This is a genomic window from Alicyclobacillus shizuokensis NBRC 103103, assembly GCF_001552255.1.
In the GTDB taxonomy this organism is placed as follows: domain Bacteria; phylum Bacillota; class Bacilli; order Alicyclobacillales; family Alicyclobacillaceae; genus Alicyclobacillus_G; species Alicyclobacillus_G shizuokensis.
This window is the reverse complement of the sequence record NZ_BCQV01000026.1, coordinates 1-57,205: the sequence shown is the minus strand read 5'-3', so window position 1 is coordinate 57,205 and position 57,205 is coordinate 1. Positions and strand designations below refer to the sequence as shown.

Genomic DNA, 57,205 nt, shown 5'->3' with positions numbered 1-57,205 from the left:
CTTCGTAACGGTCGTGCATTTTAGCGCGACTCCAACCTAACATTTTAGGAACCGTGCATACGTTGTCGAAAATGGTCATGTTGGGAAATAGCCCCGTCTGCTGAATCACGTAACCAATCGTCCGACGCAGTTCAACTGGATTGACGCTATTGATGTTTCGACCGTTGACGATGATGTCTCCATTCGTCAATCCAATTAACCGGTTAACCATTCTGAGAAGAGTCGTTTTGCCACACCCCGAGGGACCGAGAAGAACACAAATTTCGCCTTCTTCTACTGCGAAACTCACATCATCTACCGCTTTCGTCGTCGCACCCGCCGACTGATAAACCTTCGTCACATGTTGAAACTCAATCATTATGGTGATGCCTCCTCTGTCCTAAGTCGTAGCTTGACGCTTCGGTGTATAAAGGCGTTGGACTGATGCCAATATGACGTCCGCACAGATGGCCAGCACGGACACCGCAACAGCACCGGCTTGAATCATGGTTGTATAACTATTCGAAATCCCTTGAGCGATGTAAACTCCCAGTCCACCTGCTCCAATATAAGCCGCGATAGCTCCAATCCCGATGGTCATGACCACAGCAACTCGCACCCCAGCCATTATGACGGGTATCGCGATTGGCAATTCTACCTTCAATAATCTTTGACGCGGTGTCATCCCCATCCCGACCGCAGCATCACGCACTGATGGGTCAACATTCTTAATAGCTAGGTACGTATTTCGAATAATGGGTAACTCGGAATAGAGAATTAGGGCGATGACTGCCGGGAGAAATCCGATGCCTTGGTTGATTAATGATAGAATTGGAATGAGAATGCCGAACATGGCAATGCTCGGAATCGTCATCACCATGCCTGCCAGAGCCAGGATAAATTCAGCTAGGGACTCCTTTTGGCTCACGTAGATCCCCAGGGGAACCCCGGTAACAATGGCAATCCCGACGGATGCCCCGACAAGTCGCAAGTGTTGCAAGGTCAATCCGACGGCTTCAGACCAGTGAGATTGAAAAAAAGCTAACAACTCCACGTTAAACAGCCCCTTGGTCCAGGTATTTGGAAGTTTATCTGATGCCTAACAATGCTTTTGGATTACTCGACAGCATATGTTCAATCTGGCTCTCTGAAATTCCACATGCTACGAGTTCTGTGACAAATTCACTTAGCGCTGCAACCGGAGGGATATTGTGCGTTTGACCATAATCGGTTACGAGCACGCAGGATTCAGCACCTAGTGCACGAATACTCGCAGCCATCTGTTCAACAGAAATGTCTCGAAAGTCAGCGCTACACGCCAGATAGCACTTCTCAATAAAAGCCCCTTGACGGGCCAGTAATTGTTGAACATCGCTCGAAAGAGGAGCAATCCCGAGGTCGGCGTGCTGAATCAAAATCTTCTCCACCTTGTGTTCTTTGGCAGCCGCCATGAGCGCAAGAACCTCTTCTTCGGACAAATGACCAGTTGCCAAGATGGCGCTTTCTTCGGAAATCAACGAGAGTATTTCATGGACTTCACTTAGGAGTTCCCTATCCTCGTCCCAAATCTCAAGCCCCTTTTCCGGGTGAACTAGAGCGCGATCTGTCGTAAAGAATTTGGTCTTCTTTTTCGCGAAGTGGTCTTGATGCTGCTTTGATGAAAAGGTTGGCATCCAAATGACTTTTGCACCAAGTCGCAGCGCAGCGTCGACCGCAGCAACAGACAGTCCGCCGGTAAAGTGGTTACAAACCAAGCCACCGTATACATGCAAACCAGGCTCTTTCATGCGAATCAAGTGAGCTCGGTCAACTGTCTGGGATTCATGGGACTTCAGCACGACGCCCGCCATCTGAGCTTCTTTCACATCGTGAATCAGTTCCCAATCGGACTGTTTGCGGGGGAAGATGCTTGGATAACTGTGGACGTGCATATCAATGCCGTCTCGCAGCAGAGGATGAAACCTGGACAATCGCCTTCACCTCGCTCGGTTCATCGCTTTCAAGAACTTAGAGAAGCAAAAATCGTGCCAAGGCACTGTGGCAAGGTTGTAATAGCCGCAAAGCAAAATACGCGAGGAATTCGTTAATTTTTTTTGACGTGGATTAAGATATTTTTACCTGTCACAAATCACTGGCAAAAGGATATGGAAGGAGAACCCTGAATGCTTCCTGGAGGCAATGAAATGCATCTTTGTACGGATAGGAACCGTGTTCTGAGGAAGATCTGGTTTGACAATCTCTCGGCGGGAGTCACGATGACCGGGACGGAAGGCGCACATTCATCGACCCGGTCCTGCGCTCTGCAGCACACTTATTAACAAGACACTGCCCCGTGGAGAAGAACGTAAAAATATTATTACAGAACAATCGGGAATGCGTTTGCATTCCCGATCCGCTGTATTTCATAATTTGATTTCATGGCTATCCCGTCAGTTCAGCAATGGTGATGGGACTGGCAGAAATGGATGCCTGTAGCAAGCGATTGAACCATTCGCCCTGGAAATGGCGACGGTTATACCGATACGTGTACTCACTCAGATAGGCTTGCAGATGCTTGCCCTTGATCCCGTGGTACGTACCCAGCAGAAAAGTTTTGGCGTTGGACACGGCGCGGTGCAGCCACTTCATATGGTCCGGATTATTCTTAGGGTCGAATTTCATCGCCAACACCGGCCGGTCTTGAGCCACGGGCGCGTAGGAGGGAAACCCGTCGCTCACGATGGTCGCTTCCTTCTCGACATGCTGATTCAGAAAGGCAGCGATGGTCTCACCCTTCACATTCTCGACGGCCTGCATGCGCAAGTAGCCGGGCTTCCCGTCGGGAGACAGCGACAGTGCGACGAGGGTGGGCGTCTTGTTGGTACCACGCCCTGGTTTCGGGTTCTCGCCAGGACCGCCGACGTACGTCTCGTCCACCTCGACGATACCGCCGAGCTTGTAGGATTGCTCGCGGGTGCGCATGGCGTGGCGGATCTTGTGCAGCATCGCCCAAGCGGTCTTGTAGGTGACGTCAATTTCGCGCGCAAGAGTCAACGCCGATATGCCCCGCTTGTCGTGGGATGCGAGGAAGATCGCCCAGAACCACTTGCGCAGTGGGGTGCGCGACTTTTCGAAGATGGTGCCGACCGTCAGGGAAGTCTGATGTCGGCAAGCGGACGACTGACACTGCAACAGGTGTCGGCTCCGGATCACGTAGAACCGGTCATGCCCGCACCGCGGGCAACGGAATCCATCAGGAAAGCGTAGGGAGAACAGGTAATTGCGGCATGCGTCGTCCGTGGGGAATTTGGCTTGGAACTCCAGAAGCGTCATCGGGCGCTGAAACATCGGCGCGTCGCCTCGGTCATGCATGATTCTAGTTTTTCAAAATGATTCTAGGAAACATGCGTTCGCGTATCAAGTCAAGCTGAGACATGGGGATAGCCATGTTTGATTTTCTTGACTTTCATAGTGAGGGCTAAACGTTCGCGGCGAAAAACTGAACTAAACGTTCGATAAGTGCTTGAAACTCTGGGTGATCCTTATACATAAAGTCGTTATGTTGTCCATCAATAAGATAAAACTCCTTTGGTTCTTGGGCTGCCGCAAAGAGACTTTGACCTTCCTCTAAGGGATGAAGCAAATTCCCCTTCCCATGCGCAACAAACAAGGGGATGGGCGACAGTTCCGCGACGACCTTTTCAGCATCTAAATTAAGAATTGATTCGGTAAACTCGATGGTGACTGGGTGTCCGAACCCTGGAATAGAGGAGAGCTCGACATTCACATTCTCGGTTGTGATCCTATCAAGCGGATAATGGTGGAAGGTTTCGACCTCTTTGGACTGACCACTGACAACCCTGAGAATTCGATCCTCCTTGACTTCCTCGAGTAAATGATTGAAATCGACATACGAATGTATGGTACGAAGCCATCTCTTTCCGTTATAAAAGCCGTTTAGGGCTGCCACAGCGAGAACACGGTCGTCCATCGCTGCAACACGCACGACATTGGACGCCCCCATCCCCCAACCAAGAATCCCGATTCTACCAGGATCCACTTCATCCTGCGTTTGTAGGAACGTAATGGCATTGATGATGTCTTTAACCTGTTCATCGAGAATAACCCGGCCTCTTGTTCCTTCACTCTTGGCAAAACCGCGATAATCAAATCCAAGGCATACGTAACCTCGTTTTGTAAATTCATGTGCAAACAATCTCGGATAAAATTGATTAAATCCTTGAAATCCGGAGTTGGGAATGAGAGCAGGCCTCCGTTCGCCTGGCTGAATGTCATCCGGCAGGTAAAGAGTTCCGTCAAGTTTGTATCCATCGCTGAAAAATGATACTTTCCGTTCCTGCATCTAAGAACCTCCTAAGTTTGTTGAGTTCGTACTCACCCCCCTCTTAGAGCAATTTCCATGCCAAGGAACGTACCAGCCAACGAAAGAGCGAAAAAACTATGCCCCAATCATCAACACATGCGGCCGAATCGACCGCTCACTCCGATTGCTGTCCAACTCCAGATGCCCATCTTTCAAGAAGCGCCAAGCACTCTCGAGATCTGGGCGGCTGCCTGGTAACATAATACAACCGCTGATTACCATTTTCATAGATCGTGGTGCCAAGCCGGCATGACCGTCTCTATGCGTACATTGAGTCATTACCGAGTCATTGTAGAGGTATCCTAATTTCAATTTTTGATTTTCTGCTTTCATCAATGTTTTCAACGACAATCTCATGTACTGTGGCTTTCATTGAAATTTTCGGTTTCTGAAATGGCGGATTGGAAAGCCCGTGTATTTTTGAACCGACCAACGGTTAAATGTGGAGTGTATGTAAGAGTGGGTCATATTTCGCCCGTAGATTGTCAATGGAATCCATATTCGAGAACTCAGGAAATATGTGTATAGCCCTTATCACTGGAATGACTACCCCCACTCCGCCGTACATACGGGTCCGCACACCGACAGTTCATGAAACTCGTTGCCACTGCGAGTCCGACGACACCCAAACGCCAATCGTGAAGGTTCCCATGCGTCGGCCGATGCTCACGGTGTTCAACGTTTCCAGCCAACCTGCGCCCATCCAAGCCGCATGATTTCACCAGAAATAGGCGGAAAGCTTGGTCGTGCTGTCCAATTCTCTCGAACTTGTCCCCGCGTACCCTGGAAAACATCACGACCCGGGGGGATGAGCATGAACTGGTTGTCCTCGTTTGTGATGGCCAACCTGATTGGAATCGGATCGAACCTCGACAACTGTGGCGTAGGCATTGCGTACGACACGAAAAATATAACCATTCAAGGCTGGGTCAACGCCATCATTAATGGAATCGGTTTTTGCACCACCCTGCTTGGAACGTACGCGGGCAGCTTGATTTCTCACTACATTTCCGCAGCAGGCGCGAGATGGGTGGCGTGCCTCGTGTTGTGTGCCATCGGCGTGTTCTCCCTCTATTCAGCGTACCTGCATCCGCGAATTTCGTCACCCCCTGCACCAGTGACGAAACTTGCCAGCCCCGGCCTCAAACAAGCGGTCATGCTTGGATTGGCCCTTTCCTGTACGAATATCGCAAGTGGATTCAGCGCGACGGTCGCCCATTCTGCCTCTGTATGGATAACCGTGTTGAGCATCACAGGATGGGGTTATATCATGATTTGGCTCGGAAACTCGATGGCGATTCGATTCCTGTCACGTCTATTGGGGAAATATTCCTCGCTTGCCGCTGGATTTTTGCTGATTGGTGTGGGTATCCATCAGGTCGTGTGAACGGCGCGGAACGTGAGAGATTCGCCAAGGCCTGGCGCCCGTCTCTGTCTGTCCCGTTATCAAACAAGCTCCTACGGACAGATGCTCCTTAGCCGCAGGAGCCCTCATCTGTTGCCCAAAGGTTGACGGTCCCGTCGCGAATGTCACAAGAATTGGACGACAAGCCTGCAGAAGTTACTGCAACCACCACCGAGTATTCGAACCACGCAGTGCGCCTTGCACAAACCCAATCAGACCTAGTTGGTCATGTACAGACGTACTGCACACAAACCATCCCCTACGCCTGGCGGCGTACACTCAGCCCATACTCCTGCTGAATGTGCTCCAGCAGACGGCCGCAGCCTTTGGTCACTAGTGCGTATACCTGCTCAAAATTCCCCGTATAATATGGGTCTGGTACGTTTTTGTCGTCCAGGTCGTCCACCAGGTCGAGCAGCCGCAACACACGTGCCCTGGATTGGCCAAGGCGGCGGATTCCGGTCAGGTTCTCCTCGTCCATGGCCACCACATAGTCAAACTTGTCCAGATCCGCCGGTGACAGCTGGCGCGCGCGCAGGCCATCCGCAGGAATCCCTTCTCGCGCCAGCACAGCCAGAGTGCCGCGATGGGGCGGATCGCCCACATGCCATCCGCCGATACCGGCCGAATCGACGGTGACCTGATCTGCCAGTCCCTTCTCCTCCAACATGTGGCGAAAGACGGCTTCCGCCATCGGTGACCTACAAATATTCCCAAGACAAACAAACAGCACCCGTATCAATCCCCGTCACTCTCCCCAGTCCTTGCCGCTCTCTCGGCCCCCGCCGAACGGACGAGGCATGGTCTGAAGCGGTTTCCAACTGCTATCATGGCACAAGCCGTAACTTCATTGCAAAGAAAGCCTGTCCCAGATGCACGAAAGACGATGCCCGCGTGAGCGGGCACGGAAGTGAAATAAGAAGATTGACCTGATGTTTAACGGCAGCGGTGGTGATGATGGTGGCGTCGATGCGACCTTTTCGCGATAACGATGGCCCTCTGGCCCGGCCGCAAGACAATGACCACGGTCCTACGCCGACGGCTCATGAAACCACCTCCCTGCAACGTATCCTATGCAGATGCGAACAAGCTCGCGTGGACAATCACCGTCGCCGGGCGGTGGATTGGACGTCCTCTGGATTTCTAGCATATTTCAAGCATCCTGCGTTACCCTTGCTGGCGGCAGGGCAATCCTGCCCTTGCCCTATCCCCCAAGAGCTACCCTTTCCCTGATGGCCCGCGGTTCGCCGCGGGACTTTTGTGTTCAGACTCAAGTTGCATCGAGCGAGGGGGACACGGCAACACTAGAGCGGTCAGAACACACAGCGCGAAAGGCAGGGAGAGATCCGATGGCACGCAAAGAACGCCCACTGGACGATGAAGCAGCACAGGAGGTTCGCGAAGCCGCCCGCGCAGAGGACGCGCGCCTGCAAGAGGAAGGATTGTCCATCATTCAGCAGCAGCTGCGCGACGCTTACACATCGGGTACAAGCGATGAACTATCTCCTGATCGCCTGGCGTCGAAACAAGACATGGAATAGCCCCGAAATCCAGGGTCAGTCCCCTATCCTGGCCCTCTCCTCGGGCCCGCTCCGTATGCCTGCGCCGCGCGGTCCAGAGGTGGCTGCCCGAGCCAGAACCCTCCTCTTGACACACTGCTATGTATCGGTTATAGTCTTGGGTGTTCAGCTCAATTGGCTCGGTAGCTCAGTCGGTAGAGCAGAGGACTGAAAATCCTCGTGTCGGCGGTTCGATTCCGTCCCGAGCCACCATCTTCTTCGTGCAGTGCGGAAGTGGCTCAGGGGTAGAGCATCGCCTTGCCAAGGCGAGGGTCGCGGGTTCGAATCCCGTCTTCCGCTCCAAGACGGCGCCATAGCCAAGTGGTAAGGCAGAGGTCTGCAAAACCTTCATCGCCGGTTCGAATCCGGCTGGCGCCTCCATATCCACCTGAGAAATGCAGCGGCTTCCAGTCTGGAGGTCGTTTGTTGATTTGTTCCATTCCTTCTCAGACACCCGTCGGGACGCTGAATCAGGATCTTCGTTTCCGCGCCACCGCCCCTTTGCGGCGCGTTTTCCCACTCCGCAGGTGAAACCGAATGTGCGACGCTGCCTTTTCCGCAGCCGCCCTGGCTTGGCGCTCGGTGTCGGCTTCCGCAATGACGTAGGCATACCGCTTGCCCATTGACAAGGGTGGAGTGAGGTACGCGTTCTTGCGCGGCTTGATAAACACCTCCCGCACGCCGGAAACCCGCCTGGCGCGCCGACGCCCGGTCACCTTCTTGAGATACCCTGATTTGTTCACCGTCAGATAGCAGGCATAGACACATTTGCTGTTTCGAGGCGACACGTCCGGTGTGTCACCGAACAGGGAACGAAGGGTCTGCTCGGCAAGGTTAAAGCCGTAGGCGTGCTCAATCAAACGATTCATGGCCGCCCCGGAGATGCGTGGGTTGACCTCGATGACCCGACAACCACCGCCGCTCCAGCGAAACTCGGTGTGAAAGGCGCCGGTCTTCATGCCTGTGCGCTGGCAAATATCGGTCACCATGTCCTCCACCGCTGCGGCCAATTTCCAAGGGATGGATGGGCGCAGGGAATAACCGGTGACAATGAAACGCTGCCCGAAGGTCACCACCTGTTCGACAATGGCCGCCACGTACACCTGCCCTTGATGCACTACCGCCTCTACCAAATACTGCGTCCCAGGCACGTAGGCCTCGACGAGGACGTCGCCATCTGGGTACCGTGCGCGCAGCCCGGCCACATGCCGTTCAAACTCGGACCGGCTCGCCGCAAACAGTACATCCTTCGATCCGGTGGAACGAGGCGACTTGACCACGATGGGCAAATCGAGCGTGAGCGACGGCACCTCGTGATGGGCCTTCACAATCTGGAAAGGCACCGAGTAGGGAGCCTCACGTAGACATTCGCGCAGGATAATCTTGTCCTGCATCCGTTCTATCGCTTCCACAGTCTGATACGGCATGCCCAGTTTTCGAGACAGGCGGGCCGCTTCCCTCACGTGAGCGTCTGTGAAGCTCACGACTGCGCTGACATCCAGACCTTCTTCGATGAGGCTCCGGACCTGTTCCTCCACTCGCCACGGATCTTTCAGATCGACCAGCACCATGCGGTCCACGTACGGGAAGTCGTCGCGCCTGTGCAGAAAACCGTGGCGGTCCGTCAACAACGCTGTCGTGAACCCCAACCGCTTGGCCGCTTCGATAGCGTCCTTGCTGGAGCCAGACTGGCTGCATCCTAGAAAGACCAACGACTTCACTTGGCCACCCCCATCCGCGAGTAAACTGGGCCGACTGGCGACCGCCCTCACCCCCCTCGTCCGACACCCACGTAGCGAAACCCAGCCTGTACAACTCGCGCTGGATCCAACGCATTACGGGCATCGAACAACCAGTCCCCCCGCATCAGGGGCCGCAGTTCAGGCCAGTCTGTATCGATCAATTGCGGCCATTCGGTCACCAATACCAGTGCGTCCGCGTCCTTCACCGCTGCGGCCACCGTGGCGGCCGGAATCAACTCCGGGCAAACGGAGACGGCGCGCGCGGCCCCGGTCGGATCGTACGCAGATACCTCGGCACCCTCCGCCGTCAGCGCAGCCGCCAGGCGCAGCGCAGGGGCCTCGCGCAGGTCGTCCGTATGCGGCTTGAAGGTCACGCCAAGCAGGGCGACGCGCAGGTTTTGCAAGTCCCCCAGATACCTCCGCATGACATCCAGAAACCAGGAGACCTGTGTCTCATTCACCGCGGCTGCCTCCGCCACGATGGACAGTGGAACACCACAGCGATGGGCCTGGTGCAACAAAGCGCGCACGTCTTTAGGAAAGCAGGAACCGCCGTAGCCAATGCCTGCCCGCAGAAAATCGCCACCGATGCGAGGGTCCAGCCCCATGCCGTGCGCCACCGTCACCACATCCACCCGCATCTGGTCGCACACTCGCGCCAGTTGATTGATAAACGAGACCTTGCTGGCCAGGAACGCATTGCTGGCGTACTTAATCATTTCCGCGTTGCGAGGTGTTGTCACTACCCACTGGCTAGCGAAACCTCGATACACCATCCGTAGCACCGCCAGCACCCGTTGGGAATCGATTCCTAGGACGATCCGCTCAGGCGCAAGGGCGTCCGTCACAGCTTGACCCTCGCGCAGAAACTCAGGATTGGAGACGACGTCAAACGGAATCTGCAACCTGCGCCGCCCCAGCTCCCCTGCAATTTTTTCCCGCACCTGCTCACAGGTCCCCACCGGCACCGTGCTCTTGATGACGACGATGGTGTACCTGTGCATGTGCCGTCCAATGGTCTCCGCGACGCTGAAAACAAACGACAGGTCACAACTTCCGTCGGCGGCCGCCGGCGTACCAACGGTGACAAACACCACGGGGCAATCCGCCAGCGCATCGGCCAGCGTGGTCGTGAAGCGCAGGTGGCCCGTCTGGCGGTACTTCTGCAGCCGCGCCGCCACTCCCTGTTCGTAGATGGGTGGCAGGCTGGCCTGCAGTTGCCGGATTTTCTCCACATCAATGTCGACGCCAACCACCTGGTGCCCATGCGCGGCCAGAGCCACCGCCGTACATACCCCGACATAGCCCATACCGACAATCGCAATATTCACCGTCCGCACCCCTGCTTTTCTGCCAAGCTCACGATTGCCGTCCATACAAACGCCGCATGTCCGCCACCTGCCGCTCGATACCTTCCGTCAAACCAACCTGGGGACGAAACGCAAGCCGCGCAGCCGCCTTCTCCATATCGGCGTAAGTTCGCCGCACGTCGCCCGGTTGCGCGGGACAGACCTGGCGCTGTACCGCCACAGAGCAGACGGACTCTATGATGGCCAACAAGTCATTGACGCTGGCACGATTGCCGCCTCCGATATTGAACACATCCCCTGCTCGGCCCAACTCCGCGGCCGCCAGGTTGGCGTCCACCACGTCGCCGACATAGGTAAAATCGCGCGTCTGCTCACCGTCCCCGTAAACTGTCACCGGCTGACTGCACAGGGCGGCGCGAATGAATCGATGCACAGCCATATCCGGGCGCTGACGAGGCCCGAAAACGGTGAAGTAACGCAGCGACACCGCCCGGATTCCGAATTCCGATGCGTATAGCCGGCACAATTGCTCAGCCGCCAACTTGCTGACGCCGTAGGGAGAGCGTGGGCTGGTGGGGGCGTCCTCCGCCAGCGGCCCCTCCATGTCGCCGTACACGGACGATGAGGAAGCGTAGACGACCGTGGGTCGACGTATGGCATCCAGGTTTTTTACCGTCTCAAGCAGCCGCTGTGTGGCCAGGACATTGCCTCCTAAATAATCCGCAAAGGACGTCCCCCAACTGCTGCGCACCCCAGGCAGCGCTGCCAAATGAAAGACCACGGCGGCCCGGCGCGCAAGTTCCTCGAGGTCTCCCGCGCACAGGTCGACCTCCATGAAATGGAACTTCGGGTGCCCAGCGGCAGCGCGCAGGTTCCTCTCCTTCACCCAGCGCGGATAGTTACCAGTCATGGCGTCCAGGCCGATGACTTCGTGCCCTGAGGCGAGCAGCCTGTCACACAGGTGAGACCCGATGAAACCGGCGCAGCCTGTGACGATGACGGTGCTCATGGTGTATTCTCCCAGACATCAAGGATCTCTTGGGCCACCCGCCGCCACCGGTATCGGCTTTTGGCCAGGCGCCGACCGTTTCTCCCCATCTTCCGGCGAAGACTTGGACTCGCCAGCAGCCGGCCAACCGCCTTCGCCATCGCACGCGGGTCTTCCGGGCGCTTCACAATGAACCCGTTCTCCCCGTGCGCGATGACCTCGGGATTGCCCCCGCGAGCCGTGGTGACAATCGGCAGGCGAGCCGCCATCGCCTCGTAGTGCACGCGCGCCAGGGGTTCCTCCCACTGGGACGGACAGACAAAAACATCTCCCAGCCAAAACCAGCGATGAATTTCGTCGGCCGCGACAAACCCGGTTGTGACAACCGGCAGCGGGCATCTGTCCGCCAGCGCCTTGACATAGGCAACGTAATCGCTCATCTCGTTGTCGCTGTACCACCTGCCGCCCACCAGCACCAAGGCCGCCTCGGGATGCGCCTGGGCCAGATACCACATGGATCTGACTAGGACGTCCGCTCCCTTTTTCGGCGACAGACGGCCGACAAACAGCACCACGCTGCGCCCTTCGATGCCATACAGCCCCTTCAGTTCCCGGCGCGCCTGCTTAACTTGATCACGGTGACGCCGCGGATTGTAGCGCTGCACGTCCACTCCCGAATAAATGGTACGCAGCCGCGGCTGAGCCTGCGGATAATCCTGCACGATCCGCCGTCCCACGTAATCGCTTACGGTGACGATGCGTTCACAGGCTTGAATGGCTGTATCGGCCTCGTCGTGAGATATCTTTCCAGGCAGAAACATATCGTTGTGCATGCTGAGGATGATGCGAGCCTGAGGCGCCTTCTGACGCACCCCTTGGACGAGACGCGGCCGGTTGAAGATGTGAATCAAGTCGAAACTGGAGCCCGCCTTCGCCAAGAACGTGAGGACATGTTTTTCGTAGACTCCGAAAATTTTGCCCGGAAAGCGCACGTAACGCACGTTTTCCACTGTTTCGTCTGCGTCCAGTTCCGGGTCGGCCACGCCAAGCACGGTCACGTCGTGGACACGCGCCAAGTAGGGCAGGACACCGTCGATGTAAGTCTGAATCGCCCCGCCGCGCACGGCTGGAACGGGCAGCTTCTCGGTGACTATCAACAGCACCTTCATGCCTTGCTCACCCCCAGCACCTGGGCAAGTTCTTGGAGCGCCTGCCACTTGCTCGCCTCGGAGGTCGCCACCTGAGCCAACACTGGTTCCAACTCCATTCCCATAAACTCCACCGGGCGGAAGACCATCTCCTTCACGTTTTTGTAGAATTCGTTGGGCAATGAAAAGTCCACCAACAAGACCTCCAACACCTGCCGTCGGACCGGGTTCGCCTCACGGTAGGCGTCAATCATGCCGCGCATCCACTCCACGTCCCAACGCCCCGCGTCTTCCATGGTCGAGCTGATCAACTTCCTCAGGTCGCGGATGGGAAGGTCGTACGCCACCCCGTCTAGGTCGATGATCCACAGTCCACCCGGACCACGCTGGCCGTTGGACCAACCGTAATCCTGATGGGCGAGACCCCAGGCAGACTCACCGCGCTGGATGAGCTTGCGATACGGTGATGCCTGAAGCCGCTGATACGCTTCCCAGGCCTGCGCCGCGAATTTGTCCACCACATCAAGCAGCGCTTGACTGCCCGGGACGTCCTGGTACACCTCTCCAAGGTTGCGAAACCAACCTATCTTCACCGCCATCTTTCGATACGCCTGTTCCCATTTGTACAGGCGAGAGGCGCGCCGCGCGCGGCACGGAGCGATGAATCCCCGAGAGCGGCGATGGAATTCTCCCAACCCGTAGCACAATTCCTGCGCACCCGCCAGGTCCACTTTGGAGACTGGCTGCAGCGGTTCAATCCAGTCCGTGACAATCCACAGTTTTCCGCCCGCCTGGCTGTACAGCCGTCCCTTTTTCGACGTCACGAGCGCCGGGACACGCGCCTTGCGGCGGACCAGATAGTCCTGTGCGGCCACCGCGAAGCGACTGCGCTCCGGAGCGCGGTGCAACAGCTTCAAGCTGCGCGGCCCCCGGTCAGTCTCCAGCTTCCATATCGCTCCGCCTTTGTCCGACTTGGCAGTGATGAGTGTCATGCCGGCCACGTTCATGTCGTAGCGGGCCATCACACGTTCGGCAGCCGCTTGCACCTCCGGGGGAACCATCTGGTCTGGATTTGGGTATCCCCTGTCCGCCCATGGCCCAACTGGCATCGCCATCCCTGTCCCTCCTCCCCATGTTGCCACAGTGTATTGGCAGACAGGACGAACAGTACAGGACTCAAGACCAGTAGGCACCATCTATGGGCCGGAGACTCAGGCAGAAGGGCCGATGCGAGCGAAGAAGCGGCACTTGTCCGAACCTCTGCCGCTCGGCAACAGCCCCCTCGCATGACAGTGCCCTCGCTTCGCAGACGGCAAAGCGAGGGCACCTGTCGCTATCAGACGAGTCTACTGCAACCTCGGGCGTTTAACCAACCCATTCATTGAAGTAGGCCAGCGTACGGGTAAAGGCGTCGCGGCTGGCGGCCACATTGTAGGAACGGCGCGTATCATTGAAGAAGGCGTGATGGGCGCCCGGATACACTTTGTATTCGAAGTCCTTCCCCGCCTTGCTCATCGCCTCCGCCAGCGCAGGTGCGGTAGCGGTCAGCTGCGCGTCCAACTCGCCATAAAACGCCCGGACCGGGCACTGAATGGCGGCGATACGCTCGTCCTTGGGCGAACGTCCGTAATACATGACTGCACCTTTCAACTCCGGATCATGACTCGCCAAATGAGCCGCCAGCGCTCCGCCCAGGCAGTAGCCCACAGCAACCACACTCTGGCCCTTACTCAACTGGCACTGGTTACGCAAAAAGTCAGCAGTGGCACGCAGTTGATCAGTATAGTTGTCCACATCCAGACCGCTGAACAAGGCGGTCATCGTCTCTCTCACGCGCTGAGGCTCGTCCCCCGGCAGCTTCGCCAGCTCCGCGTCGCGCTCAGCCGGATTGCCCCACGCGGTGGGCGGCAGCTTCTCCATAAACGCTTTCACCGCCTCCACCCGATCACGATGCAGGGCCTCCGGGCGCTTGCCGCCGACAGCGTACAGATCTGGGGCAAACGCCACATAGCCGGCCTTGGCAAACCGTTCGGTCACGTCCTCAATGTGCTGGTCCACCCCCCAGACTTCCTGCAGCACCACAACCGCCGGCAACGGCGTCTGCGCGTGATCCTGCACGGCCAGATAGCCCATGTAGCGGTCGTCTGCGCCGTAGCGCACCCAGCGAGTATCCAGTCCCATGATGAACCCTCCTTCAGCGTTCAAATGTTTCGGTTGCAGAAACAGAGTACAAGATGAACCGGCAGGAATCAACCAGCAATCTCGGCGCAGGGATGGCCAGGCCGCCATCCTCTCCTTCCAGATCATCCTATAATAAAAAAGACCTGCCGCCAAGCAGGTCTGTCATGGTGGAACCGATGGGACTCGAACCCACAACCCCTGCGCTGCCAGCGCAGTGCTCTCCCATTGAGCTACGGTCCCTCACCTTCCCGACTCTGGAACCCGATGACCCTTGGACACCCGTCCCGAATCGGACAATCGCTATTGTAGCCGATGGCAACGCCGCAGTCAAGCGGGATCGTCGGAATACATATTTTGGAATGGGATAGGCAACGATAACGGGGTAGCCGTAGAGGAGGATGTTCGCTATGAAAAAGTGGCTCTTGACAACCAGCGCCGTTGTGATGATGGGCAGCGCCATCCCCATCGCCTGGGCAGGTGATGGACTTTGGCGCCACGTCCCCTCCACTCACGCGCACAGCAGCGCTCGGGCTGTGGCAGGCGGACCGTTTGCGGGACACGCCGACGTTCAGCATGACTGGCAGCTCCGATCCAGCGTACGCGTCAGCCGTCAGGTGCTTCGTGAAGCCTACCTGGCCAGCCGTGCTGTATACACAGAAAAGCTGCAGAAATACGCGAAGGTTACACCCAGCCAGGCCAAAAAAGCGATTGCCCAAGCCCACCCAGGCATGAAGGTGGAAGACGTGCAATTACGCAACATTCGTACCGACCTGGTGTATACGGGTCTCGCCCAGGATGACGAAGAACGGTATTTGGTCATTGTGGACGCGGGCAACGGCAAGCTGCTGCTGGACAGGCTGCTGCCCACCCATCACGAGCGCGTGTTCTCGGGCGATTGAGTGCCTCGGGAAGGCCCCCGCTCGTCAACGCGAGTGGGGTGCCCTCCACAAAATAAAAAAGCCGCGCTCCCTGGCGCGACCTAGTTCTGCATGGACGATGCTTAAAACCGCGTATAAACGTCTATGGATACAGGTGGGTCCCATCTGCCTGCGGTCCCTCACACGGAGACCGCGCGCACCTTCACATTATCCAATGCGATAGGTCCAATGCCCCGCGGCACCTCGATGGCGTCCCGCTTGGTGGCCCCCAGCGCCTCTGTGATGTAGTCGCAGGCGACATTGGGATCTATGCGGTCCCCACATGTGTACACATCAATGCTTGCGTATCCGTGTTCAGGAAAACTGTGAATGGTCAGGTGAGACTCCGAGATGATGACTACCCCACTGACTCCCTGTGGGGCAAACTTATGAAACGCCACTTCCCGGATCTCGGCGCCCGCTTCCAGCGCCGCGTTGACCATAATACGTTCAATGCTCTGCAAGTCGTTCAGGCTTTCGGGGTTACACCCCCACAGTTCCGCAATCACGTGACGCCCAAAAGTGTCCATAAAAAAATCCCCCTTTTAGCGCAAATGCCATGCCCTTACGGCATGTGGAGCCCTGACCGTTCACCACGGGGGAAAGTTAGTCCTTCGAGGTCCTAACCCTTTAAGTGAAGGAGGGTTCCAAGTCTGCGGTTGTATCCTGTGGACGCGGCCAAAGATTACGAGTGACAGTATACGATGCAGCCTGTCATTTTGCAACCAGAACTTTCACCAACCGCGAAAAATAGTGCCGCTTAGGCCGCGTCCCCCGATGCCACTTGCATCGGGGTTTGTTTCTGTATATTCTTACATCCATCCAAGCGTTCATATCGAACGGGGGATGGGGGCATGACGCATGTCCGAACGGCGGGTTCTGGGCCAGCTGCTGTCGTTTGTAGCCGCTCTGGTGGTGGTTGGAGGCGGCGTGTACACTTTCGTGCTCTGGCGCAACCAATCGCCGGAACGCGTTCTGGCGACAGGAGCGGGCCACCTGTTGTACCAAACGTCCACCATGGCTGTCGGCGAAATCCGCAAGGGAAGTGAGGAAGAAGCCACCCTCTTGCGCTACTCGCGCGACGGAGGCTGGATAATAGAGGCTGAGGGCAAGTGGATTCGCCCCTCAGCCCGCGCGAAACTGGTCCTGTTGCCCAATCGCAGCTACGGATTGACGGGTGGGTACTGGCTATGCGCTGTTCGTCGTGATGACCGATTGGTGCGCCTGCGTGTGATCGAAAGGGCAGACAGCCACTCGGCGCAGGACTTCCCATTTCACGGGGACGGCATCATTGAGCCGGTCGAACTCGACGGGCCGGCGCAGATCCTTGGCTACAGCGAGAAAGGCCAGGTGTTCCGCATCTCCTGGAGCCCGAGCAACGCCTGAAACCCATGCTCATAGGCCGCCAGCAGGCGCTGGGGTGTGTGGCTGGGCAGCACCGTCTCTTGGAAGCGGACGGCCAGTTGCCGGGCGGTCGCTGGGTGATCAAGAAGGCGGGCAATGCAGGCCGCAAGCGCGTCCGCATCACCCACGGGAGCCAACAATCCGGTGGCACCATCGGTGATCAATTGCCGGATGCCGGGAATATCGCTGCCGATATTGGGAACGCCATAAAATCCAGCTTCCAAGATGGACAGACCGAATCCCTCGCTCCTGGAGCAGAGCACATGGCAATCGAGTCCGGCGTAAAACTCAGGCATCCAATCGCAGTAGCCGAGAAAGCGAATGCGCGAGGACACCTGCAGTTCGCAAACCAGGCGTTTGAGTGCGGACTCGGATGGACCCCAACCCGCCACCGCCAGGTAGACATTCGGTCGCTCAATGCGCGCCATGGCTCGGATTAAGGTGTCAATGCTCTTGCTGGGATGCAGCCTGGCGCCCACCCCCACAACCGCAGCGTCCGGCGGAATGCCAATCCGCTCGCGCAACAATCGGCGGTAATGGCTGCGCGGCTGGGGCAGCGGGGTCAGGACGGCAGCATTGGGGACATGGTAAGAGGGTCGGTCTGGGCACAGGGATTGGTAGTCGGGATTGACCATGAACAGACCGTCCGCGCGCTGCAAAAAACGGGTGTTGATGTGTGACCACAGCCTGCCCCGCAAGCGCCGATGGGAAAAGTCGTGGCGCGGATCCGAATGAATCGTCGACGTCCAGCGGCAGCCGCACCTGTGGGCGGCCAAAGCGGCCAGGGCATTCATGCGCGGTCCATGCGCGTTGAGCACCGCCTGCGGCTGCTGAATCAGCAACCTCACGAGCGCGGTGAGGGCTTGCAGATGCGCGTCCGGCAGATCGATGACGGGGACACCGATGGCTTGCAGATGTTCCCTCAGGTACCCTGATCCGGTCACCACAAAGCGGTAGGCCCGACGTTGCGGGGTTTGACGGAGGGCATCGGCCAAGGCCAGCAAGTGGCTGGCCGCGCCGCCCCGCTCCGCTCCCTTGGCCAAGACGAGGACGGTTGGGAGCGGCGATACATCAGGATGGACGGTGCACCTGTTTGGTGTGTTCCATGACGTAGGTCGAAAGGTCGTGGTCGTCAAAGTGGATGCACTCTCGATGCAGCAACAGATAATCAATGGAAGCGCCGGTCAGTTCCGCCGCAAAGGCGAGTACATGGTGGCGCCGCTGCGTCGGTTCGGGCCAGACGGCCTGAAAGTACTCGTCAATGCGGCGAAACTGGTCAAAATTCAAGCTCGGCACCAAGTGTACGAACGCCTCGGGCGGTAGTTCTAATATGTCGTAATTCTTTCCTTCGTATTCAATCGTGAGTCCTAACCGCATGATTTTATCCACCCTCTTCGCTGCCAGTATAGCGAATCCCGAAACGGCAGACAATTTGACTGTGCGGCCCGCTCTGGGGCCGTTTTGTGGCTCAAATGCGACAAATTCGTCACGGAACCTTGGGACTTTCCCCTTTACACCCTATTTCCGCGACCGTTACCATGTATTTATAGACGTGAGTTTCATCACATATGGGGAAGGATTGAGGAAATGAACTCCATCAAGACCTGGTTCCTGATGGGACTGTTGACCGTCATCCTGGTGCTGATTGGCGAGTGGGTCGGCGGCCACACCGGTATGCTGGTGTTTCTCTTGATTTCCATCGTCATGAATTTCATCGGCTACTGGAAAAGTGGAGACATGGCAATCCTGATGACCCGATCCTACCCGGTTGCGGAACACGAGTATCCGGAACTGTACGCCATCATCCGCCGCCTGGCCAACCGAGCGGGACTGCCGATGCCGAAGGTGTACATCACCCCGTCGCCGCAGCCCAACGCGTTTGCCACCGGCCGCAACGCCGACCACGCCAGAGTGGCCGTGACAGAAGGTATTTTGCGCACGCTCTCGGCGCGGGAGCTGGAAGGGGTACTGGCGCACGAGATTGGACACATCAAGAACCACGACATCCTGATTGGCTCCCTGGCCGCGATGATGGCCGGGTTGATTACGTCCATCGCGAACATGCTGCAGTGGGCGGCCATCTTCGGCTTCGGACGCCGTGACGACGAAGACAACGGAGGCATCCTGGCGGAGCTGGCGATGATCATTCTGGCGCCGATTGCCGCCACCCTCATCCAGTTTGCCATCTCGCGCGCTCGTGAGTTCAAGGCGGACGCGACGGGAGCCGAGCTCGTGGGCGATCCGAATCCACTGGCAGACGCGCTGGAACGCCTGGAGGCATACGCCCAGCACATCCCCGGTGGCTTCTCGCCGGCCACATCCCATCTGTTCATCGTCAACCCGCTGCGGGCTGAGGGGTTGGTCACACTGTTCAGCACCCACCCGTCGACACGTGAACGAGTGCGCCGCCTGCGGGCGATGCGGGTGCTCGGCTGACCTGACGGATTGCGCAGAAGAGTCCCGGAGTCCCGGGGCTCTTTTTGGTTTATTCATAGCGCAGCGCATCAATGGGGTTGAGACGGGCGGCCTTGTTGGCGGGGTAGATGCCGCAGATGAGCCCAATCAGGGTGGAGAAGACCAGGCTGACGGCAATCGCCCAACCGGAAACGGCGGTGGGAAGTCCCACAACGGCGCGCATGACGAACGACCCCATCACACCGAGCAAAACACCGAGCACGCCGCCAATCAGCGTAATCAGCACCGATTCCGTGAGAAATTGCAATAGAATGGCCCGTTTGGTGGCACCCAAAGAGACCCGGATGCCGATTTCCTGGGTGCGCTCCGTCACCGATACCAACATGATGTTCATCACCCCGACGCCGCCCACCACCAATGCGATGCCGGCAATGGAACCGATGACCAGGGTGAAAATCCGCGTCACCTGCCCTATCGTCTGCTCCAGCCCGGCGTAAAAGCGGGTGCTCTCCTCGAACGCGTTGCTGTCATGCACACGAATGTTCAGGGCGGTGACGATGCGGTTGCCCAGATCAACCTTGTCAACCCCGGGCTTGACCTGCACATCCATCTCACTGATGCTCCACCAGGGAAACAGGTCGCGACAGGTGGTCGCAGGCATGTAGACGTAATCGGTGCCCAAAAAGTTGCCCAGCAGATTGAGCTGCGCAGGCTCGGCAAGGCCAATCACCTGCAGCGGTTGCCCGCCAATCTGAACCGTCTGCCCAATACGGGATGATCCGGTGAACAGCTTTTCAGCCAACGAAGGACTGAGCAACACCACGCGGCGGTGCGCCAACACGTCCGAAACCGTAAACATCCGCCCCTGCACCACTGTGAAGTGGGCAATTTCGTTCAAGTATTGCGGGCCGGCGTTGAGTGAGGCGTTGACCACACGACCGCCGCTGGCTACCGTGGCCTGACCGTACAAGGTATAATAGACGTCCGCTACGCCCGGAAACTGCCGCGCCAACTGGAAATCCTGGTCTGAAAAAGAGAGAACCTGGTCCGGCTGGGGCAGCCCCGGTTCCAACGTCTCCTTGGGTAGAATCTGAATTGTGTTCTGCAGCCGCGGGCTCTCGATGGTGGCAATGACCGCCGCCTGGCCGCCCTGCCCCAACGCGACGATGGTGATGATGGCCGAAACGCCGATGAGAATGCCCAGCATGGTAAGGAACGAGCGCAGCTTATTACTGCGGATAGCCGTCCACGCCGACAACAGCGTCTCCGCCCAGTTCATGACCGTCCCTCCTCGCCAGCGCCGCTCACCAACCGCCCGTCCTGTATGCGCACGATGCGCCTCGCACGCCTGGCCACATCGGCGTCGTGCGTGATCAAGACGACGGTCATGCCGTCCACGTTCAAAGACAAGAACAAGTCTATGATCTCCTGACCCGTCGCCGAATCCAACGCCCCCGTGGGCTCGTCGGCGAGCAGCAGCGCGGGGCGATTGGCCAGCGCCCGGGCAATGGCCACGCGCTGTTTCTGTCCGCCCGAGAGCGCGTTCGGCAGGTGATGGGCCCAGTCGGCCAACCCCACCTGGGCGAGCAGCTCAAGCGCTCGCCGATGCCGCTCACGGCGGGGCACTCCTGCGTACATCATCGGCAACTCCACGTTCTTTTGCGCCGTCATGCGGGGAAGCAGATGAAAGTTTTGAAACACAAACCCGATCTCTTGATTCCGCACCCACGCCAATTCTTGCGCCGACAGCTGCTCAATCGACCGGCCGAACAACCGGTACGATCCGCTCGTCGGCACGTCCAAGCAGCCGAGGATGTGCATCAAGGTGGATTTGCCGCTTCCCGAAGGACCCATGATGCTGACAAACTCTCCGGCCTCCACTGTCAGGTGAACGTCGTCCAGAACCGTCAGCCATTCCTCCCCGGAGCGGTAGCGTTTCGTTACCCCGGACAGCTCGATCACCTGGCGGTCACAGCCTCTCCATTATGCAGGTTGCCGGGGTTGAGCACCACCTCGTCCCCTGGATGCACACCCTTGGTGACCTGCACCTCGGTGTCGCTCGACTGGCCCAGTTGCACGGCTGCCTGGTGTACACGCCCCTCGCGGTACACGTAGACTGAGTAGCCATTGCCGGTTTGCACAAGAGCCTCATACGGCACGACAACGACCTTGCCGGCTGTCGTGCTGGCAATCCGAGCATCGACTTGATACCCCATGGGAACTGGGAACCCTGGGGCAGGCGCAATGTCCACTTCCACCTGTCCACCGCCCGAAGTCTGGCTGGTCGCATAACCGGCCACGTGCGACACGGTGCCCCGCCACTGTTGGTTGGGATACGCGTCACTGGTCAACGACGTGGTCATTCCCCTATGAATATGTACGGCGTCCACCTCGGAGACGCTGATGACCACCTGCTTGTCCTCTCCAACCACCTCGACCACCGGAGCCGCCGTGCCATCTGGGGCAACGCCCGTTGGGTTCACCACAAGCACTGTCCCAGAGAACTGGGCGCGCACGATGGTCGCGTCATAAGCCGCCTGCGCCTGCGCCAGCTGCACCTTGGCCTGCGCCAGCGTGGTGCTCGCCTGGTCCAAGGTTCCCTTGAATTGGGGTTGCAACCCGGGCGGCACAGATTGATACTGCTCCTTGGCCTGTTCATACGCCTGTTGGGCGTTTTGCACAGCTGTCTGCGCCGCCTTGAGCGATGCGGCTTGGGTTTGATTCTGACACGTGAGCAGGATATCCCCCTGGTGGACCCTCTGCCCGACGTCAACGCGGATCTGAGCAATTGGAGCCGGCAACGCCGAGGCCATCACGTCCTGCCGGTTGACTGGACGGACCGTACCGCTGGCGAAAATTCGATTGCTGAGCGTCTTGCGTTCGACTTTCACGACGTGCACCGTGGGTTGACGCGGCCACGCCCGCCAGGTTGCGCAGGCCGCCGCGGCAAGGACGAAAAGCCCTGCCACCCACCACCAGCGTCGAAATCGGCGTCGCGTCTCCTGTTTCACCCACGTCACTCCTCATGTATCCCAGACACGCCGATACCTCAACAATACATGACGACAGCGGATTGGAAAAGGGGGCTCGCGCCATCCCGCTCTGGTTGCCTCCAAGGCACCTCCCGGCGCGCCGCGTCGTGCCGTCACACGGGCGGATGCGGGCGCATGTAGTCAACGTGCTCCGACTGTCTCCCGATGGACCCAGAAGGGCTCACCGCGCCGACCGCCGCCCCCCGGGCAGCCTCGTCCGATCGCAGATTGGGCTTTGGCCAGGAGAGGTAGCGGGCCCCATAATCGACGACGGACTGGGTCTGCCATGGCGCCCCGGATGCTGACGCGATATGGCTGTCAGCCACCCCGACATTGTGCAAGTACCGGCTCAGCCTCTCCTCCACCGCGACCAATTGCGCCTCCACCTGTCGCAGCTCGCGCAGCAGCGTTGTCAGCTCCAAGTCTGTACCTCTCTCCTGCATGCCCATCCCTCACTCGCGTCAGGTTTACCACAACATCCATATCCTGCCCACGCGCTCCAAGCCAATGCGCTGGGCATAGTTTGTCCGCAGGCCGCATAACCATCATGGTGAGACCATAGCGACGAGACCGAAAGCCGCACCCAGGAAGGGAGGGCTACCCGTGTACGCAAGGGTCTACAATCGTCTCGTCGGCTGGCTGTGTCTGGCCGCTGCCGCCGTCGGCTGGCTGTTTGGACATATCGGCGATTATATGCACATCTTACCACTGGAGTCCTGCATCCTGCTGGGCTTCGGCGTTCTGGCCCTGCTGGGGGCGCGTTCACGGCTGCGCTATACGGTCGCCGTCGCGCTCGTTCTCGGCATCGCGCTGTTCTTGTGGGGCGTGGACGGAAGCTTTCAATCCCATCTGCCCGGCGCCACGGCAGAGCCATTGGAGTGCGCGTTGCGCATCATTGCCGGTGCGTGGGGAGTTTATACAGCGGTCGAAGACACCCTGAGTTGGCGCCGTCGCCGCCTGACAGCATGAAGCGGCACCACGAGCGCATACTAACCAAGCGGACCTGTCCGCACACTGCACCAAGGGGGGCGATTGCATGCAAGTCCGGGACTTGATGACGACCAACGTTTCGTATGTCCAGGAGTCCGACCCTGTACAGAAAGCCGCCCAGATCATGAACTCGGTCAACTGTGGATCGGTTCCGGTGTGCGACGCCAACAAGCGCGTCGTTGGTATCATCACCGATCGAGACATCACCTGCAAGGCTGTGGCCAACGGTAAATTCAACGCACAAGTCGGCGATTGCATGAGCCGCCAGGTGATTACAGCCACCCCGGACACGGACGCACACGAAGCGGCTGACCTAATGGCCCAACACCAAATTCGACGCCTGCCGGTGTGCGACAACGCGGGCACCCTCCAGGGCATTTGCGCGATTGGCGACCTGGCGCGTCAAAACATCCACATCAACGAAGCAGGAGACGCGCTCAACCGCATCTCGCAGCCGACGCAGGCACAGAGTCAGTTGCAATAACGGTTCTCCAATTGGCTGGCCCGTGGGCGCCTTGGTCCGCGGGCTGTTTTGTGGCTTTTGGATAGCCTCGCTTGCCTGAAAAGACGCTACCCTCAAACAAAAGAGCCCCACGCCCGCGGCGTGGAGCCCCTTACCAATAGCCATTCACTTGTTAGCTGCGGCCAGCCAACTGCTGCTCCGCCAGCGCCACCAGTTTCCGTGTGATATTTCCTCCGATAGCACCGGTGTCGCGAGTGGCCATCGTGCCCCAGTAGCCATCGGACGGGGGCTGGATGCCCAACTCGGAGGCCACCTCGTACTTCAGCTGGTCCAACGCCTTGGCCGCGCTCTGCACGACCAGCGTGTTCGTCTTCTGTCCTTGTGCCATGTTCATCACCTCCCTGGTGTAGGCATAGTGTACCCGCATCAAGGAGGGATACGCTGTTACATTCTGGCTCACCCACGCTCGGCGAGCGGCACGAAGCGGCGATCCGTCTCGCCCGTGTACTCGGCGCGCGGACGAATCAGGCGATTGTTCTGGTATTGTTCCAGCACGTGCGCGGTCCAGCCGGAGATGCGGCTGCACGCGAAGATGGGCGTGTACAGGTGGATGGGCAAACCGATGCTGTAGTACATGGAGGCCGAATAGAAATCCACGTTCGCGTTAAGCCCTTTCTTTTCGCGCATCAACTGCTCCATTCTCTGCGACATCTCAAACCACTTGGTCTCGCCGGCCCGTTCCCCGGCCTCTTTGCTCAACTGGCGCAGGTGCGTCGCGCGCGGATCCTCCGTGCGATAGACGCGATGGCCAAAGCCCATGATCTTGCGCTTGGCCGCCAACGCTTCCGTCAGCCACGCATCCACGTTGTCTATCGAACCAACTTCCAGCAATGTCCGCATCACCCGCTCGTTGGCTCCGCCGTGCAGCGGTCCCTTCAGAGTCCCGATAGCCGAGACGATGGCCGAGTAGATATCCGACAGCGTACCCGCGGTGACACGGGCGGAAAACGTGGAAGCGTTCAGTTCATGATCCGCATGCAGGATGAGCGCTGTATTGAACGCCCGTTCCGTAAACTCGTCCGGTTTCTCCCCTTGCAGCTGATACAAGAAACTGGCCGCCATGCTGAGACTCGCGTCCGGTTCCACCGGCGCCAAACCCTGCCGCAGACGCTCTGCCGCTGCGACAATCGTCGGCACCTGGGCCACCAATCGCGTCGCCTTGCGGACGCTGGCCTCATAGGAGTCGTCGGCGACGTCCGGATCGAACAGGGCGGCGTAGGAAACGGCCGTCCGCAGAACGTCCATCGGATTGGCGTCCTTCGGCAGGCCGCTGAGCAGGTCCATCACTTTCGGGTGCAGCGCCCGTTGACTCGCAATCGCTTGTTTCAACTCGTTCAGCTGGGCTTTGTTGGGCAAATCCCCATGCCACAACAGATAAATCACTTCTTCAAACGAAGCCCCGCCGTTCACCAAGTCGTGAATGTTATACCCGCGATAAATCAATCGGCCTTCCCGGCCGTCCAAGTAGCAGATCTCGGACGTATTCGCAACGACATCCTCCAACCCGGCTTTGAAGGTAGCTTGCTGGCTCATACGATTCCCTCCCAAATCACGCCACATGTGGCCACAGGGTCGATTATACTACAACCTGACAAGCAGGGAAAAACGCGGCGTCGGCGGCCTCACGCCCATGCGCCCGGGGCCGCGTACCCTGTCGACCACTGGCGGTTCAGGGCGAGGATGAAAGCGTGTAACCCCCTCACGGCCATCGGCTTGTCTGGAAACAGAGGTGTGCTATGATGAAATTGTGCCCACTAGTCGGGCAAATCCATCACCCAGCTTTGAGAGAGGAAGGGAATAAATGGAGCAGGAGCGCACCGGAGTTGTGACCTTTGCGGGCAAGCCTGTTACCTTGATTGGCCCCGAAATACGCGTGGGCGACAAGGCCCCGGATTTTGAGGTTCTGGCCAATGATCTGTCCCCGGTGACGCTGGCGGATTCCAATGGAAAGGTCCGCATCATCAGCGTCGTTCCGTCGCTGGACACGGGGGTTTGTGACGCGCAGACGCGCCGGTTTAACCAAGAGGCTTCCGCCCTGGGCGACAACGCGGTGGTCCTGACCATCAGCGCCGACCTGCCGTTTGCGCAAAAGCGCTGGTGCGCGGCCGCGGGCATCGACCGCGTGCAGACCTTGTCCGACCACCGAAACATGTCGTTCGGACGGGCCTACGGGACCTACATGAAGGAAATGCGCCTGGAGTGCCGAGCCGTCTTTGTGATCGATTCAAATGGCACGGTCACCTACGTGGAGTATGTCCCGGAGGTCACTCAGCACCCGAACTATGAGGCCGCGGTGAGCGCCGCCAAGGCGGTCCGCTGAACATCCGGGCGCGAGAACCTTCTCAACCCGCACCGGGTGCCCAACAGGCGTCGGCGTCTCACGAGCGCTAACGCCCGGCCCCAAACAGGGGGCCTTTGTATCCCCCAGACTGCCTCAGGTGGCGTCTGAGTGTGGACAGGTTGGCCGCCAGCGTCTCATGTTGGCGGCGCAGCCTGTGCCAATCCGGCCGGGATTGGGCCAACTCCGCCTGCATCGCCGCCAGGATGCGGCCCATCGCAGTGCGCATCGCGGGGTCTCCCCCGGCGGCTTTTGCGACCCCCGTCCAGGTGCGCCGCAGCGCCGACAGTTGCGTCTTCGCTTCTTCCGCGCTGCCTTGCTCCAGCGCCTGCCGCAGCGCCTCCGCCTGGGCCAGCAGGGCCGCCAGTCCGCTGCTCAAATCCTCGGCGTACCAGGCCGGTCCGGCCGGATCGCGAACGCCCGCCGCCTCCGGATGGGCGCACCCAACGAAGCTCAATCCTACCAGCGCCAACAGCCACCCCGTCTGCCACTGTACCGCCATGAGCATGCCCCCATAGCCTTTGTCGCACCTCGCTGCCCATAGGGTGCGCAGGCGGCGGCAGGCTTACACAGAGCCCCGGGGATTGTCGTGGCCAGGATGGACGGAGTGCCAGCGTCGAAACGGGCGGAAATTCACCTTTCTTTTCTCCGTGAAGGCGCGATTGCCCTCCATCGCCTCCTCAGTTCCATAATAGAGACTGACCGCGCTCATACCCAGCTGAGCGATGCCGCCGATGTGAGCCGTGTCGGCATTGAACGAGTATTTGGCCAGCTTCAGCGCGGTCGGGCTTTTGTCCAAGATTTCCTCGCACCAGGACCGCACTTCGGTGAGCAAATCAGCGTGCGGGACCACCTTGTTGACGAGCCCCATCGCATACGCCTCGGCAGCGCTGTAGCGACGGCATAAGTACCAGATCTCACGCGCCCTCTTCTCGCCCACGACACGGGCTAAATAGGCCGTGCCGTAGCCCGGATCGACAGATCCGACCCTGGGCCCGACCTGGCCAAAGACCGCCTGGTCGGAGGCAATCGTCAGGTCGCATACCACATGCAAGACGTGCCCCCCACCAATGGCGTAGCCATTGACCGCCGCAATCACCGGTTTCGGAATGTTGCGAATGAGCGCGTGCACCTCCTCGATGTCCAACCCTAGATCGCTGCGGCTGCGCCCACCGTAGCCGCCACCGGCAGCGCTGCGCTCCTTCTGGTCGCCGCCGACGCAAAATGCGCGGTCTCCCGCGCCCGTCAGCACCACCACCCCAATTTCCCTATCCGCCCAGGCATCCGACAACGCCTCAATCATCTCCTCGACGGTGCGCCAGCGGAAAGCATTGAGCACGTGCGGACGATTGATGGTGACGGTCGCGATGCCCGCCTCTTTACGGTAAAGGATGTCCTGAAAAGCCAACTCCCGCGCCCCCTAACACATGGTGAGCCCGCCGCTGACACTCAACGTCTGGCCGGTGATGTAGGCAGCGTCCTCCGAGGCTAAAAAGGCCACCGCCGCGGCCACATCCTCCGGCTGCCCAAGCCGCCGCATGGGTACGGACTTGGTCATGGCGTCTATCAAGCGCGGATGGCCCGCCGCGATCTGCGTGAGCAATGAGGTCTGCGTCGGACCGGGGCAGACCGTGTTGGCGGTCACGCCGTGCTGCGCCATTTCCCGAGCTATCGTCTTGGTAAAGGCGATGATGCCGCCCTTGGCCGCGGAATACACCGCCTCCCCGGTGGAGCCAACGCGGCCCGCGTCGGAGCTGATGTTGACGATGCGTCCATACCCGGCCTTCATCATGATGGGCAGTGCCTGCTGCGTAAAGCGGATGCTCCCCAGCAGGTTGACCTCAAGAATCTTCCGCCATGTCGGTTCGTCGCTGTCCACAAACGGCTCCACCTTATCCCATCCGGCGTTGTTGACCAACACGTCCCAGCGGCCGAAGCGCTCCATGACCACGTCGCGTGTGCGCACCACGTCCGCAGTGCGGCAGACGTCGCACACCTGCGCGGCGGCCTCGCCGTCCGCCGCCCGGATCTCGGCGGCGGTCGCCTCCGCCAACTCGCCCTGGATGTCTGCGGCGACCACGCACAGCCCCGCTTTCGCCAACCGCAGGGCGATGGCTCGACCGATGCCCTGGCCGGCCCCCGTGACCACCGCCACCCTCGGCTCCATCCACTCCACCTCCCGCCCTGCTGGCATTGTTGTAGACACCCCTGGCGCCGGCTAATCGCCTTCCGCCAGCAGCTGTTCACGCAGCTTGAATTTTTGAATCTTGCCGCTTGGCGTCCGTGGCAGTTCCTCGACGAGCCGCAAAAATTCCGGCCAGTAGTGATTCGCCACCCCCTTTTCGCGCAAGAACGCCTGCAGACGCTCGAGCGTCAGCGGCTCACTGCCGGGCTTTTGCACGATGAAGGCGCATACCCTCTCCTGCAACCGTGGATCCGGTTTGGCGACCAACGCCACCGCCTGCACGTCCTCATGCTCGTGCAGGACATCCTCAAGGTAACTCACCGGTATGTTTTCGCCGCCGCGGATGATGATGTCTTTTGTCCTGCCCGTAATCTTGACGTACCCGTCCTCATCCATCACGGCCCGGTCACCGGTCCGAAACCAGCCATCCTCTGTAAACGACTCCTGCATCAATTCTGGCTGATCTACGTATCCGACAAACAGGGTGGCCCCACGGCACTGCAGGTCACCCTCCTGGCCGGGCGGACAGAGGCTGCCGTCGCGATGAACGACACGTACCACCAATCCGGGAAAGACAATGCCGTCGGTAGTGGTCAGCTTCTCGAGCGAATCGTCCGGTTTGGTCACGGTCACAAGAGCGTTCTCGGTCTGTCCCCAGCCGGCCAACACCTTGCAATTCGGAACCACCGCCAAGGCCTGGCGGATAACCGGACGGGGAATCGGCGCACCGTAGCAGCCCCAGATGCGCAGCGACGAAACGTCGTAGTCCCGCAGATTCGCGGCGTGGATAAAGTCGTACAGGAACGGCGTCGCCCCGTTGGTCACGGTGATGCGATGAGCGGCGACCAACCGAACGAACTCCTCGGGGTCCCACACGTCCTGATAGACCGCCGTCGCCCCGAGCATCGTCGGCAGGAGCACCCCATACAAGAACCCGGTCTGGTGCCCGAAGGTCGAGGCCATATGGAACACGTCGTCCACGCCGACCTGCATCCGTTTCGCCCACGCCACAATTGGCCCGTTCAGCGTGTTGTGAGTGTGAATCACCCCTTTGGGCGTGCCCGTCGTCCCGGAGGTGAAGATGAGTTCGGTGGGATCATCCGGGGACGGCCGGAACGCGTCCAGGTCTGCGTCGTCTCTGCCCTCCTCAAAAGCGCTGTCCATGAACGATTCCCAGCTGTCGGGCTGCCTTCTGCCGACCACCAGGACGTTGCCCCCGAGCGGCACGCGCTCGGCGACCTCCCGCAGCATGGCTGGGTAATCAAAACCGCGAAACTCTCTCGGAACCACGATAAGCTTTGGCTGTGCCTGGCGAAGCATCACCTCCAGCTCGCGGCCGCGATAAATGGGGATGAGCGGATTGGATATGGCGCCGATACGGGAACAGGCGTAATGCAAGATGATCCACTCGCACCAATTGGGCAGTTGGAAGGACACGACATCCCCCGGACGGATGCCCATTTCCAACAAGCCGAACGCGGCGCGGCGGACCTTGTCCGCAAGTTCCCGATACGTATACCGACGCAACGGATCCAAAATCGCGACCTTGTCTGGCAATCGCTGCACCGCCTCAGCCAGGAAGTCGGACGCGGTCTTGTCCGGCCAATGGCCTTCGCGGCGGTACACTTCCCGCTGGGCAGGCGGATGATGGAACCACCATGTTTGCACGTACTCACACCTCCGAATGGTGCTGCAAATTGCGGACCGCGAGATCGCCCGCCGCAGGGCTGCGGCCCGCGGACAACAAGTGTTGCTGCGACCTCACAGGTTCACATCGGCAACGATTGCGCTTTTAGTGAACCATACACCCCATTCTCCCGAATTATGACGAAAAAATGAAGAGAGACAGGAGAAATTCTCCTGCCTCCCGTACATTCGCGCAACAGCCGACCTTCAGGAAGGCGCATCCCTGCGTCTGCGGCCGGACGACCCACGGCGGCCGTCCAGCCAAATCACGGGCCCTGCGTTGTCCGCTCGCGGTCTCGGCGATGATGCGTCCACCGGCGATGGTGTCGGTTCTACCCCTGGCTCATCGGCGGCCTCCTTCACCCATACCCATTCGGGGTCCACGCCGCGCCGGAGCCCTTCCAGTACGATCACCGATTCAGGGGCCACGTCACCGAGGTTCAACTTCGTCCCCAGCTCCGTGAGCAGGCGAAACTGCAAGAGCCGACAGGGAGTTTTCAGAATCAGGCGGTTCTGCAACGGACCGACGCCCTCCAGGATGTTGGTGAGACGGCGTTTTTGCCGTCCCCACCACAGATCATCGGTCCCCCAGGGCCCCAGTTGCAGCGGCAGCAAGATGTAATCCACCCCAGCCTGCAGGTCACCGTGCAGGTAGCGGATCACCGTGTCCATGTTGGCGCTTGCCGCCCGCCGCGGCATCTGCGACAGCACCAACAGTCCCAGGGCGTGTGCACGGCGAACGACGTCCCGGCGCTGGCGCGCGCTCATACGCTCCGATTCATCCGCCATGACCAGCGCCCGCAATCCGCCCTCCGCCACGGACTGGATGTACGCGGGCAAAGCGTCCTGATTCAAGGCGGCCGCAAACGCCCGACCACTGGGACAGGCCAGCACCCCGTACTCTTGGCACAAACTCACCTTATCCATAACCCATTCGGGCGAATGCATCACGGCGTGGCATCCCGACAACAGCCAGAAATCGATACCTTCAGCGGCCGCCTGCAAGCAGTCGCGCATGCCGGCGGAGGTTATCCCATCATCAAGCACCACGGTCAACCCGGCGATCCGAGGTTTCCCAACTCGTTCGCGCAGCGACTGACGAATCCAATCCGTCCAATGTGCACTGTCCACCGCCACACCTCCCGAAGCCCCGTTGCCTACATCAGCATATGGGCGGAGAAGGGGGAAGGTGTCATTCCCCCAGGCGCCAGATGGTGCGCGTGTCGATGGCAAAGTGCTGCATCACGTCAGCCACAAAGGACTGGGTCCCCAACAACAGCAGGCCGTCCGCCGGATCGACGCGAGCCCACGCCGCGTCCAGGGCCTGGGCCACGTCCGGCACCCACTCGCTGCGCATCCCCAGGGCGAGCGCGGCGCGGCAGAAACGGTCATCAAACCGTAGGTGCGGATTGCTGGCCCCGGTCCATACCACCCACTGCACGTGCTCCTGGAGTGCGCCCAGTACGCCCATACCATCCTTATCCACAGGAATGGCGAGCACGGCCCCAAATCGCCGCGCTGAGCCGCGTCGCGTAGCCGATGCGGCCCATGCGCCGACGTGCAGAGCCGTCTCACGGTGTACCGTTCCATCCACCAGCACCAGCGGACGCCGGGCTATCACTTCCATCCGGCCCGGCAGCCGCACGCGCCTCAGGTCAATCTCGTCCGGAAGCAACGCCTCATGGCCCCACCGCTCTTTCGCCACCTGCCTGGCCGCCGCCGCGGCAACAGCGGCGTTGCGGGCGAGAAAATCGGGAACCCCCGGCAGGCGGATGCAGGTTTCGTCCCCGGCGGCGAAACGCACCCACACCCTTGTCTCATCCCCACCCGGCCGCGAATCCACCCTGGCGGAAAAGTCGCAGCCCAACAGCTGGGTGTCCGTCCCCGGCGGCCCACACCGGTTCAACACCGCCTGCACCGTCTCCGACTGGGGGTGACTGACCAGCCAACGGGTCTCGGTCCGCAGGACCCCCGCCTTTTCCCGTGCCACGTCGGGCAGCGTCGGCCCCAGTTCCCGCGCGTGTTCCAAGAACACCGGTGTCAACAACGCGCCTTCATGACGGACCTGATTCACATCGTCGTGCAACGCCCCGCGCCCGAGTTCAAACACGTTGACATCCGTCTGCTCGTCGGCAAACCACAATGCGGCCACGCACGCCAACAGGCCCACCGGCCCAATGTATTGACTGGGAGGTACAGGCAACCGTCTCGCTTCGTCATACACCTGTGTCATCCAGTGCACAAACACCGCTTCCGGCATCACCTGTCCACCCAAACGAATCCGCTCCATGAAGTCAATCAGGTGTGGGCTGGTAAACAGTCCTACGCGCAGACCCAGGCACTGGAGGATGGCCGCCAGAAGAATCGCATTGGATCCCTTTCCCTTGCTGCCGGTGACAGCCACGTTGAACGCCGCCGCATCCGGGTTGCCCAACTCCGCCAGGAGTCGCCCGGTCCACTCCGGGTGGCGCACCACCCTGTCGGGCCCGTCTGGCAGGAGCGGGCGTGCCCGATTCAACCATTCGTAAATCAGCGAGATGGCTTCCCGTGTCGTATACCGTTGTCCCGTTTCCAATCCCATCTGTTGTCTCCCCGTTCGTCTCGGCTGCGATTAAATCTCTCGCCAGTGTACCACAACCTGCTGCGTCGGCCGTCCGCTGCACACAGCGACCCCACCTCCATGCGGAGCAAACTGCATGACATCTATCTATAAAGTCGTATAATACCTATAAACGGATCTTGACGAACGGCGGATGGGATACCTTCCCTGGCTGCCGCCGTCCAGATAAGCGAGGAACGGGTGGAATGGTAAAACTGAAAGACTGGCATTGGCCGACGCACGGCGCACGTGCCGTGGTACTGCTGGTGCATGGAGCCGGCGAACACTGCGGCCGCTATGAGTGGTTGGCTTCACAATGGCAACGGCGACGATACGCCGTCCTCGGCACCGACTTACCGGGCTTGGGCCGATCCGGCGGCCGCCGCGGACACATCGACTCCTTCGAACAATACCTGCACGTGGTCGACAGGCTCGTCCGCCGAGCGGACGAACTGTACCCCAACATCCCTCACATCCTGTTTGGTCACAGCATGGGCGGTCTGATCGTGGTGCGCTACCTGCAAACGCGCCCGCAAGCGCAGCGCAACCTGCGCGCCGCCGTCCTGTCCTCCCCCTGCCTGCAGCTGTCCATGACCGTACCACGCTTCAAGGCGCGCATGGCCACCGTGTTGGACCGGGTCTGGCCCCGCCTGCAGCAACCCAACGGCATTCAGGCCGATTCCATCAGCCGCTCTGCGGAAGTGGTCCACGCCTACGCCAACGACCCGCTGCTGGTGCAGACCGTCAGCGTACGCTGGTTCATGGAACTGCAGCGCGCCATGGCGGCCGCGACCGCCCACCCCAGCCGCTTTTCCATACCAGTCCTGATTCTCCAGGCGGGTGCGGACAAACTTGTCTCACCGGAGGCGTCCCGGCGCTTTGCCGACCAGCTGCAGGCCCCCAGCAAGCGATTTCTCTTGTTCGAGGCGTGCTATCACGAGTTGTTCAATGAACCGGAGCGCGAGCTGGTGTTCACAGAAATGGTCAAGTGGCTGGATGAGGTGATGGCCACACCCCCCGCCGAGGCGGTGCAAAGATAGCGCCGATGTGACGGAAGCGGAGCCGACTGGTGCCGTGCGGTCCCGGTCACCATCGGCGTGTCAAAACCGCCCGGACCTGAAGATGGACCAGATGAGCCAAACCAGCATGGCGAAAATCAGAAAGAGACCCACGTCCGTGGCAGGCAACCCGAGTACGGGGAGCTTCGGATCGGTCAGCGAGCACGCAACCATCCAGGCCGCCACCAGGATGCTGATAGCCAGAACCATCAGGCTGAACGAGAGTCGATTGCCAATCCTGTCAAGATTGCGCAACACCTGTTCCAATTCGGGCACGCGCAGGTTGAATTCGACCGGACCGCGCCGCAGCTGCCGGAGTACATCCTGGAGAACGCGCGGCAGCTCAACGGTCAACTCGGACAGCACTTCTGCGCCGTGCAGCAACCGTCGCGCGGCCGTCGCCGGGTTCGCCTTCTCCCACAGCAGCCGGCGACCAAACGGTTCCGCAATATCCATGATGCGGAACCCTTCATCCAGATTCTCCACCACCCCTTCGATGGTCAGGAGCGTCTTGCCGACCAAGGTGAGATCGGGCGGGATTTCGATGCGGTGCTTGTACGCCACGGTGAAGATGTCCTTGACGGACTCGCCCAAGGAGACCTCCGCCAAGGGGACGTCGTAGTATTTTTCCCGCAGGTCGTCAATGTCGCGGCGCACCTTCGCCATGTCGACATCCGGCGGCACCACCCCCATGCGCGTGAGTGCCCGCACAATCTGGTCGGTGTTGCGGCGCATCAGCGCGATAACGAGCGAAGTCAGGTGATCCCGCATCTCCGGCGTCAATCGGCCAACCATGCCAAAGTCCAGAAACAGAATGCGCCCGTCCGGCAGCGCCGCCAGATTACCGGGGTGCGGATCGGCATGGAAGAAGCCGCGAATCAGCAACTGCTCGAAAACGGCCCGTGAAGCCCGCGCCGCCAACTCCGACAAATCGAATCCCTGCTCGCGCAATTTGGCCACGTCACCGAGCTTTATCCCCTGCACGTACTCCATCACCAGAACGCGGGAGGTGGTATAGGGCCAATACACCTTGGGAATGTAGATCTCCGGGTTGCCACGATTTTCGCGAGCTATGCGTTCGCAGTTGCGGGCTTCCGCGCGGTAATCCAATTCCTGCAGAACGGTGCGGGAGAGCTCTTCCACCATGTCGCTGACGCGGTAATGCTTGGCCACACTCAGGTGCCGCTCCGCCCGCCAGGCGAGATCGGCCAAAATCTCCAGGTCGACGCGGACCTGCTGCTGAACCCCGGGCCGCTGTACCTTGACCGCCACCACCTCGCCGCTCCGCAGCACCGCCCGGTGCACCTGACCCAGGGAGGCGGCCGCGATAGGTTCGGCCTCGAACATGGCAAACACGTCTTCCAGCGGACAGGAGAGCTCGTCTTCCACGATGGCCTTGGCATCCGCGAAGGAAAACGGCGGCACCTGATCCTGCAACTTCTCCAGTTCCAGAATCAACGGCTCCGGCAGCAGGTCCCGGCGCAGGCTCGCCACCTGACCCACCTTGATGAACGCGGGGCCGAGTTCCTCCAGCATCCTGCGCACCCGCCACGGCATGCTGGGCTGGGACGCGGACGACTCGTCACCGGGAGTAAACCACTTTCGGGGCAGCCGTAGGACGTCGTGCAAACCCAGGCGCGCCACCAGCCAGGCAAACCCGTTTCGGACCAGGATCTGCGCAATCGTTCGATAGCGATTGAAATGCCGGACCTTGCGTGGAACCATGCTCTCCCTCCTCGACCCTCCCATTGTACCGTATCTTGCACAATCGCGCGGTGCGGCGGAGGTGGACCAGTCGGGAGTCGCAGCGCTCGCGTCAGTAGGCCGTCAGGAGATAGACAACCATAGCCAGGAGCATCAAGATCAGACACGCGCTCAGGAAGACGGGGAAGCGAAAAGCGGATTGAAACTGGTCGGAGTTGATGCCGCGTCGTTTGTGAAGGTAGCTCCAACACGCGTAGAACGCAGCCGCCAAGGCGATGAAAATCGTGAACAAGCCGATACCGCGAATCAGGGCATCAGAGAACGGATGCATGTCGCGCGCTAATTCAAAGTGCAAGCTCGTGGTCACAAAGCCAATGCCCAAAATCGCGATGATGGTGCGAATCCAAGCCAGAAACGTCCGTTCGTTGGCCAGATGTTGCTGGACGTATTTGGATTCTTCGGACTGTGACACGCCATACCCTCCCATCCTCTTATGGACTGTGGTATAAGAAGGGAAAGAGCGCAGCAAGACACAAACGCACGGCAATCCTGTCTGCGGCTCACACAAGCCGAAAGGAGAAATTGCGTGGAAAGTCACATCCTGCCCGTACTCGTCATCGTCATCCTCGTCGCGTTCGGCCTCTACCGACGCATCCGCCGCACCATCTCGTTCCAACCCATCCAGCGCCGACGCATGAGTATCCGCTGCCTGCTGTTCGTGGCGCTGCTCGTACTGTTTGTGGTGACAGCAGCCCAGACTCACCTGTCTGATTGGGTGATGGGCATCGGCATCCTGCTCGGGTTGGCATTGGCATGGGTCGCGGCGGCCACCACCCGTTTCGAAATCCGGAACGGCGTGTGGCACTATCGGCCCAGCGGCTGGGTGAGTGGTGTGGTGCTGCTCCTGTTTATCGGCCGCCTGGCCTACCGATTGTTGGAATTGTACCACAGCGAAGACCTCGTCGCCGCATCCAATGGCCAACCGGCTCATCTGCAGGCGAACAACTATACGAGCGACCCTTGGACCGTGCTTGTCATTGTCATCTTATTCGCGTATTACGCGGCCTACTTCGCGTATCTGCTGTGGAAGGAAAGGCAGCTCGAGGCGTCGGAGCACGGACACGCGCGAAATTAGCCACAAAACAATCAAACCGTCAAAAAGCGCCGCAGGTCAAGCCTGCGGCGCCAATCGTTCCACACGGGGCTTGTCCAGCCAGGGCCGGAGCACCATCGATACACACTCCACATTGTACTCCCGCCAGGCGAGGGTCATCTCGTCGGCCACCCGCAGAGCCACCTTCTCGCTGTCGCACCAAGCCAACAGCGAAGGCCCGGCCCCGCTCAACGTGAGCGCCTTCGCTCCTTGCCGCACCGCCGCGCGGCGCACGTCCTCAAACCCGGGTATCAACTGGCGACGGTACGGCTCATGCAGCCGGTCGCCAAAGCCCGCCCGCAGCCCGTCCAGTTGCCCGCTCGCCAACGCGAGCATCAGACGCGCAGCCTGCGCCACGTTGTACACCGCATCGGCCATCGAGACTTGTTGCGGCAGCGCCTTGCGCGCCTTTTCCGTCGGCAAGGGAAAGTTGGGCACGCCGACCGCAAACACCAGCTGCTCGGGTATGGGCAGAGGCGTATAGGGTGGGCCGTATCCGTCCGCCGTACACAGGCACCCCCCTCCAAACAGCGCAGGCGCGACGTTGTCCGGGTGTCCTTCCAATTCCGTCGCCAGTTTCAGCAGAGCCGCGTCATCCAGCGCACGCTCCGGATCAAAGTGCTGAACCAAGCCATTGCCGAGCAGCAGGCCGCCGACAATCGCGCTGGCGCTGGAGCCCAGTCCCGCCGCGATGGGAATGTGGTTGTGGGCGCGAATGCAAAAGTCCGCAGGTACGCGCGTGGTCCCCGCCCGCTCGAACAAAAGCTCCATCGCCTGCACGATGACGTTGTCACGCGTGAGCGGAAGCTGGTTGGCCGCCTCTCCTTCCATCGTGATCGCAAACGGGCGACCGGTCTCCACCTCGATTTCATTGAACAGGGCCAGCGCCAGCCCCATGCAATCGAAGCCAGGTCCCAGATTGGCCGAGGTGGCAGGAACCCGTACGCGCAGGCGCAGGGTGGATCTGGCTTGATCCCGTGCTGTCATCGCTGCATCCATGTCTACCGCCATCCTGCCTCTCTCACAACCGCTTCTCGAGCACCTGCCGCACGGCCGACAACTCCGCATTCACGACCTGGGCCGACGCAGCCGCGATGCTGGTGGCTGAATCGGGGTCTTTCAGCCCGTTGCCGGTCAACACGCACACCACCGTCTCGCCCGGGTTCAACTGGCCGGTGCGTGCCAACTTCAGCAGGCCGGCAACGGATGCCGCCGACGCCGGTTCCGCAAACACGCCTTCTCCCGCAATCCATTGATACGCTTCGCGAATCTCGTTATCGCTGACGAAACCGATGGCGCCGCCGGATTCTCTGGCGGCGTTCAGCGCCAACTCCGCGGATGCCGGATTGCCGATGCGAATGGCGGTGGCAAACGTTTCCGGGTGCTCAATCGGGTGCCCCACCACCAAGGCGGCGGCCCCCTCCGCCTCAAATCCGTTCATCTTCGGGGTCGATTTCACCACGCCCGCCCTGTGGTAAGCCGTGAACCCTTGCCAATAGGCGCTGATGTTGCCCGCGTTTCCAACCGGAATGCACAGCCTGTCCGGGGCGCCGCCGAGCGCGTCGCAAACCTCGAAGGCGGCCGTTTGCTGGCCCGCCAACCGGTGCGGGTTGATGGAATTGACCACCGTCACCGGCAACACCTCCGAGAGCTCCCGCACCAACTGCAACGCTTCATCGAAGTTACCGCGGATGGACACGACCTCCGCCCCGTAGATGGCCGCTTGCGCCAGCTTGCCCAGCGCCACCTTGCCCTCGGGAATCAACACAATGGCGCGCACCCCGGCGCGCGCCGCGTAGGCCGCCGCGGAAGCCGACGTGTTGCCGGTGGAAGCACAGATGACCGCCTCCGAACCCTGTTCCAAAGCCTTGGCGACGGCCAACACCATGCCCCTGTCCTTGAACGATCCGGTCGGATTGGCACCCTCATACTTCAAAAACACGTCACAGCCCGTGCGCCGACTGAGGAGAGGCGACGGAATCAGTGGTGTATTGCCTTCACACAGGCTGAGTTCCGGCGTCTGCTCGGTCACCGGCAACCATTCCCGATAGCTCGACAGAATCCCCGGCCAGCGCCTGTGCCGTGTCTGCACGTTGATCATCAACAGGCTCCTCCCCTGCCCGCACGGTGTAAACGAAGTCTCGGTTTTTCTTCATCCATCCACGGCCAGCGGCAGCATGGCGGCCCCAGCCGTCTCCTGATCAGCCGCGGATTCCCCTTCCTTGTCTCCCGGTTCCACTGGCATCACGCTACAGATCTCCCGCACACTGGCCAACTGCCGCAGGGCTGACAGCACCTCGCGCAATCGCCGGGGGGACGTCCGATGGGTGACAATGACAATCTCGGCGCAGCTGTTGTGGACCCGTTTTTGCAGTACCGACTCCATGCTCACGCCGCCTTCGCCAAATAGACCGGCAATCTGCGCGAATACCCCCGGTTGGTCGTCGACCAGCAGCCTGAGGTAGTGGCGCGCCGGCTCCATGGAAGCCGCGTCCACCCGTTTATGCAACAGACAGACCTGCGGGGCCATCTGCACCACACCCAGCCGCAGATTGCGCAGCACCTCAATCAGATCACCGACCACGGCACTGGCGGTCGGCAGCGAGCCCGCTCCGCGGCCAAAGAACATGAGATCCCCCGAGGCATCGCCGCGTACGAACAAGGCGTTGTACGAATCGGAAACACTGGCCAGAGGGTGGTCCCGCGGCACCAGTGTCGGCCGCACCCGCAGCGCCAACTGCCCGCCGCGGTCGGTAGCCGTGGCCAGTAGCTTGATCACCGCGCCTAACTCCTGCGCGTACTGCACGTCGCGCGCGGACACGGAGCGGATGCCCGCCACCTCGACATCCTCCAAGCGCACCTGGGTATGAAACGCAATCGAAGCGAGGATGGCCAGCTTCCGCGCCGCATCCAGACCGTCCACGTCACTGGACGGATCGGCCTCTGCATAGCCCAGATCCTGGGCCTCCTTCAGCGCGTCGGCAAACTCCGCCCGGGTCTCCGTCATACGCGTCAGGATGTAGTTCGTGGTTCCGTTCAGGATTCCCTTCAGGTCGGTGATGTCGTTGGCCGTCAGGGATTCCTTGAGCGGACGAATGAGCGGAATCGCGCCGCCCACCGCCGCTTCGTAGTACACGTCCACGCCCGCCTTGGCGGCGGCCTCCCAGATCTCCGGGCCATGGCTGGCAATCAGGTCCTTGTTGGCCGTGACGATGTGCTTGCCGGCCGCGATGGCGGCTAGCAGCATCCGCCTCGCGTCCTCCACGCCGCCTATCGTCTCAATGACCACGCGCACGTCCCCATCCTCCAGGATGTCCTCCGGCCGCGTGGTGACATGGACGCCAGCCAGGTCGACAGCCCGCGGTTTCGTCGCGTCGCGCACCAAAATGTGCTTTAGTACCGGGCGCATGCCGGTCAAAGCCTGGATCTTGCCGGCCCGACGCCGCAGCAGCTGCACGACTCCGGACCCGACCGTTCCACACCCGAGCAATCCAACCTGTACGTCCATCAGCCGACCGCCGCCTTGCTGCGCCGTTGTTCGTAATCCGCTATGGCGGCCTCGTGCTGCAGGGTCAAACCGACATCATCCAGACCGTTCAGCAGCTTGTGTTTGCGCTGTGGATCGATGTCGAATGGGTAACTAGTTCCATCCGGCAGCTCCACGCGCTGCTTCTCCAGGTCCACCGTCAGGCTGTACGGATGACCCGCGCCGACAGTGAACAGGTGCTGAATGGTTTCGGACGCCAAAACCACCGGCAGCAGCCCGTTCTTGAAGCAGTTGTTGTAAAAAATGTCCGCAAACGAAGGCGCCAAAATGACCCGAATCCCGTAGTCGGCCAACGCCCAGGCGGCGTGTTCACGGGAGGACCCGCAGCCGAAGTTGTCGCGCGCCACGAGGATGCTCGCCCCCGCGTAATCGGGGTGGTTGAGCGCAAACTCCGGATTGGGGGAGCCATCGTCTAAGTACCGCCAATCGTAGAACAGAAACTGGCCGAAACCGCTGCGCTCAATCCGCTTCAGAAACTGTTTCGGTATAATCTGGTCCGTATCGACGTTGACCCTGTCCAGGAACGCCGTTTTCCCTTCATGCCGGACGAGCGGCTCCATTGCCTGCACCCCCAGTGTTCGATCCGGTCGCCAACGGCGACGGAGATCCGTCCAGAAACTCGCGCACATCGACAAAGTGACCCGCGATGGCCGCGGCAGCCGCCATCGCCGGACTGACCAGGTGCGTACGCGCTCCCTTCCCCTGACGGCCCTCGAAGTTGCGGTTGGATGTCGAGGCGCACCGCTCCCCGGCCGGGACAAAGTCCGGATTCATGGCCAGGCACATGCTGCAGCCCGGTTCCCGCCATTCAAAGCCAGCCGCGCGGAAGACCTCGTGCAGCCCCTCCGCCTCCGCTTGCTCCTTGACCCGCTTCGATCCGGGCACCACCAGAGCCCGCACCCCGGGCGCCACCCGCCGGCCTTTGGCGACAGCAGCCGCCAGCCGCAAGTCCTCAATCCGGGCATTGGTGCACGAGCCGATGAACACGTGCTGGACGGACACATCGGTCAAGCGCGTTCCCGGGGTCAGCCCCATGTAGGCAAGCGCCTGTTCGGCCGCCTGGCGCGCGACAGGAGAGGTGAAGCTGTCCGGGCTCGGCACCACGTCGTTCACACCCAGGCACATGCCCGGGTTGGTGCCCCAGGTGACCTGCGGTTCCAGGTCCGCCACATCCAATTCAATGACCTTGTCAAACTCGGCGCCCTCGTCCGTGCACAGCTGCTTCCAGGCCTCTACGGCCCGGTCGAAGTCCGCCCCCTGCGGCGCGTAGGGCCGGCCCTGAAGGTAGGCAAAGGTCTTCTCATCCGGCGCGACCAAGCCGGCCCGGGCGCCGGCCTCAATCGCCATGTTACACATGGTCATGCGGCCTTCCATGCTCAGGCTCCGCACCGCCTCGCCCGAAAACTCAATCACATAGCCGGTGCCAAAATCAACACCGTAACGGCCAATCACCGCCAAGATGATGTCCTTCGCCGTAACTCCGGCTGGGATCCGCCCGTTCAGACGCACGTTCAACGTTTTCGGCCGCACCTGCCACAGGCACTGCGTGGCCAGCACATGTTCGACCTCGCTGGTCCCGATGCCGAACGCCAGGGCGCCGAACGCCCCGTGGGTGGAGGTGTGACTGTCGCCGCAGACAATCGTCTTTCCGGGCTGAGTCAGGCCCAGCTCCGGCCCAATGACGTGCACAATGCCCTGATCGCAGCTGTTCAAATCGGCCAACGGAATCCCGAACTGCCGGCAGTTGTCCGCCAGCGTCTGGATCTGTTTGGCCGCGATGGGATCGCGCACGTCGAACGGATTGTCCGTCGGCACATTGTGATCCATGGTGGCGAACGTCAAATCGGGCCGGCGCACCTTGCGACCTGCCAAGCGCAGAGCCTCAAACGCCTGCGGCGACGTGACCTCGTGGATCAAATGCAAATCGATGTAGATGAGGCTTTGACTGCCTTCCTCCACGACTACGTGTGGTTCCCAGATTTTATCGAACAGCGTCTTCGGCCGCGCTGTGGACATCGATGATTCCCCTCCCTTGCCCTTCCAATCGAGTCTTCAGGACGTCCAGCACCTTGTCGGTCATCTCGCCGGTACCCAGCGGGCTGTGCGCCGAATTTGTCACGCCCCCGCCCATCAGGTCGGCCGTCCGCCAGCCGGCGGCGAGGACGTCACGCACAGCCTGCTCTATCGCGTCCGCAGCCTCCGGCAGTCCCAAGGAATGCCGAAGCATCAACGCCGTCGACAAGAAGGTGGCCAGCGGGTTGGCCTTGTTCTGACCGGCGATGTCGGGGGCCGATCCGTGCACGGGCTCGTACAACCCGGGCCCCCCGCTGCCCAGACTGGCCGACGGCAACAAACCAATGGACCCCGTAATCATGGCTCCTTCGTCGCTCAAGATATCACCAAACAGGTTTTCCGTCACCAGCACGTCAAACTGGCCCGGGTTCTGAATCAACTGCATGGCCGCGTTGTCCACCAAGAGGTGATTGAGCTGCACATTCGGGTACTCTGGAGCCAGCCGCTCCGCCGTCTCTCGCCAAACCCGGCTCGATTCCAACACGTTCGCCTTGTCCACGGAGGTCAACCTGCCGCGGCGCTGGCGGGCGAGTTCAAACGCGAGACGCAAAATCCGCTCAATCTCCCCCTGCGTGTACACCAGCGTGTCGACCACTTCCAGTCCACCATCCACCTGCCGGCGTTCCCGCGGTTGACCGAAATACAGACCGCCCGTCAGTTCGCGGACAATCACAAAGTCGGCGCCGCGGACCACCTCTGGCCGCAACGGCGACGCGTCGACCAGACTGGGGAAGACCGTGATGGGCCGCAGGTTGGCGTACACCCCCAGCGCCTTGCGAATGCCCAGCAGACCCGCCTCCGGGCGCTGGTGCCCAGCCCCCTGATCCCACTTGGGTCCGCCAACAGCCCCCAGCAGCACCGCATCGCTGTCTTTGCACAGTTCCACCGTCTCCTGCGGCAACGGTTCGCCCGTCTCGTCAATCGCCGCGCCGCCGATGAGACCGTGCCTGAACTCAAACCGCTCCCCGGTCCAAGCTGCCACAGCGTGCAGAAGCCGTACCGCCGCCGCGGTCACTTCCGGCCCGATGCCATCGCCGGGCAGAACCGCAATCCGCTTCGTCATCCGACTTCCACCACCTTACCACGGCTCGGCAGCTGCAACCGATTCACGGCGTCCAGGAACGACTTGGCCGATGCCGCCAACACGTCGTTGTCAATCCCGCGTCCACTCGTCTCTCGTCCGCCCGACTCGACGCGCACGTATACCTCGGCCAGCGAGTCCTGGCCGCCCGTCGTCGATTGGATGCGGTAGTCGAGCAGGGTCACGGGACTCGCGACAATCCGCTCAATCGTATTGAAAATCGCCTCGACGCTGCCGTTGCCGGTGGCCGCTTCGCAGACCACGGAGCCGTCCGGACAACGCAGACCCATGGTCGTCGTCGTCAAGGCAGATCCGTACGAAACCTGCAAGAACTCCAACTCGAACCGTGTCCCGGTCGGTTCCGCCTGCGCGTCCAGGGCAAGCGCCAGGATATCATCGTCCGTGACCTGCTTCTTTTTATCGGTCAGCGCTTTGAACGCCACAAACAGCTCGTTGAAGCGCTCTTCGTCCAGTTCCAGCCCCAACTCCTTGCACCGCTCACGGAACGCGTGCCGCCCGGAGTGTTTCCCCAGCACCAACGAGTTGGAGGACAGGCCCACCATTTCCGGCTCAATGATTTCATAGGTCAGCGTGTTCTTCAACACGCCATCCTGATGGATGCCCGACTCGTGGGCGAAGGCGTTGGCACCGACCACTGCCTTGTTGGCCGGCACCGACATCCCGGTCAGCTTGCTGACCAGGCGGCTGGTGCGCACCGTCTGGCGCAGGTCCAGCCGGGTGGCGGCTTGAAACGCGTTCTTGCGGATGGCCAATGCCACCGCCACTTCCTCCAAGGCGGTGTTGCCGGCCCGCTCACCGATGCCGTTGATGGTGCCCTCGATTTGGTCCACGCCCGCTTCAATCGCGGCCAGGGTGTTGGCCACCGCCAGCCCCAGGTCGTCGTGACAGTGGGCCGACAGTTTGACCCCGTCGATGTTCGGTACATGCTCACGGATGTAGCGGAACAACCGCCCGTACTCCTCCGGCGTGGTGTAGCCCACCGTATCCGGCAGGTTGATCACCTTGGCGCCCGCGTCAATCACCTTTTGAATGATATGAACCAAAAAGTCCCAATCACTGCGCGTCGCGTCCTCGGCCGACCACTCCACCAACGGAAATCGCTGCGCCCCGTAACGCACACAGGATACCGCCGCTTCGACGACCTCTTCCGGCTTCATCCGCAGTTTGTACTCCATATGAATGGGCGAGGTGGCGATAAAGATATGCAGGCGCGGCTGGCTGCCCTCGCGCAGCGCCTCCCAGGCCGCATCAATATCCTTCAAGTTGGCGCGCGCCAAGCCGGCCACCGAGCAGCCCTTGACGGCGCGAGCAATCTGGCGCACCGCCTCCAGGTCACCCTGGGACGCAGCCGGAAATCCCGCTTCGATAATATCGACATTGTACTTTTCCAGCTGCAGGGCAATTTCCAACTTCTCGTGCGGGTGCAGATTTACACCGGGCGACTGCTCCCCGTCCCGCAGCGTGGTATCGAAGATTTCAATATTCCGCATCGGCCGCCACCTCGGCTTTCGCCATCGGCACTCCCGTCGTCTGCCGACGAATGAACGGCATCATCTCGCGCAAGCGGCGGCCGACCACCTCCACCGGGTGCTGCTGTTCGCGCCGGTTGATGGCGTTGAACTGCGGACGCCCCACCTGGTTTTCCAGAATCCACCCTTTAGCAAAAGTTCCGTTCTGGATTTCCTTCAGCAGGCGGCGCATTTCCGCTCTCGTCTCCTCGGTGACAATCCGCGGGCCGGCAGTGAAATCCCCCCACTGCGCCGTGTCCGAGATCGAATAGCGCATGTATTCCAATCCGCCCTCGTAGAGCAGATCGACAATCAGCTTCATCTCATGCAGGCACTCGAAATACGCGACTTCCGGCTGGTATCCGGCCTCGACCAAGGTCTCGAAGCCCGCCTTGATGAGCGCCGAGAGCCCTCCGCACAGCACGGCCTGTTCACCGAACAAATCCGTCTCCGTCTCCTCGGCGAAGGTGGTCTCCAACACGGCCGCGCGACCGGCCCCGATGCCCTTGGCATAGGCCAACGCCAGCTCGCGGACACCGCCTCCGGCCACCTCTTGACCAACCGCAAACAGAGCCGGTACGCCGCCCCCCTCTACGAACACGCGACGCACCAAGTGCCCCGGCCCCTTGGGAGCGACCATAAACACGCCCACCCCACTGGGAGGAACAATCTGGCTGAAGTGAATGTTGAATCCGTGGGCGAACGCCAGACACTTTCCGGGCGCCAGATTGGGCTCAATCTCGCTGCGGTACACCTGCGGCTGCCGCTCGTCTGGGAGCAGAATCACGACCACGTCAGCCCGCTTAGCCGCCTCGGCGACCGAATAGACCGCAAACCCATCTTCCTCCGCCTGCTGCCAAGAGCGGCCCGGGCGCAGCCCGATGATGACATCCACTCCATTGTCCCTCAGGTTCTGCGCGTGGGCATGCCCCTGCGATCCATACCCCACAATCGCCACCGTGCGTCCGGACAAGGCGTTCAGTTCGATATCTTTGTCGTAATACACTTTCACCATGATGGCACATCCTCTCTGTTCGCTGGAATTAAACCCACAAGGCGTTGCTCTTCGCAAGACGGGCAATCTCCTGCACCGTCTCACTGTCGCGCGTCATGCTGGTCAAGCCGGTCCGCGCCAGCTCCTTGATGCCGTACGGGCGCAACAGCGCCAGCAAGGCGTCAATCTTCTCCGGCTTGCCCGTGGCCTCAATGGTCACCGAATCACGTCCCACGTCGATGACCGAGGCCCGAAACGGTTCAATCAGGCTCGTCAACTCCGCCCGAGTCGAGATGGGACTGTGCACCCGAATCAACACCAGTTCACGGGCGACAATCGGCTGATCCGTGATGTCCTGGACCTTCAGCACGTCTATCTGTTTCGACAACTGCTTGATCACCTGTTCCACGATCCGCTCGTCTCCGGTGGCCAAGACAATCGTCATCCGCGACTGACCGTCCACTTCGCTCGGGCTCACTGTCAGACTCTGAATGTTAAAACCCCGTTTCAGGAACAGTCCCGTGATGCGGTTGAGGACGCCGGTGCGGTTGTTGACCACCACGTTCAAAATCCGGGCATTCATGGTTTCACCCCTATCATCTCGTGCAGGCCACTGCCCGGGGCCACCATTGGATACACGTTCTCCTCCGGTTTGACCCGACACTCGATGAGCACAGGGCCGGGCTGCGCCAACGCCTCGCGCAGGACGGCAGCGCAACTTTCCTCGTCCTCCACCCGGCGACCCGGAATTGCGTACGCCTCCGCCAGCTTGACATAGTCCGGTTGCAATGGGAGCAAGGAATGGGAATAGCGCCCCTGGTAAAATAGTTCTTGCCACTGTCTGACCATGCCCAGCGCGGAGTTGTTCAGCACAATCACCTTGATCGGCAACTGATACTGGGCCACCACGGCGAGCTCCTGCACCGTCATCTGAAACCCGCCATCGCCGAGCACGGCGGCCACCACCCGATTGGGATCACCGAGCTGAGCGCCGATAGCGGCAGGCAGACCAAAGCCCATGGTGCCCAAACCACCCGACGTCACAAATCGATTGGGTTCCGCGAACAAATAGAACTGAGCCGCCCACATCTGATGTTGACCGACGTCCGTCACGACAATCGCGTCTCCGTGGGTCGCGCGGCAAATCTCCTCCACCACCCACTGAGGCTTGAGCCCGCTGTCGTCCCGCTCGTACCAGAACGGGTAATCCCGCTTGAGCTCCAGAAGGTGTGAAACCCAGTCCTCATAATGGCCCGGACCGGCACATTCCTGCAGCAGCACCTCAAGAGCGCGGCCGGCGTCCCCGACCACCGGAATGTCCGTCTCGACGTTCTTGCCGATTTCGGCCGGATCGATATCAATGTGGGCAACCTTCGCCCGCCGGGCGAAGTGATTGAGATTGCCGGTCAGGCGGTCGTCAAAGCGAGCCCCAAAGTTGATCAGGAGGTCGGTTTCATACAGCGCGTGGTTGGCGGCAAACGTCCCGTGCATGCCTCCCATGCCCAGGAACAGCTCGTGATTGCCCGGAAAGCCTCCCAACCCGAGCAAGGTGTTGACCACCGGAATCCGCGTGCGTTCGGCGAACTGGCGCAGCAAGGTGTGCGCACGGGCGTGCAGAATACCGGCCCCGGCGAGGATTACGGGCCGGCGCGCCGTTGCCACAGCGGCCGCCAGTTTGCGCAGTTGCAGCCGGTTGGGCTCTACGGTCGGCTGATAGCCAGGCAGGTAAACCGGTGCGTCATAATGAAACACGCCCTTGGCGCTGGAAATGTCCTTGGGCAGGTCAATGAGTACGGGCCCTGGACGACCCGTGGTGGCAATGTGGAAAGCCTCTTTAATCACCTGCGGCAGCTCCGCTACCTCACGCACCTGATAGCTGTGTTTGGTGACCGGCATCGTGATGCCGAGCACCGAGGCCTCTTGAAACGCATCCGTACCGATGACCGCGGTCGCCACCTGACCGGTGAAGACGACGAGAGGCAACGAATCCATCATCGCATCTGCCAGACCCGTGACCAGGTTGGTCGCGCCCGGCCCCGACGTCGCCAGCACAACCCCAGGTCGCCCGGTCACGCGCGCGTAGCCTTCCGCCGCGTGAATGGCCCCTTGTTCGTGACGGGGCAGGATGTGCCGAATCCCACATTGGTAGAGGGCGTCGTATACGGGAAGCACCGCCCCTCCGGGATAGCCAAACAGAACCTCGACACCCTCCCTGCGCAGTGCCTCCACCAGCATCTCGGCCCCGGTCAATTCCAGCGTGCTATGCACCTGCCGCCCGTGCGCCTGCGGACTGGGCTCGGCGCCCGCTTTCTCCGGCATCGGTTTTGGCGCTGCGGCTTCCGCTCCCGTGCTCATCATTTCTCTCCCTCCATCTCTGTTTGTCGGCCCCGCTGCAGCAGGGATCCGTGATTCCACGCGATTACGCTTTGCCCATCCGGGCGGCGGATGTCGCCCTCACCCGCCGCATCGGCCTCAGCCGCGCAACACCGCCCCCGTGTTGGCCGACGTCACCAACTGCGAGTAGCGCCGCAAATAACCGCTTCTCTGTTTCGGCTCCGGCGGCGACCACTGCTCCTTGCGCCGGGCCAGTTCGGCGTCATCCAGCAACACATCGATAGTGCGCGCGTTCATGTCAATGCGGATGCGGTCCCCGTTTTGTACCCAGGCAATGGGGCCCCCTTCAGCCGCCTCCGGTGAGATGTGCCCGACGCAGATGCCGCGTGTGGCACCCGAAAACCGGCCGTCGGTAATCAGGGCAACCTTCGTGCCAAGGCCACGCCCGACGATGGAAGAGGTGGGAGCCAACATTTCCGGCATTCCCGGCCCCCCTTTGGGCCCTTCGTAGCGGATGACCACCACGTGCCCTTCGCGGACCTCGCCGCTGTTGATGCCGCGCTGAGCGTCCTCTTGCGACTCGTAGACGATGGCTTCGCCTTCGAATTCCGTGATGCCATCCTGCACCGCGCCCACTTTGATGACCCCACCATCGGGCGCCAGGTTTCCGAACAAGATTGACAACCCCCCGACCGGGCTGTAAGGAGCGGTACGCCGGCGAATCACCCGTTCGTCCAGAATTTCGGCATCCTGGACGTTTTCTCGAATCGTCCTCCCGGTAATGGTGATGCGCTCCGGATGAATGGCCTCAGCTTCAATCAACTCCTTGATAATGGCCGACACGCCGCCCGCTTTGTGCACATCCTGGATGCTGTATTCGGACGCCGGGCTGATCTTGGCGATATACGGGACGCGTTGGGCGATCTCGTTGATGCGCTCCAGGTCGTAATCAATCCCCGCCTCGTTGGCAATCGCCATCAGGTGCAGGACGGTATTGGTCGATCCGCCCATGGCCATATCGAGGGCAAACGCATCATCAATGGCTTCGCGGGTGATGATGTCGCGCGGACGCACATCTTCCTGAATGAGTCGCATGAGGTGGCGGGCCGCCTCGTAGATGAGTTCTTCCCGCTCTTTGGAGGTGGCAACGAGTGTTCCGTTGCCGGGGAGGGCTATTCCCAGAATTTCCATGATCGTATTCATGGAGTTCGCTGTGAACATGCCTGAACACGATCCGCACGTTGGACAGGCGTTCCGTTCCAAATCCATGAGTTCTTCCTCGCTGATGCGCCCGGATTGGTAGCTGCCAACCCCTTCAAACACGGACACCAGCGACAGCGTCTTGCCCTCCCGCGAACGTCCGGCTTCCATCGGGCCGCCGGAGACGAACACACAGGGGACGTTGGTCCGCACGGCTGCCATCAGCATACCGGGGGTGATTTTGTCGCAGTTCGGGATATAAAAGACACCGTCAAACCAGTGCGCGCTGATCATCGTCTCCGCCGCATCCGCAATCAGTTCGCGGCTGGGCAGGGAATAGCGCATGCCGATGTGGCCCATGGCTATGCCGTCGTCCACGCCAATGGTGTTGAATTCAAAGGGTATGCCGCCGGCTTCGCGAATGGCGGCTTTGACCACTTCAGCCATCTGTTTCAAATGGACGTGACCAGGAACAATGTCGACGTACGAATTGCACACCCCGATGAACGGTTTCGGCAGGTCCGCCGGTTTCACCCCGGTCGCATACAGCAGGCTGCGATGAGGCGCCCTGTCCACGCCCTTTTTTATCATGTCGCTGCGCATGCAGGCACCTCCTTGATAGTATCCGTGACTGATCAGACGCGGGATGCAACCGATGCCGCTCGGTCGGGATAGACCTGCACTCCATCGACAAGCACACGCCGCCGGAAAGCCTCATGCACCTGCTTGGTACAGAATCCGGGTTCCCCCGTGCCGATGACACGTCCATCCACCTTGACCACCGGTACAATCTCAGCCGCTGTACCCGTCAGGAACACTTCATCCGCCACATACACATCATGGCGATGGAACGCCTCTTCCTTCACCATGTAGCCCAGTTCCTCGGCAATCTCCATCACCACTTGACGCGTGATGCCCGCGAGGGCGCCGAGATACGTGGGCGGTGTGTAGAAGACGCCGTTCTTTACAATAAACACGTTTTCGCCCGACCCTTCGACCACGTAGCCCTCCGTGTTCAATACAAGGGCTTCGCTCGCCCCTGCGACACGGGCGTCGATTTTAATCAAAATATTATTAAGGTAATTCAATGATTTCACTCTCGGGTTGAGAATATCGCCACGGCTGCGCCGCGTGGGCACGGACACGACGTCAATGCCCTGCTCGTATAGCTCCTTCGGGAACATGGCCAGTTCCTCTACGATGACGAACACCGCTGCAGTCTGACATTTCCATGGATCAAGCCCCAAGTCCCCCGTGCCGCGTGTCGCCACCAGACGAATATAAGCGTCATCCAAGGCATTCCGACGCACCGTCTCGACAACGATGCCTTCCATCTCGTCCAAGCTGTAGGGGATCTTTAACATAACCGACTGCGCCGATTCGTACAGGCGAATCAGGTGTTCGCGAAGTCGGAACACGTTTCCCCCGTACACACGAATGCCCTCGAAGATCCCGTCCCCGTACAAGAGTCCATGATCATAGACGGAGACCTTGGCTTCGTCACGGCTGACATAGTCGCCGTTGAGAAAGATGGTTTGCCCCATGTTCTTTCACACTCCCGAAGAAGAAATCAACAAAGCCGCACGTGCCCCATAACCGGGACCCGTTCGAATCGTCCTACTATTTTCTGTAAGCCAAATATAGCTAGTGAAAAAAGTGAGAACGATGAGGCGAAAAGAAGTTTGAAGGACATTGTAGACTCCAGGGAAGACGAGTGTCAATAGTCACAACTTTCCTTATTATAAATGTAAGCGTTTACCCAATTCTGTCGGTAAACGCTTACTATAGCATTGGAATTGGGACTCGAAGAGAAAATGAATTTTTTTTGAACAGCGCCCACATGTCCGGGAAGAACGAACAAAGAGGGCGGCACGACCGCCGCCCAACGCCAACTCAGAGCGTCGGAAAGGATGTGTGCGGACCAGCACCGGAACGCAGTGGAATAGGGCGCACGACCGCGCCGCATGCACGTCAGGCACCGACGGATAGTGCATTGACTGCCCGTTTCAAGCGGTCCATCGCTTCCCGCACATACGTCCGCGGGCAGCCGACATTCATGCGCATGAAGCCCTGACCGCCAGTGCCAAAAATGTGCCCTTCGTCGAACGCAATTCGCGCCTGTGTCAGACAGAACTGATCAAGCTCGGACTGGGCCAGCCCCAGCTTCCGAAAGTCCAGCCAGACAAGATACGTCCCCTCGGGCACCACCACCGACAATGACGGGATCTCGGCCTTCACTGTGGATACCACGACATCGACATTGCCCTGCAGATAGACAACCAGCTCATCGAGCCAGTCGTCGCCGTACCGATAGGCGGCCTCCGCCGCCACCAAGCCCAAGGCGTTCGCACCGGCCTGCGAGCGTCGGCGCTGTGCCGCCAGATACGCCTCGCGTAGACGTGGATTGCTGGCCACCACCAACGCCGTTTGCAGTCCGGCGAGGTTAAACGTCTTGCTCGGCGCCACGCACGTCACAGTCCGCTCGGCAATGCGGTCCCCCAGTGAGGCGAGTGGGGTGTGATGGTGTCCAGGCAGAATGAGGTCGCCGTGAATTTCGTCGGCAATGATGAGCACGTCGTGACGCTCGCAGACCTCTGCAAACTGACGCAGTTCTTCTTTGTCCCAAACGCGGCCGACCGGGTTGTGCGGACTGCACAGAATGACCAGCTTGACACCCCCGGACTGGAGTTTCGCATCCAGATCCGCCAAGTCCATCACGTATCGGCCGTCTTCCAGCCGCAGCGGGTTTTCGACGACTCGGCGCCTGGTTTCGCGAATGACGCGCATGAACGGGTAATAGACCGGAGGTTGCACAAGCACCCCGTCCCCCGGGTCCGTGAGTGCTTCGATGAGGATACTGATGGCCGGGACCACTCCCGGGGCGTGCGCCAGCCATTTTTCCTCTACAGGCCAACCCTGGCGGCGGCGGTACCAGTCTGCCGCCGCCTCCAGATAGCCTGGAGTGACCAAAGGATACCCAAACACCCCATGCTCCACGCGCTTGCGCAGCGCCGCGAGCACCGGTTCCGGGGACGGGAAATCCATGTCGGCCACCCACATCGGCAATACGTCTGTGGTGCCAAACCGTTCTTGCAGTCCATCCCATTTCGAGCAGCCGGTGCCCACCCGCTCGACGACGGCATCAAAGTCATACTTCACGTGGTATGGCGTCTCCTTTCTCGGCTCCAAGGGATTACAGGAGCTGTGTTGGAATCCCGCCATTCCATCATACCGAAAGTTGAGTCGAACATCCTCACTCCGGCTTAACTTCCTCGTCCACCCCTTTGTATTCCTGGGTATCGTGCGGAATTTCCGGGGCCACGCCCCCCTCGTTGGACATCCGCTCCACACTAGCTTCCACCGGCTCCGGCGTCTCCTCTGGGTCTGGCAGCATCGGATCGCGGAGCGCGCGGCGCTGTCTGGGATTCGGCCCTCCCGACACAGGATTCACCTCCCCCCTGTCGGCCAGTGGGCGCCCCCCGAAAGGAGAGGGACCACGCCTAGTCTGTCCGGGCGTGGTCCCAGGTCATGCACCCATCCAGCGGAGGCGGCCCGCCCAGGCCGTAAAGTGGCAGGGCGCGCACCGACTGCCACGCTGGTCCGGGCAATCTGGCCTAACGTTCGCCGTCGGTCTCCTCTGTCACTTGCACAAAGCGGTTGGTCAGCCGGCCTATGCCTTCAATCTCGACGGTGACCTCGTCGCCAGCCTGCAGCCAGCGCCGCTCATGCGGAGGCAGGCCGAGGATAACCCCCTCCGGTGTGCCCGTCAAAATAATGTCTCCCGGCCACAGCGTCATGTGCCGCGACAGGTAGGACACCAACTCCGCGCAGGAGAAGATCATGTCGCTGGTGTTTGAATTCTGACGAAGCTCTCCATTCACATAGGCGCGAATGGGTAAAGCGTTCGGGTTGGGAATCTCGTCCGCGGTCACAAAATACGGCCCGATGGGGGCAAACTTGTCGCATGTCTTGCCGAGGAGCCATTGCGGTGTACGGTTTTGCAAATCGCGAGCCGACACGTCGTTGGCCACAGTGTACCCAGCCACCGCCGCCAACGCGTGCTCCGTATCCACGCCGCTGACCTTCTGCCCAATCACGATGGCCAGTTCGGCTTCATAGTCCACCTGGCGGGACGCCGACGGCAACGGTATGGGCTCTCGGTGCCCGGCCAGGGTGTTGTTGAACTTGCTGAACACGACCGGACTTGTCGGCACGGGGGAACCGGTCTCCGCCGCGTGCTTGCGATAGTTCAGACCGATGCAGATGATCTTCTGCGGGTTCAGCACGCAGGGTCCAAACTGCACCTCATCCTCCGCCAGGGTCTGCCAACGCGCCTGCTGCAGCCCTTGCCGGCAGATCTCCCGCAGACGTTGCCGCTGCCCCGGTTGCGCGATGAAATCGTCCACTGTCTGGGGTAGAGAATTGACCGACTCGCCCGCGGCCTCCGCAATGTCGAACACCGTCGCCAGCCGCCCTTCGTGTTCAATGGCCAGCTGCCAGCGACCGTCTCTGCGTAGATTGGCAATCTTCACGCTCCCGTCTCCCTCCGCTGGTCTGCGCACGTGGCGCCTATCCAGTCTTGCTGCAAAACACCGAACACTGGCTATCTTACAAATGGCTATGCGTCCTGTACAGAGGTTTCCTCGGTAGCCATCCGCCCCAATCTGGTCATGTGACAGACTACGGCAATCGCTCGTACCCGGGCAGGGTGAGAAAGTCAACGAAATCATCCGCTGTGGTCAACTCCTCAAACAGCTGTGCCGCCACGGCATAATTTCCGGACTCATAGCGCCGCTCCCCGACGGTAGTCCGGATCTTTTCCAATTCTTCCGCCAGCACCTGGCGGAACAAATCGATGGTCACCTTGCGTCCGTCCGCCAGCACACCTTTGGGGTGACGGATCCACTGCCAAACCTGAGCTCTGGATATCTCCGCGGTGGCGGCGTCCTCCATCAGGTTGAAAATCGGCACCGCGCCAGCTCCGCCGAGCCAAGCCGCGATGTACTGCAGACCTACGCTGACATTGATACGCAGCCCGTCCTCGGTGATGGTGCCCTCCGGCACCTGCAGCAGGTCCGCGGCCGTGGCCTGAACGTCTTCCCGCTTCTTGTCCAGCTGGTTGGGCTGTGGCATGTACCGGTCGAAGACCTCGAGCGCCACCGGCACCAATCCCGGGTGCGCCACCCATGTGCCGTCGTGCCCGTCTTTCGCTTCCCGCTCCTTGTCCGCCCGCACCTTGGCCAACGCGTCTTCGTTGGCAGCCGGATCATTCTTGACCGGGATCTGCGCCGCCATGCCGCCGATGGCAAAAGCCCCACGGCGATGGCAGGTCCGAATGGTCAAGAGCGTGTAGTGGCGCATGAACGGTACGGTCATCGTCACCTGGGCCCTGTCTGGCAAAATGAACTGGGGCCGGTTGCGGAATTTTTTTATATAACTGAAGATGTAGTCCCAGCGCCCACAATTGAGCCCCGCGGCGTGCTCCCGCAACTCGTACAGGATTTCATCCATCTCAAAGGTGGCCAAAATCGTCTCGATGAGGACTGTAGCTTTGATAGTTCCGCGAGGAATATCCAGCTCCCTTTCGGCGTGCACAAACACATCGTTCCACAACCGGGCCTCCAGGTGGCTTTCCAGCTTGGGCAGATAGAAATACGGGCCGCTGCCCCGCGCCAGGAGTTCACGCGCGTTGTGAAAGAAATAGAGCCCGAAGTCAAACAGGGCGCCGGCCACCGGCTGCCCATCCACCTGGACGTGTTTTTCCACCAGGTGCCAACCGCGCGGTCGAACAATGAGCGTGGCCACCCGTGGCTGCAGCGCGTAGCGCTTCCCCTCCGGACTGACGTACTCTATCGTGCGCCGCACCGCGTCGCGAAGGTTGACCTGCCCGCCCACCGTGTTCTCCCACGTCGGCGAGTTGGCGTCCTCAAAGTCGGCCATAAAGCAGCGCGCGCCCGAATTCAACGCGTTGATAACCATCTTCCGGTCGCCGCTCGGTCCCGTGATTTCCACTCGCCTGTCCGTCAGATCCGCAGGAATCGGGCTCACGCTCCACTCACTCTCGCGAATCTCCCGCGTCTCCGGCAGAAAGTCGGGCAACTGCCCCGCGTCAATCGCCTGCTGGCGAGCTGTACGCTGCTCCAACAGCCGTCGCCGCTGCGGCTCAAAGCGCCGGTGCAGCCCGGCGATAAAGGCGAGAGCCTCGGGAGTCAAGACTTCCGCAAACCGTTCCTGGTACAATCCGCTCACCATCACGCCGTTTGGGCATGGATACGTGGTTTCCATGGCCTCAGCCTCCCTGTCCACACTGTCCGCGCCTCGGGATCCTTAGCACGATTCTGAATTTCATCATAACACACCATTACGTATTACGGAAGATTGTTCTGTAATACAGAACAAGGTGGCGATCGCCTGTCGTCTGCCTGGTCTGAACTCCTGTATAATGAAGACGACAGCACAACCGGAATGGCATCGGAGTGGGACCCGTGGAAGACTACACAGTGAAATCGGTCGACAAGGCGCTCAGCCTGCTGGAGATGATGAGTGAGTACCCGCAAGGCGCAGCCATCACAGAACTGGCTAGTCGCTCCGGCATGTACAAAAGCACGGTGCATCGTCTCTTGGGGACGATGATGAAGCGGGGATTTGTGGAACAGGACACGCAGACCGGCCGCTACAAGCTCGGCTACAGCCTGTTGGATTTGGGCATGCGGCTGTTGTCCTCCATCGACCTCCGATCCGAAGCCCTACCCCACCTCCAGGAGCTGGCGCGGCAGGCGCAGGAGGTCGTCCATCTCGCCCTGCTCGACCAAGGCGAGGTGGTCTACATCGAAAAGGTCGAGACCCCGCACACCATCCGCATGCATTCGCGCGTCGGCAAACGTGTCCCCGTGCATGCCACGGGCCTGGGAAAGGCCATCTTGGCGTTTCTCCCAGCGGGCGAACTGCGCGCACTCATCCGTCGCTATGGCTTGCCGAAGTTGACGGAGTACACGGTGACCGACGAAGCCGAGTTCCTGGCATCCCTGGAAACGACGCGCCGGTTGGGTTACGCGATGGATGTGGAAGAACACGAGCTTGGCATCTGCTGCGTAGCGGCTCCCATCTTCGACAACACTGGACAGGTGGTGGCCGCCTGCAGTGTCTCAGGTCCCCGCCAACGCCTCGACCCAGCCAGGTTGGTCGAACTGGCGCCGTTGGTCATGGACACTGGCCGACGCATCTCGCAGCGGCTTGGTCACCACCAGGACAACCACCCCAGGTCTGTGTGATCAGATTCCAAGCTTTCATCGGGGGATCAATGCATTAGGCGACGAGGTCAAGGCACGTATGCGCCCTTGTCAGGAAGGCCTGTCGAAAGCAATGTTGCGCCCGAAAGTGGGCTCGAAATGTGGGACAGGAAAAGAGGGAAACTAGGACATAATAACCGTGAAACACAAACATGACGTTCAATCACCAAGTCGGTAACTCAAGTGGATGTGAACATACGTTTGCTTGTCCCCCAGATCCGAGCAAGCGCCGCTCTCACCAAGACCATTCAGATTTTCGGCGGATGTACTCGTCGATTCGGCATCGTCGGATACATCCGTTGTTGCAGTCACTGTTTTGTGAGGTGAAACGTCATCATTTTGCCACTCGTCCTCCGTAAGTCTGACGATGTCAAAGCTGGTGCTATGTCAATAGATTGGACACACCAAATCGAGAAAAACTTAAAGTGAATATTCAGATATGTACTGTCATAACCCCGCTTAACTTGCTTTGCTTTTTT

The 57,205-nt window shown here is 60.3% G+C and carries 57 protein-coding genes and 4 tRNA genes (1 of these 61 cut by a window edge); 14 read left to right on the top strand and 47 right to left on the bottom strand.

What is annotated here, in order from left to right:
* From ASH01S_RS11160 to ASH01S_RS19675, 6 genes are all read right to left on the bottom strand, one after another.
* On the bottom strand, positions 1-358 hold the beginning of the coding sequence (locus tag ASH01S_RS11160; protein ID WP_067928005.1) for an ABC transporter ATP-binding protein. The gene continues 635 nt to the left of window position 1, outside the view; 358 of the gene's 993 nt are visible here — the first part of the coding sequence; its start codon is at positions 356-358; its stop codon lies beyond the left edge, outside the window.
* Positions 359-379: 21 nt separating this feature from the next.
* On the bottom strand, positions 380-1,033 hold the full coding sequence (locus tag ASH01S_RS11155) for an ABC transporter permease (RefSeq protein WP_067928000.1): 654 nt from the start codon (positions 1,031-1,033) through the stop codon (positions 380-382).
* A 34-nt stretch (positions 1,034-1,067) separates the two neighbouring features.
* Positions 1,068-1,949, bottom strand: coding sequence for a DUF6282 family protein (locus ASH01S_RS11150; protein WP_245629035.1), 882 nt, complete (start codon positions 1,947-1,949; stop codon positions 1,068-1,070).
* Positions 1,950-2,400: 451 nt separating this feature from the next.
* Positions 2,401-3,306: an IS1595 family transposase gene (locus tag ASH01S_RS11145; RefSeq protein WP_067927996.1), complete on the bottom strand. Its 906-nt coding sequence runs from the start codon at positions 3,304-3,306 to the stop codon at positions 2,401-2,403.
* Between the two features lie 130 nt (positions 3,307-3,436).
* On the bottom strand, positions 3,437-4,321 hold the full coding sequence (locus tag ASH01S_RS11140; protein ID WP_067927992.1) for an alpha/beta hydrolase: 885 nt from the start codon (positions 4,319-4,321) through the stop codon (positions 3,437-3,439).
* A 96-nt stretch (positions 4,322-4,417) separates the two neighbouring features.
* Positions 4,418-4,543, bottom strand: coding sequence for an IS66 family transposase (locus ASH01S_RS19675; protein WP_373278572.1), 126 nt, complete (start codon positions 4,541-4,543; stop codon positions 4,418-4,420).
* 637 nt (positions 4,544-5,180) lie between these two features.
* Between ASH01S_RS19675 and ASH01S_RS11135 the strand changes: the two genes are divergently transcribed.
* Positions 5,181-5,729: a manganese efflux pump MntP gene (locus ASH01S_RS11135; RefSeq protein WP_169794227.1), complete on the top strand. Its 549-nt coding sequence runs from the start codon at positions 5,181-5,183 to the stop codon at positions 5,727-5,729.
* 277 nt (positions 5,730-6,006) lie between these two features.
* Here ASH01S_RS11135 and ASH01S_RS11130 read toward each other — a convergent pair whose 3' ends face one another.
* On the bottom strand, positions 6,007-6,489 hold the full coding sequence (locus ASH01S_RS11130; RefSeq protein ID WP_083517073.1) for a low molecular weight protein-tyrosine-phosphatase: 483 nt from the start codon (positions 6,487-6,489) through the stop codon (positions 6,007-6,009).
* 607 nt (positions 6,490-7,096) lie between these two features.
* Here ASH01S_RS11130 and ASH01S_RS11125 point away from each other — a divergent pair.
* From ASH01S_RS11125 to ASH01S_RS11110, 4 genes are all read left to right on the top strand, one after another.
* A complete protein-coding gene (locus ASH01S_RS11125) occupies positions 7,097-7,288 on the top strand; it encodes a hypothetical protein (protein ID WP_067927981.1) in 192 nt (63 codons plus the stop codon).
* Positions 7,289-7,443: 155 nt separating this feature from the next.
* Positions 7,444-7,519, top strand: a tRNA-Phe gene (locus ASH01S_RS11120).
* A 15-nt stretch (positions 7,520-7,534) separates the two neighbouring features.
* A tRNA-Gly gene (locus tag ASH01S_RS11115) sits at positions 7,535-7,609 on the top strand.
* Positions 7,610-7,613: 4 nt separating this feature from the next.
* A tRNA-Cys gene (locus tag ASH01S_RS11110) sits at positions 7,614-7,687 on the top strand.
* Between the two features lie 89 nt (positions 7,688-7,776).
* Here ASH01S_RS11110 and ASH01S_RS11105 read toward each other — a convergent pair.
* The 7 genes from ASH01S_RS11105 to ASH01S_RS11075 form a co-directional block, all read right to left on the bottom strand.
* Positions 7,777-9,027, bottom strand: a complete 1,251-nt coding sequence (locus ASH01S_RS11105) for an ATP-grasp domain-containing protein (protein ID WP_067927978.1) — start codon at positions 9,025-9,027, stop codon at positions 7,777-7,779.
* Positions 9,028-9,074: 47 nt separating this feature from the next.
* The gene (locus ASH01S_RS11100) at positions 9,075-10,379 is read right to left on the bottom strand and encodes a UDP-glucose dehydrogenase family protein (RefSeq protein ID WP_169794226.1); all 1,305 of its coding nucleotides are present in this window, start codon (positions 10,377-10,379) and stop codon (positions 9,075-9,077) included.
* Positions 10,380-10,407: 28 nt separating this feature from the next.
* A complete protein-coding gene (locus ASH01S_RS11095) occupies positions 10,408-11,367 on the bottom strand; it encodes an NAD-dependent epimerase/dehydratase family protein (RefSeq protein ID WP_067927972.1) in 960 nt (319 codons plus the stop codon).
* Entirely contained in the window at positions 11,364-12,515 is a 1,152-nt protein-coding gene (locus ASH01S_RS11090) for a glycosyltransferase family 4 protein (RefSeq protein WP_067927969.1), read from the bottom strand. Before ASH01S_RS11090 ends, ASH01S_RS11095 begins: the two co-directional genes overlap by 4 nt.
* Positions 12,512-13,609: a CotS family spore coat protein gene (locus tag ASH01S_RS11085; RefSeq protein ID WP_067927965.1), complete on the bottom strand. Its 1,098-nt coding sequence runs from the start codon at positions 13,607-13,609 to the stop codon at positions 12,512-12,514. The genes ASH01S_RS11090 and ASH01S_RS11085 overlap by 4 nt, the downstream gene beginning before the upstream one ends.
* 250 nt (positions 13,610-13,859) lie before the next feature.
* Positions 13,860-14,675: a dienelactone hydrolase family protein gene (locus tag ASH01S_RS11080; protein ID WP_067927961.1), complete on the bottom strand. Its 816-nt coding sequence runs from the start codon at positions 14,673-14,675 to the stop codon at positions 13,860-13,862.
* 165 nt (positions 14,676-14,840) lie between these two features.
* Positions 14,841-14,915, bottom strand: a tRNA-Ala gene (locus ASH01S_RS11075).
* 167 nt (positions 14,916-15,082) lie between these two features.
* Here ASH01S_RS11075 and ASH01S_RS11070 point away from each other — a divergent pair.
* Complete coding sequence (locus ASH01S_RS11070; protein WP_067927958.1) at positions 15,083-15,574, top strand: PepSY domain-containing protein; 492 nt, start codon at positions 15,083-15,085, stop codon at positions 15,572-15,574.
* A 158-nt stretch (positions 15,575-15,732) separates the two neighbouring features.
* Here the strand turns inward: ASH01S_RS11070 and speD are convergent, their stop codons facing one another.
* A complete protein-coding gene (speD, locus tag ASH01S_RS11065; RefSeq protein ID WP_067927955.1) occupies positions 15,733-16,122 on the bottom strand; it encodes an adenosylmethionine decarboxylase in 390 nt (129 codons plus the stop codon).
* A 331-nt stretch (positions 16,123-16,453) separates the two neighbouring features.
* On the opposite strand from speD, the gene ASH01S_RS11060 reads away from it, so the two are divergent.
* Entirely contained in the window at positions 16,454-16,978 is a 525-nt protein-coding gene (locus ASH01S_RS11060) for a hypothetical protein (protein WP_067927952.1), read from the top strand.
* Here ASH01S_RS11060 and ASH01S_RS11055 read toward each other — a convergent pair.
* A complete protein-coding gene (locus ASH01S_RS11055) occupies positions 16,924-18,039 on the bottom strand; it encodes a glycosyltransferase family 4 protein (protein WP_067927949.1) in 1,116 nt (371 codons plus the stop codon). The genes ASH01S_RS11060 and ASH01S_RS11055 overlap by 55 nt on opposite strands.
* A gap of 28 nt (positions 18,040-18,067) precedes the next feature.
* Positions 18,068-18,373 (bottom strand): hypothetical protein, encoded by a 306-nt coding sequence (locus tag ASH01S_RS11050; RefSeq protein WP_067927946.1) that lies wholly within the window; start codon positions 18,371-18,373, stop codon positions 18,068-18,070.
* A 210-nt stretch (positions 18,374-18,583) separates the two neighbouring features.
* Between ASH01S_RS11050 and ASH01S_RS11045 the strand changes: the two genes are divergently transcribed.
* Complete coding sequence (locus tag ASH01S_RS11045; protein ID WP_067927941.1) at positions 18,584-19,432, top strand: zinc metalloprotease HtpX; 849 nt, start codon at positions 18,584-18,586, stop codon at positions 19,430-19,432.
* 49 nt (positions 19,433-19,481) lie between these two features.
* Here the strand turns inward: ASH01S_RS11045 and ASH01S_RS11040 are convergent, their stop codons facing one another.
* From ASH01S_RS11040 to ASH01S_RS11025, 4 genes are all read right to left on the bottom strand, one after another.
* Positions 19,482-20,690 carry an ABC transporter permease gene (locus ASH01S_RS11040; RefSeq protein WP_067927937.1) on the bottom strand — a complete coding sequence of 403 codons (1,209 nt, stop codon included), beginning with the start codon at positions 20,688-20,690 and terminating at the stop codon, positions 19,482-19,484.
* On the bottom strand, positions 20,687-21,373 hold the full coding sequence (locus ASH01S_RS11035) for an ABC transporter ATP-binding protein (RefSeq protein WP_067927932.1): 687 nt from the start codon (positions 21,371-21,373) through the stop codon (positions 20,687-20,689). Before ASH01S_RS11035 ends, ASH01S_RS11040 begins: the two co-directional genes overlap by 4 nt.
* On the bottom strand, positions 21,370-22,422 hold the full coding sequence (locus ASH01S_RS11030) for an efflux RND transporter periplasmic adaptor subunit (protein WP_067927928.1): 1,053 nt from the start codon (positions 22,420-22,422) through the stop codon (positions 21,370-21,372). The genes ASH01S_RS11035 and ASH01S_RS11030 overlap by 4 nt, the downstream gene beginning before the upstream one ends.
* A gap of 134 nt (positions 22,423-22,556) precedes the next feature.
* Entirely contained in the window at positions 22,557-22,886 is a 330-nt protein-coding gene (locus tag ASH01S_RS11025) for a hypothetical protein (RefSeq protein WP_067927925.1), read from the bottom strand.
* A gap of 160 nt (positions 22,887-23,046) precedes the next feature.
* On the opposite strand from ASH01S_RS11025, the gene ASH01S_RS11020 reads away from it, so the two are divergent.
* Together ASH01S_RS11020 and ASH01S_RS11015 are read left to right on the top strand one after the other, a co-directional pair.
* Positions 23,047-23,412: a hypothetical protein gene (locus ASH01S_RS11020; RefSeq protein ID WP_067927922.1), complete on the top strand. Its 366-nt coding sequence runs from the start codon at positions 23,047-23,049 to the stop codon at positions 23,410-23,412.
* Positions 23,413-23,479: 67 nt separating this feature from the next.
* Positions 23,480-23,917 (top strand): CBS domain-containing protein, encoded by a 438-nt coding sequence (locus tag ASH01S_RS11015; protein ID WP_067927919.1) that lies wholly within the window; start codon positions 23,480-23,482, stop codon positions 23,915-23,917.
* A 151-nt stretch (positions 23,918-24,068) separates the two neighbouring features.
* Here the strand turns inward: ASH01S_RS11015 and ASH01S_RS11010 are convergent, their stop codons facing one another.
* Positions 24,069-24,284: an alpha/beta-type small acid-soluble spore protein gene (locus tag ASH01S_RS11010; protein WP_083517070.1), complete on the bottom strand. Its 216-nt coding sequence runs from the start codon at positions 24,282-24,284 to the stop codon at positions 24,069-24,071.
* 68 nt (positions 24,285-24,352) lie between these two features.
* Positions 24,353-25,489 (bottom strand): citrate synthase, encoded by a 1,137-nt coding sequence (locus ASH01S_RS11005; protein WP_067927912.1) that lies wholly within the window; start codon positions 25,487-25,489, stop codon positions 24,353-24,355.
* A 268-nt stretch (positions 25,490-25,757) separates the two neighbouring features.
* Between ASH01S_RS11005 and tpx the strand changes: the two genes are divergently transcribed.
* On the top strand, positions 25,758-26,276 hold the full coding sequence (gene tpx / locus ASH01S_RS11000) for a thiol peroxidase (protein WP_067927908.1): 519 nt from the start codon (positions 25,758-25,760) through the stop codon (positions 26,274-26,276).
* Between the two features lie 67 nt (positions 26,277-26,343).
* Here tpx and ASH01S_RS10995 read toward each other — a convergent pair whose 3' ends face one another.
* The 6 genes from ASH01S_RS10995 to ASH01S_RS10970 form a co-directional block, all read right to left on the bottom strand.
* Complete coding sequence (locus ASH01S_RS10995) at positions 26,344-26,796, bottom strand: hypothetical protein (RefSeq protein ID WP_067927904.1); 453 nt, start codon at positions 26,794-26,796, stop codon at positions 26,344-26,346.
* A 63-nt stretch (positions 26,797-26,859) separates the two neighbouring features.
* A complete protein-coding gene (locus ASH01S_RS10990; RefSeq protein ID WP_067927901.1) occupies positions 26,860-27,702 on the bottom strand; it encodes an enoyl-CoA hydratase-related protein in 843 nt (280 codons plus the stop codon).
* A gap of 12 nt (positions 27,703-27,714) precedes the next feature.
* Positions 27,715-28,461, bottom strand: a complete 747-nt coding sequence (locus ASH01S_RS10985) for an SDR family NAD(P)-dependent oxidoreductase (protein ID WP_067927898.1) — start codon at positions 28,459-28,461, stop codon at positions 27,715-27,717.
* A 51-nt stretch (positions 28,462-28,512) separates the two neighbouring features.
* Positions 28,513-30,147: an AMP-binding protein gene (locus ASH01S_RS10980; RefSeq protein WP_067927894.1), complete on the bottom strand. Its 1,635-nt coding sequence runs from the start codon at positions 30,145-30,147 to the stop codon at positions 28,513-28,515.
* A 225-nt stretch (positions 30,148-30,372) separates the two neighbouring features.
* On the bottom strand, positions 30,373-31,296 hold the full coding sequence (locus ASH01S_RS10975) for a phosphosulfolactate synthase (protein WP_067927890.1): 924 nt from the start codon (positions 31,294-31,296) through the stop codon (positions 30,373-30,375).
* Between the two features lie 61 nt (positions 31,297-31,357).
* Complete coding sequence (locus tag ASH01S_RS10970; RefSeq protein WP_067927887.1) at positions 31,358-32,746, bottom strand: folylpolyglutamate synthase/dihydrofolate synthase family protein; 1,389 nt, start codon at positions 32,744-32,746, stop codon at positions 31,358-31,360.
* Between the two features lie 224 nt (positions 32,747-32,970).
* On the opposite strand from ASH01S_RS10970, the gene ASH01S_RS10965 reads away from it, so the two are divergent.
* Positions 32,971-33,804 (top strand): alpha/beta hydrolase, encoded by an 834-nt coding sequence (locus tag ASH01S_RS10965; RefSeq protein WP_067927884.1) that lies wholly within the window; start codon positions 32,971-32,973, stop codon positions 33,802-33,804.
* Positions 33,805-33,864: 60 nt separating this feature from the next.
* Here the strand turns inward: ASH01S_RS10965 and ASH01S_RS10960 are convergent, their stop codons facing one another.
* The gene (locus ASH01S_RS10960) at positions 33,865-35,547 is read right to left on the bottom strand and encodes an ABC1 kinase family protein (RefSeq protein WP_067927877.1); all 1,683 of its coding nucleotides are present in this window, start codon (positions 35,545-35,547) and stop codon (positions 33,865-33,867) included.
* 91 nt (positions 35,548-35,638) lie between these two features.
* Entirely contained in the window at positions 35,639-35,998 is a 360-nt protein-coding gene (locus tag ASH01S_RS10955; protein WP_067927874.1) for a YidH family protein, read from the bottom strand.
* A gap of 114 nt (positions 35,999-36,112) precedes the next feature.
* Here ASH01S_RS10955 and ASH01S_RS10950 point away from each other — a divergent pair, with 114 nt between their 5' ends.
* Positions 36,113-36,661, top strand: a complete 549-nt coding sequence (locus ASH01S_RS10950; protein ID WP_067927871.1) for a CcdC protein domain-containing protein — start codon at positions 36,113-36,115, stop codon at positions 36,659-36,661.
* Between the two features lie 36 nt (positions 36,662-36,697).
* Here ASH01S_RS10950 and thrB read toward each other — a convergent pair whose 3' ends face one another.
* From thrB to aceB, 16 genes are all read right to left on the bottom strand, one after another.
* A complete protein-coding gene (gene thrB, locus ASH01S_RS10945) occupies positions 36,698-37,678 on the bottom strand; it encodes a homoserine kinase (protein ID WP_245629034.1) in 981 nt (326 codons plus the stop codon).
* A 22-nt stretch (positions 37,679-37,700) separates the two neighbouring features.
* Positions 37,701-38,780, bottom strand: coding sequence for a threonine synthase (gene thrC / locus ASH01S_RS10940; protein ID WP_067927868.1), 1,080 nt, complete (start codon positions 38,778-38,780; stop codon positions 37,701-37,703).
* A 51-nt stretch (positions 38,781-38,831) separates the two neighbouring features.
* The gene (locus ASH01S_RS10935; protein WP_083517066.1) at positions 38,832-40,187 is read right to left on the bottom strand and encodes a homoserine dehydrogenase; all 1,356 of its coding nucleotides are present in this window, start codon (positions 40,185-40,187) and stop codon (positions 38,832-38,834) included.
* Positions 40,187-40,786, bottom strand: a complete 600-nt coding sequence (gene leuD, locus ASH01S_RS10930; protein WP_067927864.1) for a 3-isopropylmalate dehydratase small subunit — start codon at positions 40,784-40,786, stop codon at positions 40,187-40,189. Before leuD ends, ASH01S_RS10935 begins: the two co-directional genes overlap by 1 nt.
* Positions 40,764-42,242: a 3-isopropylmalate dehydratase large subunit gene (leuC, locus tag ASH01S_RS10925; protein ID WP_083517065.1), complete on the bottom strand. Its 1,479-nt coding sequence runs from the start codon at positions 42,240-42,242 to the stop codon at positions 40,764-40,766. The genes leuD and leuC overlap by 23 nt, the downstream gene beginning before the upstream one ends.
* Positions 42,208-43,362: a 3-isopropylmalate dehydrogenase gene (leuB, locus tag ASH01S_RS10920; protein ID WP_067927861.1), complete on the bottom strand. Its 1,155-nt coding sequence runs from the start codon at positions 43,360-43,362 to the stop codon at positions 42,208-42,210. The genes leuC and leuB overlap by 35 nt, the downstream gene beginning before the upstream one ends.
* Positions 43,359-44,891 (bottom strand): 2-isopropylmalate synthase, encoded by a 1,533-nt coding sequence (locus ASH01S_RS10915; protein ID WP_067927856.1) that lies wholly within the window; start codon positions 44,889-44,891, stop codon positions 43,359-43,361. Before ASH01S_RS10915 ends, leuB begins: the two co-directional genes overlap by 4 nt.
* On the bottom strand, positions 44,878-45,924 hold the full coding sequence (gene ilvC / locus ASH01S_RS10910; protein WP_067927852.1) for a ketol-acid reductoisomerase: 1,047 nt from the start codon (positions 45,922-45,924) through the stop codon (positions 44,878-44,880). Before ilvC ends, ASH01S_RS10915 begins: the two co-directional genes overlap by 14 nt.
* Before the next feature lie 28 nt (positions 45,925-45,952).
* Positions 45,953-46,486, bottom strand: coding sequence for an acetolactate synthase small subunit (ilvN, locus tag ASH01S_RS10905; RefSeq protein ID WP_067927848.1), 534 nt, complete (start codon positions 46,484-46,486; stop codon positions 45,953-45,955).
* Positions 46,483-48,138 carry an acetolactate synthase large subunit gene (ilvB, locus tag ASH01S_RS10900; RefSeq protein WP_067928025.1) on the bottom strand — a complete coding sequence of 552 codons (1,656 nt, stop codon included), beginning with the start codon at positions 48,136-48,138 and terminating at the stop codon, positions 46,483-46,485. The genes ilvN and ilvB overlap by 4 nt, the downstream gene beginning before the upstream one ends.
* Before the next feature lie 237 nt (positions 48,139-48,375).
* Positions 48,376-50,040, bottom strand: coding sequence for a dihydroxy-acid dehydratase (gene ilvD / locus ASH01S_RS10895; RefSeq protein WP_067927845.1), 1,665 nt, complete (start codon positions 50,038-50,040; stop codon positions 48,376-48,378).
* A 32-nt stretch (positions 50,041-50,072) separates the two neighbouring features.
* Positions 50,073-50,981, bottom strand: coding sequence for a branched-chain-amino-acid transaminase (ilvE, locus tag ASH01S_RS10890; protein WP_067927842.1), 909 nt, complete (start codon positions 50,979-50,981; stop codon positions 50,073-50,075).
* A 427-nt stretch (positions 50,982-51,408) separates the two neighbouring features.
* Positions 51,409-52,596 carry a MalY/PatB family protein gene (locus ASH01S_RS10885; RefSeq protein ID WP_067927839.1) on the bottom strand — a complete coding sequence of 396 codons (1,188 nt, stop codon included), beginning with the start codon at positions 52,594-52,596 and terminating at the stop codon, positions 51,409-51,411.
* Between the two features lie 94 nt (positions 52,597-52,690).
* Positions 52,691-52,879: a hypothetical protein gene (locus tag ASH01S_RS10880; RefSeq protein WP_067927835.1), complete on the bottom strand. Its 189-nt coding sequence runs from the start codon at positions 52,877-52,879 to the stop codon at positions 52,691-52,693.
* Positions 52,880-53,051: 172 nt separating this feature from the next.
* Complete coding sequence (locus ASH01S_RS10875) at positions 53,052-53,969, bottom strand: fumarylacetoacetate hydrolase family protein (RefSeq protein WP_067927832.1); 918 nt, start codon at positions 53,967-53,969, stop codon at positions 53,052-53,054.
* 148 nt (positions 53,970-54,117) lie between these two features.
* Entirely contained in the window at positions 54,118-55,722 is a 1,605-nt protein-coding gene (gene aceB / locus ASH01S_RS10870; RefSeq protein WP_067927829.1) for a malate synthase A, read from the bottom strand.
* Between the two features lie 200 nt (positions 55,723-55,922).
* On the opposite strand from aceB, the gene ASH01S_RS10865 reads away from it, so the two are divergent.
* A complete protein-coding gene (locus ASH01S_RS10865) occupies positions 55,923-56,708 on the top strand; it encodes an IclR family transcriptional regulator (RefSeq protein ID WP_067927827.1) in 786 nt (261 codons plus the stop codon).
* Positions 56,709-57,205 lie beyond the last annotated feature (497 nt).

What these genes read in the sequence shown, in the direction of transcription:
- ASH01S_RS11145 (WP_067927996.1), bottom strand. Translation starts at nt 3,306, where the DNA reads ATGTTTCAGCGCCCGATGACGCTTCTGGAGTTCCAAGCCAAATTCCCC.
- ASH01S_RS11140 (WP_067927992.1), bottom strand. Translation starts at nt 4,321, where the DNA reads ATGCAGGAACGGAAAGTATCATTTTTCAGCGATGGATACAAACTTGAC.
- ASH01S_RS19675 (WP_373278572.1), bottom strand. Translation starts at nt 4,543, where the DNA reads ATGTTACCAGGCAGCCGCCCAGATCTCGAGAGTGCTTGGCGCTTCTTG.
- ASH01S_RS11135 (WP_169794227.1), top strand. Translation starts at nt 5,181, where the DNA reads ATGGCCAACCTGATTGGAATCGGATCGAACCTCGACAACTGTGGCGTA.
- ASH01S_RS11125 (WP_067927981.1), top strand. Translation starts at nt 7,097, where the DNA reads ATGGCACGCAAAGAACGCCCACTGGACGATGAAGCAGCACAGGAGGTT.
- ASH01S_RS11095 (WP_067927972.1), bottom strand. Translation starts at nt 11,367, where the DNA reads ATGAGCACCGTCATCGTCACAGGCTGCGCCGGTTTCATCGGGTCTCAC.
- ASH01S_RS11090 (WP_067927969.1), bottom strand. Translation starts at nt 12,515, where the DNA reads ATGAAGGTGCTGTTGATAGTCACCGAGAAGCTGCCCGTTCCAGCCGTG.
- ASH01S_RS11085 (WP_067927965.1), bottom strand. Translation starts at nt 13,609, where the DNA reads ATGGCGATGCCAGTTGGGCCATGGGCGGACAGGGGATACCCAAATCCA.
- ASH01S_RS11080 (WP_067927961.1), bottom strand. Translation starts at nt 14,675, where the DNA reads ATGGGACTGGATACTCGCTGGGTGCGCTACGGCGCAGACGACCGCTAC.
- ASH01S_RS11070 (WP_067927958.1), top strand. Translation starts at nt 15,083, where the DNA reads ATGAAAAAGTGGCTCTTGACAACCAGCGCCGTTGTGATGATGGGCAGC.
- speD (WP_067927955.1), bottom strand. Translation starts at nt 16,122, where the DNA reads ATGGACACTTTTGGGCGTCACGTGATTGCGGAACTGTGGGGGTGTAAC.
- ASH01S_RS11060 (WP_067927952.1), top strand. Translation starts at nt 16,454, where the DNA reads ATGTCCGAACGGCGGGTTCTGGGCCAGCTGCTGTCGTTTGTAGCCGCT.
- ASH01S_RS11050 (WP_067927946.1), bottom strand. Translation starts at nt 18,373, where the DNA reads ATGCGGTTAGGACTCACGATTGAATACGAAGGAAAGAATTACGACATA.
- ASH01S_RS11045 (WP_067927941.1), top strand. Translation starts at nt 18,584, where the DNA reads ATGAACTCCATCAAGACCTGGTTCCTGATGGGACTGTTGACCGTCATC.
- ASH01S_RS11040 (WP_067927937.1), bottom strand. Translation starts at nt 20,690, where the DNA reads ATGAACTGGGCGGAGACGCTGTTGTCGGCGTGGACGGCTATCCGCAGT.
- ASH01S_RS11025 (WP_067927925.1), bottom strand. Translation starts at nt 22,886, where the DNA reads ATGCAGGAGAGAGGTACAGACTTGGAGCTGACAACGCTGCTGCGCGAG.
- ASH01S_RS11015 (WP_067927919.1), top strand. Translation starts at nt 23,480, where the DNA reads ATGCAAGTCCGGGACTTGATGACGACCAACGTTTCGTATGTCCAGGAG.
- ASH01S_RS11010 (WP_083517070.1), bottom strand. Translation starts at nt 24,284, where the DNA reads ATGGCACAAGGACAGAAGACGAACACGCTGGTCGTGCAGAGCGCGGCC.
- ASH01S_RS11005 (WP_067927912.1), bottom strand. Translation starts at nt 25,489, where the DNA reads ATGAGCCAGCAAGCTACCTTCAAAGCCGGGTTGGAGGATGTCGTTGCG.
- tpx (WP_067927908.1), top strand. Translation starts at nt 25,758, where the DNA reads ATGGAGCAGGAGCGCACCGGAGTTGTGACCTTTGCGGGCAAGCCTGTT.
- ASH01S_RS10995 (WP_067927904.1), bottom strand. Translation starts at nt 26,796, where the DNA reads ATGGCGGTACAGTGGCAGACGGGGTGGCTGTTGGCGCTGGTAGGATTG.
- ASH01S_RS10985 (WP_067927898.1), bottom strand. Translation starts at nt 28,461, where the DNA reads ATGGAGCCGAGGGTGGCGGTGGTCACGGGGGCCGGCCAGGGCATCGGT.
- ASH01S_RS10970 (WP_067927887.1), bottom strand. Translation starts at nt 32,746, where the DNA reads ATGGGATTGGAAACGGGACAACGGTATACGACACGGGAAGCCATCTCG.
- ASH01S_RS10965 (WP_067927884.1), top strand. Translation starts at nt 32,971, where the DNA reads ATGGTAAAACTGAAAGACTGGCATTGGCCGACGCACGGCGCACGTGCC.
- ASH01S_RS10960 (WP_067927877.1), bottom strand. Translation starts at nt 35,547, where the DNA reads ATGGTTCCACGCAAGGTCCGGCATTTCAATCGCTATCGAACGATTGCG.
- thrB (WP_245629034.1), bottom strand. Translation starts at nt 37,678, where the DNA reads ATGGATGCAGCGATGACAGCACGGGATCAAGCCAGATCCACCCTGCGC.
- thrC (WP_067927868.1), bottom strand. Translation starts at nt 38,780, where the DNA reads ATGATCAACGTGCAGACACGGCACAGGCGCTGGCCGGGGATTCTGTCG.
- ASH01S_RS10935 (WP_083517066.1), bottom strand. Translation starts at nt 40,187, where the DNA reads ATGGACGTACAGGTTGGATTGCTCGGGTGTGGAACGGTCGGGTCCGGA.
- leuD (WP_067927864.1), bottom strand. Translation starts at nt 40,786, where the DNA reads ATGGAGCCGCTCGTCCGGCATGAAGGGAAAACGGCGTTCCTGGACAGG.
- leuC (WP_083517065.1), bottom strand. Translation starts at nt 42,242, where the DNA reads ATGTCCACAGCGCGGCCGAAGACGCTGTTCGATAAAATCTGGGAACCA.
- leuB (WP_067927861.1), bottom strand. Translation starts at nt 43,362, where the DNA reads ATGACGAAGCGGATTGCGGTTCTGCCCGGCGATGGCATCGGGCCGGAA.
- ASH01S_RS10915 (WP_067927856.1), bottom strand. Translation starts at nt 44,891, where the DNA reads ATGCGGAATATTGAAATCTTCGATACCACGCTGCGGGACGGGGAGCAG.
- ilvC (WP_067927852.1), bottom strand. Translation starts at nt 45,924, where the DNA reads ATGGTGAAAGTGTATTACGACAAAGATATCGAACTGAACGCCTTGTCC.
- ilvN (WP_067927848.1), bottom strand. Translation starts at nt 46,486, where the DNA reads ATGAATGCCCGGATTTTGAACGTGGTGGTCAACAACCGCACCGGCGTC.
- ilvB (WP_067928025.1), bottom strand. Translation starts at nt 48,138, where the DNA reads ATGCTGGTGGAGGCACTGCGCAGGGAGGGTGTCGAGGTTCTGTTTGGC.
- ilvD (WP_067927845.1), bottom strand. Translation starts at nt 50,040, where the DNA reads ATGCGCAGCGACATGATAAAAAAGGGCGTGGACAGGGCGCCTCATCGC.
- ilvE (WP_067927842.1), bottom strand. Translation starts at nt 50,981, where the DNA reads ATGGGGCAAACCATCTTTCTCAACGGCGACTATGTCAGCCGTGACGAA.
- aceB (WP_067927829.1), bottom strand. Translation starts at nt 55,722, where the DNA reads ATGGAAACCACGTATCCATGCCCAAACGGCGTGATGGTGAGCGGATTG.